Genomic DNA, 56,944 nt, shown 5'->3' on the forward strand with positions numbered 1-56,944 from the left:
GGCTAACCCGGCGTCCTGCCGGGTTGCCCACGGATTCAAGCCTGCGTTCGGCCAGCGTGGTTTAACGGGGCGCCTGAGATCAAAAGCAGATCAAACGCAAAAGCGCGGCGGCCTTCGAGCCGACCGGTATCTTGTGTCGATCCCACATTTGGACAGGGATCTGCATCCCGATGCAACGAATCGCTCCCGCCATCGCTCCTATGCTTACGAATCACCTTTAACGACCACAGGTATCAGGCTTATGACGGCGGCGGACAACGATCATGTGAATTGGCTGGTGCAACAGTCCATGCTGAACGCGGCGCGTCAGCGCGCCAAGCTCTATTCGGGGCAGGGACGGATGTGGCAGCAACCCTTCGCACACACCCGCCCGCGTGACGCTTCAGCTCTGTCGTCGGTATGGTTCACGGCGTATCCGGCGTCGATCGTGACCCGCGAAGACGGCACGGTGCTGGAGGCGCTGGGCGACGAAAGCCTATGGCATGCGTTGTCGAAAATCGGCATCCAGGGCATTCACAACGGGCCGCTGAAGAAGTCCGGCGGTTTGTCCGGCACCCGACACACCCCGACCATCGACGGCAATTTCGACCGCATCAGCTTCGACATCGACCCGCAACTGGGCACCGAGGCGCAGTTGCAGGCGCTGACACGCATGGCCGCCGCGCACAACGCGGTGATCATCGACGACGTGATTCCGTCCCACACCGGCAAGGGCGCGGATTTTCGCCTGGCGGAAATGGCCTATGAAGACTATCCGGGCCTGTATCACATGGTCGAAATCCGTGAAGAAGACTGGCCGCTGCTGCCGGACGTCGCCGAGGGCCGCGACGCGCAGAACCTCAGCCCGCCGCAGGTGGATGCACTGCGCGACAAGCACTACATCGTCGGCCAATTGCAACGGGTGATTTTCTTCGAGCCCGGCGTCAAGGAAACCGACTGGAGCGCCACGCCCGTGGTGATCGGGGTCGACGGCAAGCCGCGACGCTGGGTGTACCTGCATTACTTCAAGGAAGGGCAGCCGTCGCTGAACTGGCTCGATCCGTCATTCGCCGCCCAGCAGATGATCATCGGCGACGCACTGCACGCCATCGATGTCATGGGCGCCAAGATCCTGCGCCTGGACGCCAACGGCTTCCTCGGCGTGGAACGCAAGCTCGACGGCAGCGCCTGGTCGGAAAGCCATCCGCTGTCGATCACCGGCAACCAGTTGCTGGGCGGTGCTATTCGCAAGGCCGGTGGTTTCAGCTTCCAGGAACTCAACCTCACCGTCGACGATATCGCCTCCATGTCCCACGGCGGCGCCGACCTGTCCTATGACTTCATCACCCGGCCGGCCTACCAGCATGCGTTGCTGATGGGCGACGCCGAGTTCCTGCGCCTGATGCTGCGCCAGATGCACAGCCTCGGCATCGACCCTGGTTCGCTGATCCACGCGCTGCAAAACCACGACGAACTGACCCTGGAACTGGTGCACTTCTGGACCCTGCATGCCCATGACACCTTTCTGTTCCAGGGCCAGACCTTTCCCGGCAACATCCTGCGCGAGCATATCCGCGAGCAGATGTATGAACGCCTGACCGGCGAGCACGCGCCGTATAACCTCAAGTTCGTCACCAATGGCGTGTCCTGCACCACCGCCAGCATCATCACCGCAGCCCTCGGCATTCGCGACCTGGACGCGATCACCGCGGCCGACGTGCAGCAGATTCGCCAGATCCATTTGCTGCTGGTGATGTACAACGCCATGCAGCCTGGGGTGTTTGCGCTGTCCGGTTGGGACCTGGTGGGTGCGCTGCCATTGGCCGCCGAAGAGGTCGGGCATTTGATGGCCGATGGCGACACGCGCTGGATTCATCGCGGCGCCTACGATCTGGTTGACCTCAACCCCGACGCCGAGCTGTCGGCCGGGCAGATGCCGCGTTCCAGAAGCCTGTACGGCAGCTTGAACAGCCAGTTGCAGGACCCGGACTCTTTTGCCTCGCAGTTGCAGAAGATCCTCGGCGTGCGCCGCGCCTACGACATTGCCGCCAGTCGCCAGATCCTGATTCCGGATGTCGAGCACCCCGGCCTGCTGGTCATGGTGCATGAGTTGCCGGCAGGCAAGGGCACGCAGATCACTGCGCTGAACTTCGGCGCCACGCCGATCACCGAATCCCTGCACCTGCCCAACATTGCACCAGGGCCGGTGGTGGACATCATCAATGAGCGGGTGGAAGGGGATCTGACGGAGGAGGGCACGTTCACGATTACGCTGGATGCCTATGAAGGGCTGGCCTTGCGGGTGGTGAGCAGTACGCCGATGTAACGGGAGTGGGGGCAGCCTCTTACACGCCGGGTTGAACGCGTTTAACGTCGTTCAACCCGGGGAGTGTGCTGTCGGGACAGCGTCAGAGGATCAGCGGTGCCTGTTCTTGTGCTTATGCTTGTTGCCTTTGTGTTTCCCGCCGTCGCCGCCCAGGTTGTTGCCCACCGCGCCGCCGGCGGCGCCACCCAGGCCTGCGCCGATAGCCGAACCGGTGCTGCCGCCCAGGTGATTACCGATCACTGAACCACCCGCAGCGCCAACGCCGCCGCCCAGTGCCGCTTCCGCTCGATTGCCTTTGCGCGCGCCCACCGCGCCGCCGGTCGCACCCCCTACACCGGCGCCGATGGCCGCACCGGTGGAGCCACCGAGCTGCCCACCCACGACATTGCCCAGTACGCCGCCGACGCCGCCGCCCAGGGCGGCGGTGCCATCTCCGGCGGCCGAGGCGCCTTGGGAGATCAGGATGCCCAATGCCAGGGCTGGTAGAGTCATTTTCATTTTTCTTGTACCTCAAGGGCTGTCTCAGGCGCTCACGGGGTAAAGCACGCCTGTGTTGAGATTAGAGCACAAGCGCGAGCCCCGCCGTTCCTGCGAGAGCGATATCAGCCAAGAAAAATTTTTTTCCGCCCCCTTGAAATCCTTTTGCGCGTCCATAAATTTTTGATCACGCGATGCCGAATGCGGGTCGCGTCCTAAATCACTTGGAGAAACTCAGGAGATTTTAAAATGGCTACTACCCTTTCGTTGGCCCCACTGTTCCGTCAATCGGTGGGCTTTGATCGCTTCAATGACCTGTTCGAGTCGGCGCTGCGCAGCGAGGCTCCGAATTCCTATCCACCTCACAACGTGGAAAAGCACGGTGATGACGCCTACCGGATTGTCATCGCAGTGGCTGGCCTGACCGAGGAGGATCTGGATATCCAGGTCGAACGAGGTGTATTGACGGTTTCCGGCGGCAAACGCGAAACCGACGAGAAGGTCGCTTACCTGCACCAGGGCATCGCCCAGCGTGCTTTCCGGTTGTCGTTCCGCCTGGCGGACCACATCGAAGTGCGCGGCGCGGCCTTGAACAACGGGCTGCTGAGCATCGACCTGCTGCGCGAGGTGCCTGAAGAGGCCAAACCCAAGCGCATCATGATCGGTGGCGAGGCCAAGCCCGAGCTGCGTCAGGTCAGTTTGCAGTAAGGCAATCGGCGGTAAAAAGGCGCTCTTCGGAGCGCCTTTTTTTATGCCCGCAGAGTCGCAGCCACACGGTCGCGGCCTGCGCGACCATTCATTTTGAACTGCCCGCGCCGCAGAGTGCCGAAACTCTACAACCTGGAGGAATCAGCCATGACCGAAGAAAAGCCCAAGGAACCCGAAGAGCAAACACCGGCGCACTCCACCGAAGAGGAGCGTGAGCGACTGAAGGATTTCAACAAGGACGGTATCCCGCCGGGCGCGTGCTGAAGGGCACTCGCACGTTCTGTCTGAACAGCCCACTCAGCCCTGTGCGCACCGCGCGCTACTGCAATAGAGGTGATTTATGGTCGATGACAATAACGGTCCCGCAGCGCCCTATCCCGGACCGGAAAAGCAAGTGCCCGACCTGGGCGAAGGTCACGCGTCAGGCCTGGAGCAAGCTGAATCCGAGCCCAAGCAGGGCACAGGCGAGAAGCCGGAAGATTGGAACCCACCGCCGGGCAATCCCGGATCGGATCAGGACGCCCAGACCGACCGTGACAATGGCGGTGCGAAGTAGCTCGTCCCACAGCATGAACTGACAAAACCCGGCCAAGCGCCGGGTTTTTCTTTTGCAGGCAGGAAGGATGTCTGCTCCCTGCGTAGGAAATGGTGTTCATGAAGAATTATTTAGGTTGCGCCCGCAGGTGATTCCTACTTGATATTCCCCTCGGCTCAGCCGGTTTTCGTGACTGCAGATTAATGCCAAATAATCAGCACGTTAGAAAATATGCAGGCAGTCAACCGGACTTCAGTGCCGTTATTTTTATTAGCTTCCTATCTTTATTTTCAAGTTGGCTATTCCAAAAAGGTCTTTTGTGGAGAAATCCAAGCCATGGTTTATTGCGGGCGGATGTAACAATTTGTTTCAGTTTTCTGCCGTTTTTCGGTACCGGCTAGGGGGCTTTCTGTCGGCGAACAGGTAATTTCCGTTCGTTGCGACGCTGTGGGTTAAGCCTGGGACATTGATGATTTTGCGTGTGTCCGCCCGGCGCACTGCAAACAAGGGATTTGACAATTATCGAGGCTTGAACCCATGAATCATGTGATCAATTCCATACTGGAAAATGCATCAACTCGCCCCTCAATCGGCCATACCAACCCCGCGCTACTGCATGACGTTCTATGGCGAGCACTGGAACACGCACTCAAGGCCAACACGGATGATGCTTCCCAAGCCCCGCACACCCGCGCCTGCCTGAGAATCTATGCTGAAATCGATACGCTGTCGTATCTGGACAAGGGTGATTCGAAATTGGCCGCTGCCCTGGGCAAGGCGTTCTTTGAATCCCGTTCCAGCAAGGACGTCGAGGCGTTCTGGAAGTTGTTGCTGATCAAGCAATTGCTGTTCGAATTGTCGGTCAGGAGCGTGGCGACACAGATCGCGTCCCAGGCCAGCTTGCCTCGTCAGTTGCTCACGCTCGACCCGCAGTTGATTACAGCGCCGGCGGGAGTAAATGTCAGCCTGGGAGTGCTGTGCAAAGAGACCGACCAGCTCAAGCATTCCGTTGTGCTGGTCTTGCAGAAACTGGCCCAGCACGTCGAAGACCGTGGCCTCAAAAAGCCTCAAGTCACTGCGCAGCTCCTGCTGGAGTTGTACAACGCCGTGTGGTCGGGCAGTAATGGCACGGATATCGAATCACAGATTTTTTACGCCGACAGTGTGTATGACGCATTGCCCGACGTGCATCACGCCCTGGGCCTGGCGCCGCAGGAAAAATGGCTGACCTTGTTCACCTGGTTATACGGCGACAAGGATGGCCGCCCCTATGACACCAACCAGCACACCGAAACCCTGGTGCTGGCGCTGGAAACGGCGCTGCGCAATCGCTACATCGCCGATATCGACAGCCTGATCAAGGACGGCGGTGCACGGCATCGCCTTGAAGAGATTCGTGCCCGCGTGGGCCAGGATCATCCCGCGCATTTCGAGCGTCCCGCCGAACTGATCGATGCACTGAGCAGCATCCGTTTTACCCAGCCGGCCGCCATCGACCGTCTGCTGCTGCGGGTGCATGCGTTTGGCTTTCACTATCTGGATATCGAGTTTCGTGAAAACGCCGAGATGTTCATCAGCGTGGTCGATGAGATTCTGTCCAGCCAGTGGCTGGAAACCATCGGCCTGGGCCAGGGCCGGCACTACCACGAACTGGATGAGCGTGCGCGTCAGGCCGCACTTGAGGTCGCGCTGGAAGGCGGAGCGGCCCAGACGCCCGCTGGCCTGTGGCAGGAGTATCTGCAACGCACCACGCCGCTTTACACCCGCAAAGTCGAGCAATACGCCGGCCAGGATTACATTGCGCTGATGGAGCAGGACCCGAGCTATATTCGCATGCACGATGCGCGCAACGCGGTGGAGCGGTTTGAAATGATCGACCGTTATCGCGACCGCATGAAAATCCACGGGATCGCCGAGTACACCTCGGCCCTCAGCGCGCTTGAAGTGCTGTTCCTGATGAAAGCAGCCCAGGTGCGGGATGGGATCGACATCGCCCTGCAACCCGAAGACCTGGCAGGTGCCGAGCGCACGCTGGCCACGGTGCATGAGGTGTACGAAAACCCGGTGTACCGCCAGCACCTGGCAACGCGCGGCAACCGCCAATACATCACGTTTGGCCCCAGCGACACGGGCAAGCAGGGCGGCAAGGCCATGCACAAACTGAACATGGCGATTGCCAACCAGCACAAGCTGATCGCGGCCCGCTACGGCATCGAGGTGGTCGTCCACGTCATCATGGGCGGGGAACACGCACGGTGTAATGGGGTGATCGCCGAGACCTTGCAGGAGTTCGGCGCGCTGGAGGGCCCGGAAACCCGCTTCATGCTGGCCGGTTGCGCGGAGATGCGCGCTCATCTGCTGACGCGCAACCAGTCCGTCAACTTTCTCAGCCAGTTGTACCGTATGCACGCCGAGCCCCAGCCGCAGCTGTCCGAGGCGGTCATTGCCGGCAGGATTCAACGTTGGGGGGACGTGGTGCGCCGCTACCAGGCGACGTTCTTCGAGCATCCTGCGCTGCCTTCCCTGCTGCGCGACCTGGCGCGATTCGATGTGGTCAGGGCCACCGCCAAAGGCACCCGGCCGCCTTCTCGTATCTTCAACATCAAGGTGTTCGAGTCGCGCCCCGATGCCATTCGTGCGATTCCCTGGACCCGCGCCTTGCTGGCCGGTGGGTTGCACAGCGAACTGATCGGCGTCGGGCAGTTCGCGCAAGCCCCGGCAACGCAGCTGTCGAAGGCTTTTAACGAGGATGAGAGCTTTCATACCTACGTCAAAGGCATGGCCTACGCCATTGCGCGAACCGACCTCAAATGCGCCTGGCTGACCCTGACCGGCAGCATTCCGGAGAAGGCCCACATCCTGGCGCTGGCGCAGGCATTGAAGAGTGAAGCCGTCGGCACGGCCGAACAGTTGCTGGCCAGCCTGCACCTGGAAGTGATTGAAGGTAAGCGCTTCGTGTACAAGGCCACCACCGGCACCGAGCCGGCGGACCCATGGAAGATCAAGGAAAACAGCGTGCTCAACCTGTGGCCCAGTCTCAAGGCCGAGGTCTACCGCAAGGAAAAGAACCTGCGAATCTATCGGTTGTTCCTGATCTACGCCAAAAGCAATCCCGCGTTCATCCAGTCTTCATCGCTGAATGATTTCTACAGCGGGTTTCTCGCGGCCGTGAGTACCGACGCGGGCCTGATCGATCCTGCAAGTGCGCACCATTTCACCTGGTGATTAACCCGATGGTTAACCCCGATGCCTGGGGCAACCCGGGTATCGGCAGGCGCTACCCCCCAAGAGGATCAACGGTATGGCATTGACCACCCTGATACTGGATGCCCCCGGGCCGCCGTTACTGTTTGAGGAAGTCGATCGATTTCTTGAACGGGGCCTGGGCGTCACCCTCAACCTGCACTATTTCGCGGACAAAGAGCGCATTCGGCAGCACTACGGCACGCGTATTGACTATGCCGAGATCGACTGCCATGACGAGCCGGCCTTTATTGCCGCCGTAAGTCGGGCCGGCGGCTACAGCGTGTTCAAGACGCGCCTGAACATTCCCCTGGGCGCCGGCCTGATTCGCGCCGCCACCTCGACGGCGCTGGCCACGCCACTGCGCGCCATTGCCCAGGCTGGCACTGGGGTCAATCATATTGATCGGCTGGGGTGCGAGCAGTGCGGCGTGGTGATCCTTAATACGCCGGGCTCCAACGCGGCCGCTGTTGCCGAATACGTCCTGGCCCAGGCGCTGTTTCTGTCGCGCGACCTGGATGACTACAACGTCGAAACGCACAACGGCCATTGGGCAAAAGGCACCTTGGCACCTGCCTGCGAATACGCCGAACTGACGCTTGGGCTGGTGGGCACAGGCAGCATTGCCCGGCAGGTGGCGCGCAAGGCTGCGGCGCTGGGCATCAAGGTGATCGCCACCGGGTCCGAACGTTTTACCGAACCGGTAGCGCACAGCCTTGGACTTGAACGACGCGCAGGTCTTGAACAGTTACTGGCCGAGGCGGACATCGTCTCGATCCACGTACCGCTCACCCCCCAGACCCGAGGCATGTTCGGCACTGCCGAGTTCCGGCAGATGCGCCAGGGCTCAATCCTCATCAATACCGCGCGCGGCGGGATCGTCGACGAACACCAGTTGGCCGCCTTCATGCGCCAGTTTCCCAGGCATCTCAAAGCCGTCGCCATCGATACCTTTGCCCTGGAGAAAGACCGTTTCGCCTCGCCATTGACCGACATTCCCAATGCGCAATTGACGCCGCACATCGCCGGCAATACCAGCACGGCAATCCGGGCGGCGTCACGCCAGATCGTCGACAAGATCCACGTATTCAGTGCCGCCGCCACCGCGCGTTAACCCACAGGACACAAGGAAGGCCCCATCATGCAAACCTCTATTTTTACCCGTCTTGACGCCCTGAGCTGCACCGACCTCAGCGATGCGATGGACCGCCTCAACATCGTTTGCCAATGCACCGACATCATGCCCCTGGACCGCACGTTCAAGCTCACGGGCAAAGCCTGGACCCTGCGCTACGGCCCCATTGGCCTGGACGGTGGTTCGGTGGGTGATTACATCGATGACCTCGAAGCCGGCCAGGTGGTGGTGATCGACAATCAGGGGCGGCAGGACACCACCGTGTGGGGGGATTTGCTGACCTCGACCGCCTCGCGCCAACACTTGGCCGGCACGGTGATTGACGGCATCTGCCGCGACGTTGACCGTGCGCTGGAACTCGGCTATCCGATCTTTTCCCGAGGCAACTGGATGCGCACCGGCAAGGACCGCGTGCGTGTCGAAGCCATCCAGGCACCCGTGGCGCTGGGCGGCGTGCGGGTACAACCGGATGACTGGTTGCGCGGCGATGGTGATGGCCTGGTGGTGATTCCATCCGGTTCACTCAGCCAGGTGCTGGCGGTAGCCGAAGAAATCCACCAGGCCGAAGAGCATATTCGTGCGGCGATCGAGGCGGGCGTGCCGTTACGCCAGGCCCGCGCCGATTACGGCTACCACGCCTTGCAGACGCCGCGCCGCTGACAGCCCAACGACAGAAGCCGCAGTGGACGCGGCTTTCGTCTTGGTTACAACTGCCGGCCTCATCGCAGACGCGTGCCCGGGATGTATCCGCTCACAGCATGCGGCGCAGTACGTCGTTGCGAGGGTCGCGGTCGAACAAGCGGTGTTTGAGCGCGCCCGCGATATGCAGCACGATCAGGACCAGCAAGGTATAGGCCAGGACTTTGTGCAGCCATTGGAACACCACAAACCAATTGTCATTCTTCGGCAGCAGCTCCGGCAGGTTCACGCCGAAAAAGAACACGCCGTCGCTCATGGTGAAGGTGCTCGACATCGAGTACCCCATCAGCGGCACGGCCACGATCAGTACGTACATGGAGCGTTGTACGAAACGTGAGAGGAATCGCTCATGCGCCGCCAGTGTGAGCGGTGGCTGCGGAAGGGCGGGGGTGCGAACACGCAGGGCGATCTGTACCAGCACCAGCAGAAACGCCAGCACGCCGAACGATTTGTGCCACGGGTAGTAGAGCGTGAATTTACTCACGACTTCATCATCAAGCCCGGTCATGTGCCAGCCGGCCCAGAGCAGCCCGGCTATGACGACGGCACGCACCCAGTGCAGGATGCGCAGGGACACGGGATACCGATCGATTGCCGTTTGTGTTTGGTTGTTCATCGCAGTCTCTTTATTGATCATCAAGGCGTTGAAAACGCACGGCTGAATTCCACCCTCTGCGACCATGGCCGAGAGGGTGGCAGGTGCAGTGACTGTTCTAGGCAGGCAGCAGCACGGTGATCACTTTCTCCTCGGTGTAGGCCAGCGCGCCGCTGATCCCGCCTTCGCGGCCGATGCCGCTGGCCTTGACGCCGCCCCACGGCAGGTTGGCGTCCAGCGGGCTCCAGCAGTTGACGCCGATGGCGCCGGCCTTTACCGCTGCAGCCACGCGGTGCGCGCGCGCAAGGTCAGTGGTCCACACCGTGGCGGCCAGGCCGTAGGCCGAGTCGTTAGCCAGTGCCACGGCCTCTTCTTCGCTGTCGAAGGTGATCACCGTGCCGACAGGGCCGAAGATCTCGTCCTGGGCGATCGCCATGTCATTGCGGGCATTGGCGAAAATCGTCGGACGCACGAACCAGCCCTGGTCAGGGGTGGATACGCCGCCGGCCAGCAGCGAGGCGCCTTGGTCGATACCGAGCTGGATGTAACGGTTGACGCGATCAAACTGGGCTTTCTTGGCCACCGGCCCCATCTGGATGTCAGGCTGGCGAGGGTCGCCGACCTTGATCGAGCGAGCGGCCTCGGCCAGGGCGGCCGCGAAGCGTTCGGCGAGGCTGCGCTGGACCAGGATGCGCGAGCCGGCGGCACAGATCTGCCCCTGGTTGACGAACAAGCCCAGGGTGCAGCCGAACAATGCATCGTCGAAGGGCGCATCGTCGAACACAATCTGCGGGCTCTTGCCGCCCAGTTCCAGGGCCACGCGCTTGAACAGCACACCCGCGGTGCGCTGGATCTCACGCCCGGCCTCGGGGCTGCCGGTGAAACTGATCTTGGCCACATCCGGGTGTTCGCACAGGGCCCGACCGACCTGCGCACCGTAACCGGTCACCACGTTGATCACGCCGTCAGGAAATCCCGCTTCCTGCGCCAGCGCCGCCAGGTGCAGGGCCGATTGCGGGGTTTCTTCCGAGGGTTTGATCACCACAGTACAGCCTGCCGCCAGCAATGCGGCGAGCTTCCACACGGTGATCATCAGCGGTGAGTTCCACGGCACAATCGCGCCCACCACGCCCACGGGCTCGCGGACGGTGTACGAGAGGGTCTTGCGACCGAAGTAGCCGCCGGTGGGAATGGTGCGCCCTTCAAGCTGATTGGCCCAGCCGGCGGCGGCGCGCAAGTTGGCGATGGCGTTGGGCAGGTCCATCCGGCGCGGTTCGAGCGGTGAGCGGCCGATGGCGTCGGCGTCCATGTCGGCCAGTGATTCGCTGTCGCGCTCCACCAGGTCGGCGAGTTTGGATAACAGCCGACCGCGCTGGGCGCCGTCAAGCTGGCTCCAGGCGCCACCTTCCAGTTGGGCGCGCGCCGCTGCCACGGCACGGTCGACATCGTCGGCGGTGCCGCTTGCGCAACTGCCGTATACCTGTTCGGTCACGGGGTTGATGAGAGGGATGCGCGCTCCGTCGCTGGCGTCGCAGGGCGCGCCCTGGATAAAGTGTTTCAGGTGCTCGGTCATGTGGGTGTCCATGCGTGATGGGAGGGGTTGGAGATGACGCACTCAGGCCTTGAGGGAGGCCAGGGCATCGCCGAAAATGTCCAACGCCTTGAAGAACAGCTCGCGCGTGATCGTCAGCGAAGGCATCACACGCATCACGTTGCTGTAACGCCCGCAGGGAATCATCAGTACGCCGTGGTTCATCAGGTAGCCCATGAGTTGGCCGATCTTGGCGCCTTCGAGCGGCGTCTTGGTGGCGGCGTCTTCAACCAGCTCGATACCGATCATCAGGCCGCGACCGCGAACTTCGCCGACGAACGGGCTGTTGAACCCGCGGATACGTTCCTGCGCTTCCAGGCCCAGGGTGTGGGCGCGATCGAGCAGGCCGAGTTCCGGGTCCTGCATGATGCTGATATTGGTCAACGCCACGGCCGCAGACAGCGAGTTGGCGGCGAAGGTATTGGGCATCGAACCGTCGGGAATCTGCGCGGCGAGGTCCGAGCGCATGATCAGCCCGGCCATCGGCAGGTCGCTGCCAATGCCCTTGCCGAAGGTGAGCATGTCGGGTTTGACGCCGGAGTGTTCTACCGCCCACATCTTGCCGGTGCGGCCCGCACCGGACTGGACTTCGTCAACGATCAGCAACGCGCCGGCGCGGTCGCAGGCCTTGCGCAACAGTTGCAGGAATTCGGGGGAGGGCGGCACGTAGCCGCCTTCGCCCTGCACCGGCTCCACAATCACGGCGGCCACGTCATCGGCGGCGGTGTAAGGGCTGTTCAGCAGGTAATCCACGTAGTCGCCGGCAATCTGCTCGGCACTTTTTTGCGTGGTGTCGAAGGGAAAACGGTAGGCGTAGGGGTAGGGTGCGTGAATCACGCCGCCCATCATCGGCCCGTAGCCCTTGCGGTAGGCCGTGCCGGTGGTCAGCGCGCCGGAGGCGTTCCACACGCCGTGATAGCCGCCGTGGAAGGCGAGGATCTGGTGGCGCCCGGTGATGCGTTTGGCAAACTTGATGGCCGCTTCCAGCGCATCGCTGCCGCTTTGGGTGAAGAACGTGATGCAGTCACCGCGCAAGCCATCGGGCGCGATCTCGGACATCTTGGCGGCCAGTTCGGTGCGGCGGGTGCTGTTGATTTCCAGGGCATGCATCAGCACTTCGGACTGTTCGCGAATGGCTTTCACCACCAGCGGATGACAGCGGCCGACGCTGCTGACGCCCACGCCCGCGGAAAGGTCGATGTAGGTGTTGCCGTCGGGGTCCTTGAAGGTCGCGCCGAACGCGCGGTCCATGGCAATAGGCATGCGGCCGCCGCCGCGCGCCATCGATTCGGTGCTCGCCGACAACGCCAGCGCTTCGCGGGTCAGCGGGCCGGGCAGGGTGCTGGAAATAATGTGCGGGGCATCCGCGAAATGCAGGGATTCTAGTTTGGACTCAATCATGACGCACTCTCTGGAATGTCGGTTTCAGTATGTGGATCATTCTCATGGAGTGTGCCTGTCCGTTAGCCCGAATCGGCAAATGATGAATCGGTCCATCGGCAGGTCCCGCCCAAGGCCCTATTTGAGAAGAAATTTCGCGGTAATTGATCTATGTGCGAATATTGCAAGGTAGCTTGAGATAAAAACAAAAATTGGCAGAGGCTTTTCGCACATTATGAAAAATCATCATATAAGCCATTTTCGCGATATCCACGTCCATGCGGCCAATGTCCAGGAGTGGAGCCAGGATTACAGCCAGTTGACGGCCGGTCCGGCCGAGAGTTCGTTGATGCAGCTGACCACTGCGCGTTGCCACGTGTTTCGCGAGCAGATCAACCAGCGGGTGGTGCAGCGCGGTGTGGCACCGCGAGGCAAGATGTGCTTTGCCGTGCCGATCAGCGTGCCGGGTTCGACGCGCATGCAGGGTCGCGAAGTCGATGACAGCAGCCTGTTCTTTCTGCAGGGGGGCGAGGAGTTCATGTTCCATATGCCGATGGGCATGGAGCTGCTGTCCGTCACCTTCGAGCGCGAGTGGTTCGAGCAGGTACTGGAGCAAACGGCGTCGGCCACTGAGATCAGTCGGTTGCTGCGCCAACCCGTGATCCGGGTGTCTGCGCAACGCTTCGCCCAGGCTCGGCTTGGATTGCTCGCCGTGCTCTCTCTGGCGGAGGCCGGCGAGGAACTCGACAGCGCGGGCGAGCAGGGGCTGGAGCGGGCGTTGCTCGGTGAGTTGTTGCAATTGCTCACCGACCCGGCCTGCGACAAGCTCCAACGCAGCCCCAGTTCCACGCGCAGCTTCATTGTCGAGAAATGCCACCGACTGGCGACCGCCGAAAGAATCGACGTGCCCAGCGTCAACGAGTTGTGCCAACGCCTGCAGGTGAGTCGGCGCACCGTGCAGAACAGCTTCCGCTCGGTAGCCGAGACCACGCCGCTGAACTACTTGCGCTCTGTCCGGCTCAATGGCGTGCGTCGGACCCTGATGTGTACCCTCGCGTCCCGCCTCTCCATCGGTGACGCCGCCGCCCAGTGGGGCTTCTACCACCTCAGTCATTTTGCCGAGGAGTACCAGGCACTGTTCGCAGAGTTACCGTCCCATACCGTCCGCGCCGCCATCCCCGTCTGCGCGCGCGCGTGATGGCCTGCACGGCGGCGCAACGGCACGCCACGGGTTAAGCGCGGAACTGATCCATCAGCTTCATTTGCTGATTGGCCCGTTCGTTGAGCTGACTGCTGATCTGCGCCGACTCGCCCGCCTGTTCAGTCAATGTCTCGGTCACTCCGCGAATGGTCGAGACATTGCGATTAACCTCTTCGGCCACGGCGCTCTGCTCTTCTGCCGCACTCGCAATCTGCAGATTCATGTCATTGATCACCGTCACCGCATCGCTGATTTTACCGAGTGCCTCCACCGCCTGATGGATCTGGCTGGCGTTGCTCTGGGCCTGAGTCTGGCTTGAATGCATGGTTGCCACCACGCCACGTGTGCTGGTCTGGATGCGCTCGATCACCAGGCGAATTTCCTCTACCGAGTCCTGGGTACGCTTGGCGAGGTTGCGTACTTCGTCGGCAACCACTGCGAAACCTCGGCCGCTATCGCCGGCCCGTGCGGCCTCGATCGCGGCGTTGAGGGCGAGCAGGTTGGTCTGCTCGGCGATGCTGCGAATCACTTCCAGCACCGAGCCGATCTGTTCGCTGTTGACCGCCAGGGCTTCGACTTCGGTCACGGCCTTGCTGACTTCGCTGGCCAGCGCGTTGATGTCACGGGTGCTGCGCTCGATGATGGTGATGCCTTCCCTGGACGCCTGGTCTGCGCCCCGGGCCGCCATCGCTGCGCTTGACGCGCTGTTGGCGACTTCGTGGGCCGTGGCGCTCATTTCGTTGGACGCGGTTGCCAGTTGATCAATCTCGCGAAATTGCACCTGCATCCCTTCGCTGGTCTGGCGCGCGATGTGCGACGACTGGTCGGCGGTGCCGCGCGCAGCGATGATGCTCTGCTTGAGCTGCGCAATGGTGGGTTGCAGTTTGTCGAGAAACCGATTGAACCAGTTCACCAGTTCGCCCAGTTCATCTTTTTTGCGGTAATCCAGCCGCTGGGTCAGGTCGCCGTCGCCGCTGGCAATTGCCTTGAGCATCCGAGCGACGCTGTTGATCGGGCGTGTCACACCGGAGGCGGTGAACCAGATGAGCAGCAAGCCCAGCAGCCCCGCACCGACGGCGACCAACAACGACTCCAGGGTGTCCCGGGTTTGCGTCTGGTCAAGCAAGGTCTGCAGCTTCATCGAGTCCGCCAGCAAGACATCCTTGGGCAGGTCGATGGCCACTCCCCACGCCGGCGCTTCGGCGATGGGTGCAACGGGGTACACAGCACGAATCAGCGCATCACCGGCCAGCACCACCGGTTTTTGTTGCGTCAATGCCGCAAGCACCGCCTTGCCCTCATCCTTCAACGGAACGCCGATGTTTTTGCCGACCTGGCTCGCATCCGCGCTGTAGGCGGCAAGTACGCCACTGTCGGAAACGATCAGCATGCGCCCTGAACCGTTGAACAGGGTGCGCTGGGCATCGCTCGCGGCAGCTTGCAGGGCGCCGAGCGCGAGGTCGACCCCAAGGGTGCCGATCACCTTGCCATCGGCGATCAGGGGCATCGACAGCGTGGTCATCAGTTGAACCTGCCCGGCCTGGGTGTCGGCATAGGGGGCCATCAGGCATGTGCGTCGCGTGTCTCGCGGGCAGGTGTACCAACTGTTGTAGGGCGTGCCGCTGATGCTCAACTCGGTCTTCTGCAAATCGCTTTCGGGGATCAGAATATTCATCGCTTGACCCGCGCCGCGATTCCAGGCGCTGGCAAAACGTCCGTTCTCGTTGGCGGCGCGTGCGGCGTCGTTGACGAACTCACTGTCTTTGCCATCCAGCGCATCAGGTTCGTACACCAGCCAAAGCCCGAGAATCTCGGGATTGCGTTCGAACGTGGTCTTGAGCGCCAGGTTAAGTTCTTCACGCAATGTCGCAGCCGCCAACCCGCGCTGGGCGGCCATGGTGCGCAAGCCGGCCGCCTGGTCGGAAAAAGCGCTGATGATCTGCCGGCTGCGGGCGAATTCGCCCTGCAGGTTCTTCGCCTGTTCCGCCGCCCTGGCCAGCAGCAGGGTCTTGCCGCTTTCAGTCAGCATCGTACTGCTCGAGGTGCTGATCAACTGGTTGTTCTGGTTGCCCTGGTAGAGATTCATGCCGACGATCAGACCGATCACGCCAAGCAGGCACAAACCCGACAAGAGGACGAATTTCAAACGGATGGAAAGGGCGTCGAGCATTGGGCTATCTCACTGGTAAACCGCGTGTTGATCGATCATCGGTTGGTGTGGCACCACCGACTTTTTATTGGATGTGTCACTGCATCGGCTGATGTCACTGATTCATGACACCCGGTTGCGTGGCCTGACCAGCAGCGCTGCCATCAACAGCAATGCCGCACAGGTGGCCAGTACGGCGACGAAACCCGCGTCGAACGCCGAACGGGCCGACCCGATCAGCATCGCCGCGTCCTCCGGCGCCAGCGTCGCGGCGACCACCAGCGCATCGTCGAGGCTCTCGAAGATCAAGGGGTTCAGGGCCAGCCATGGCGCAATCGTCTGGCTCGCCGAGTAGGCGTAGATGGCCGATAACAGGCTGCCCGCCAACGTCACGCCTGCGGCGCCGCCCAGTTCAAAGGAGACTTCCTCAAGGGAGGCGGCCATGCCGGCTTTGTCGGCGGGCACGCTGAGCATGATCGTGCTGGACGCTGCGGTCAGTGCGGCGCCCATCGTAAGGCCCAGCAGCGCGAGGCTGACGATCTGCACTGGCACTGCGGCGTTGTGCGCCAGCAAGTAGGTGAGCATCGCGGCAGCCGAGAGCAGCAGCGTCCAGAACAGCATGCGCTGCTCTCCCAGGCGCGGCAGGTAATGCCCGGCAAGCGGTCCGGCGACGAACGAACCCAGCGGCAGCGGCAGGATGAACAGCGCCGCCTCCAGCGGCGACAGGCCCAGCACCAGTTGCAGGCGTTGGCTGAAGACCAGTTCCATGCCGATCAAGGCGGCGGCTGATACCACCGCTGAAATCACCGCATTTCTGAAGCCAGACGTGGAGAACAGCGACAGATCCAGCATCGGCTGATCGGCACGCCGTTGACGTCGAATGAAAAGCGCCAGAAATAGCGTGCCCAGGACCAGTGCTATCAGCATGGCCTCGAAGGAGGGTTGCCGTTTACCCAGCTCCTTGACCGCATAAGCTATGCTGATCAAACCGATCATGACCTGCAGCGAACCCAGCCAGTCCCAGCGTGTCTGGCTATTTCCGGGATGATCGGGAATGGCTATCGCCCCCAGCAGCAAGGCCAACAGTACAATTGGCACGTTGATGAGGAATACCGAACCCCACCAGAAATGCTCCAGCAGCAATCCACCTACCACCGGTCCGAATGCGGCGCCCCCTGAGGCCACTGATGCCCATAGGCCGAACGCCATCGCCTGTTCGCGTCGGTCGGTAAACGTCAACCTTACCAGGGCCAATGTGGCGGGCATCATCATCGCCGCGCCCACCGCCAGGAACCCACGGGCGACGATCAAGACGCTGGCCGATGGCGAGAACGCTGCGATCAGCGAGAACAGGCCGAAAACGCTCAGGCCGCCGATAAACAACCGTTTGTGCCCGAGACGGTCGCCGAGGGTGCCCATGCCCAACAGCAGGCCGGCGGCGATCAGCGCGTAGATATTGATGATCCAGAGCTTTTGCGACGCCGTGGCGCTGAGCTCCCGCGTGAGGGTGGGCAGCGCGGTGTACAGCACCGTCATATCAATGACGATAAGCAGCAGCGCGCTGGAAATGATGGCAAGTATCAGCCAGCGACGTTTGGAGTCGGTAAAGGGCATGGCTGGCGTCCGTAAAAGAGGGCTGGACCTAGCATGCCTGAATGCAGAAGGGCACCGTTATCCCAAATCGGCCGTGACGGTCGGGGCATTGCCGATCGGGTGTGACGCCGGCGATGTTACCGATTTGGGATAGCGGGGTGTTCGTGGGCGGGCATAGGATCGAATACAGCGTGCAATCCCAAAAACAAAAGCGCTATCTGGTACCGATGGCGCCTTGATCGGTCCTATACCACAGCGACTGCCTCATACAATAAGGTTAATAAGATGAGTGTATCTATCCCGGTCAACAGCTCCACGGAGCTCAAGCGTGGCGCCTTGGGTGTCGGCTTTATCATCTTCTTCGTGATTTCGGCGGCGAGCCCGCTCAGCGTCATCGCCGGAGGTTTCCCGATTGGCATCATGCTGGGCAACGGTGCCGGCACCCCGGCGTTGTTATTGCTGGCCCTGGCGGTGTTGCTGGCGTTTTCGGTCGGTTACACCACCATGGCCAAGCATGTCACCAACGCAGGTGGTTTTTACGCCTTTACCTCGCGCGGCCTGGGTGGCCTGGCCGGAGGGGCGGCAGGCGTGCTGGCGATGTTTGCCTACAACATCCTGCAGGTCGGCCTCTATGGCATGTTCGGCGGCGTGGTCAGCGGCACCATGGAAAGCGTATACGGCTTGGTATTGCCCTGGTGGTCCTACTCGCTGATGGCGATGGTCAGCATTGCGATCCTGGGCTATCGCAAGATCGATCTGTCCGCCCGCGTCTTGTCGGTGGTCGTGATTGCCGAATACCTGGCGATCCTGACCCTGGATATTGCGATTCTCAAGACGGGCGGCGACAGCGGTGTCAATCTCGACTCGTTCACCAGCCAGCATATGTTCAGCGGCACCCCGTCGATCGGCCTGCTGTTCTGCTTCGCGGCGTTTATCGGCTTCGAGGCCACGACGATTTACGGCGAAGAAGCGAAAAATCCGCACCGCACCATTCCGATTGCCACCTACAGCTCGGTGCTGCTGATCGGCGGCTTCTACGCGCTGTCGGTCTGGTCGATGGTGGTGGGCGTAGGTACGGATAAAATCGTGCCGATGCTGCAAGCCCTGCAGGACCCAACCACCTTTATCTACGGCATGTCGGACCACTTTGTCGGCCCGTATCTGACGCAGATTATCCGGGTGCTGTTCATGGTCAGCATTTACGCCGGGATGCTGGCATTCCATAACGCCGCGGCGCGCTATTTCTACGCTATCGGGCGCGACGGTCTGCTGCACAGTCTGTTGGGCACCACCCACCGTGTGCACCAGAGCCCGCATATGGGCTCGGCGTTGCAAAGCCTGATCGCCGCCGTGGTGGTGCTGATCTTCGCCGCGATGGATGCCGATCCGATCCTGCAACTGTTCGCCTGGTTCTCCAACCTCGCCACCTTGTGCGTGATTTTGCTCATGGCGATGACTTCGATCTCGGTGTGTGTGTATTTCCACCGGCACCCGGAACTCAATGTCGGCCTCTGGCGCGGGCGTATCCTGCCGATTTTCTCCAGCCTGGCCTTGCTGATGGTGCTGATACTGGCGGTGGTGCATTTCGATGTGCTCACCGGCGCCAGCCAGCTCTTGTCCTACGCACTGTGCGCGGTCATTCCAGCGGCGCTGCTGGGCGGCGTTTTTCTCGCCGTGCGACTGCGCAAGGTCTCGCCGCAGCGCTTCCTGGCGCTGGGCAGCCACAAACTCTAAGGCATCGAGCGTACCGCCCCACTGCACACTGTTCGCTTGCCGTTGTCCGGCAAGGCTCGCCAGCGTTAAAGGAAGATGACACATGCACCACTACAAGATGCTTATCAATGGGATTCAGGTTGCCGGTGAAAACGGGCAGTTTGATGTGATCAATCCGGCTACCGGCGCCGCATTCGCCCAATGCCCGGCCGGCTCGCTGGCTCAATTGGACGACGCGGTGGCCGCCGCTCAAGTGGCCTTCAAGGCGTGGCGTCACGTTTCCCATGCTCAACGCTGCGAGCGACTGTTGGCGATTGCCGAGAATATCGAGCAGGGCGCCGATGAGTTGGCCCGGTTGATCGTGCAGGAACAAGGCAAACCGTTGGAACTGGCGTTTTCCGAAGTCATGGGCGCCGCCGCGTGGACCCGCTATGCGGCCGGACAGCAGATTGAAGTGGAGCTGGTGGAAGAAACCCCGACCCAGCGCATTGAGCTGCACCGCAAACCCCTGGGTGTGGTGGCGTCCATCACGCCATGGAACTGGCCGTTCATGATTGCCGTGTGGCACATCATGCCGGCACTGCGGGCCGGCAACTGCGTGGTCAGCAAGCCGTCGAGCCTGACGCCGCTGAGTACCTTGCGACTGGCGGAAATCATTGCCCGGCATGTGCCCAACGGTGTGATCAACTGCGTGACCGGCGAGCAGGGTTTCGGCAGTGCGATCACTTCGCACCCCGGCATTCAGAAGATTGTCTTCACCGGTTCCACCGCCACCGGCCAGAGCGTGATGCGCGGCGCTGCCACCAATCTCAAGCGCCTGACCCTTGAACTGGGCGGCAACGACGCTGCGATTGTATTGCCCGGCACATCGGTGGAAGAGGTCGCCGAGGAAATTTTCCAGGCAGCCTTCCTCAACATGGGCCAGACGTGCGCAGCCCTCAAGCGTTTGTACATTCACGAATCCCAATACGAGGCCTTCGCCGACGCGCTGACGCTGATTGCCCAGCGCCAGGTGGTGGGTGATGGCCTGGAGCCCGGCGTCAACTTCGGGCCGGTGCAGAACCTTGAGCAATTGCAGTTGGTTGAAGCCCTGGTCGCCGATGCACGGGATCAGGGGGCGCGGGTCCTGTGTGGCGGCGCCCGTCTGGACCGTCCGGGGTTCTTCTATCCACCGACATTGGTCGCGGATGTGACCGATGGTCAGCGCCTGGTGGACGAGGAGCAATTCGGCCCGGTGTTGCCGCTGATCGCTTACAGCGACGTCGAGGACGTGCTGCGCCGCGCCAACGGCGGTGACATGGGCCTGGGCGGCTCGGTATGGGGCCCGGATGTCGAACAGGCGCAGGCGTTGGCCAGCCGCCTGGAAAGTGGCGTGGCCTGGGTCAACTGTCACGCCCGGATCCAACCGAATACGCCATTCGGCGGCAGCAAAATGTCTGGCTTCGGTGTCGAGTTCGGCCTCGAAGGGCTGTTGGAGTTCACCGGCCAGCAATTGCTGTTCGTCAATAAGCGCGCGGGCGAGTAATGCTCGGCCAACAGGGGCGCAGCGTCGCTGCGCCCCTGTTGCCACTATCTGTCTTTAAAGACGCGCTTCAAGGAGCTTCGATCATGCGCTACCCATCCACTTTATTCTTCGGCGGTACGCTGGCATGCAGCTTGACGCTCTGCGCCATCAGCCAGGCCCAGGCCTATGAGCTGTACAGCGATGACAGCCGCCATCTCAACGCAGACATGACTGCCGTATTCGGTATGTTCAACAGTCGCAAGAACTACAACGGCACGTCGGGCGGCTCGACCTGGCGTGAAGGCTTTATCAAATACGGCCTGAGCGGCGACCAGTCCCTGGCGGGCAACGGCACCGCCTACGGTGCGTTCGCCCTGCTCAGCTCCGCCACCTGGGGCGACGGCGACGCGGCCGGCAATACCCTGGGCACCGAACGCACCACCAAAATCGAAGACGCTTACCTCGGGTGGCGCTCCGGCGACCTGTCCCCGGCACTGGGCCAGGACGGCGTGGATATCTCCGGCGGGCGCCAGGTGGTCAAGCTCGGCAGGGGCTTCCTGGTCAACGATGACGGGCCGAACCTGGGCAAGGGCCCGGCCGATGGCGCGCTGAACCGGGGCGGTGCCTACTATCTGGCGGCGCGGCATGCGTTCGATCAGACCGCGTTCCTGCGCCTGGGTGGCAAGGACGGCCTGCATGGCAGCCTGCTGTGGCTCAAGTCCGACAACCGCGCCCAGGCTGAAACCGAAGTGGCCGCCGGTACCCTCGATTACACCACCAAGCCCGGCACCCTGGGGTTGACCTGGGTGCATGGCATCGATGTGAACGATCGCTGGGCCAGTGATTTTCAGCGCCAGCGCAAGGGCATGAATATCTACAGCGTGCGTGGCGAAGGCGACGCGGGCCTGCCCAATGTCAGCCTGGCCTTCGAATACGCCTGGCAGGACAAGGACAGCGGGCCGGAAAAAGCCTGGTACGGCGAAGCCGGTTACACCTTTGCCGATGTCGCCTGGGCACCCAAGGTCACCTACCGTTACGCCCGCTACTCACAAAAATGGGATTCGCTGTTCACCGGCCAAAGCACGGGCTACGGCACCTGGCTGCAAGGCGAAGTCGGCGGCAACTATTCCGGGCCGTTCAACAGCAACACCCGCATCCATCATGTGGGCCTCAAGGCCACGCCGCTGGAAAACCTGACCCTGGGCGCGTTGTACTTCGACTTCGAGACCGTGCGCAAAAGCAATGCACTGAACCTCGATGCGCGGGAGCTGGACGTGTACGCCGAGTGGGCGGTCAACCCGCACCTGATCATCACGCCGCTGATTGGTCTCTACAAACCGAAACAGGATTCCACCACGGGCGGCAACCAGGCGGTCGGCAACGGCACCAATGTGTACAGCCAAGTGACCGTCGCCGTACCGTTCTGATCCACCCTGGCCTTCGCGTCTTGACCTCAGGACGCGGCGGCGCCCGGTTGATTGCGCATGTTCTCGGCAATCCGCCGCGTGGTGTCCATCACCATCTCGATCACGGTTTCCTGGCGCAGCAGCTTGAAGCTCTGGGTGCTGCCGACAGCGGACAGGCTGCCCACCACCTCGTCGATATCCGGCTGGATGATCGGCGCCGCGATGCCGGTCAGGCCCAGGTTCAGTTCATCGTGGGTCATGCAATAGCCGTCCTTGCGAATCTTCTTTGTGGCCTTGGAAAAGCTTGCCCAGTCGTAGGCACTGTCCGCATCGCCGGCCATGTGTTCTTCGAACAGGCGTTGCAGGCGACGGCCTTTCTGAAAGGCGATCAATACCTTCGATTGCGCGCCACGAAAAAACGGCAGCGGGTGCCCGCGCCCGAAGGAGAAGTGGTAGGTGTCGGTGGGTTCGGCGATGTAGGTGTTGATGATGCGTCCGTCATAGAAAACGCTGGCGAACACCGCAAGGCCGGTCTGCGCCGACAACTCATGCATCAGTTCGCGCCCGGCGAGGAGGATGGGGTCGTACTGGCGCATCATCCAGTCCAGCTCGATCACGCGCGGCCCCAGGCCATAGTTGCCGGCGTCCACGCGCGTCAGCAGCCCGGCGTCGCATAACTCCTTGACGTAGCGGTACGCGGTGGCACGCGACAGGCCCATGCGCTCGGCGATGGTGTCCGGGTCGATCTTCAGCGTGGCTGGACCGAACAGGTCCAGGACATTCAGCAATTTACTCAGGCTGCTCATTTCGTTCCTAGAGAAGGGATGGCACGCGGGTAAGCACTATAGGCGAAAACGCCCCGGATCCATTGTAGGAGCGAGCTTGCTCGCGAAAAACGTCAACGATAACGCATGCCTCCTGAAGGAACGCGGTGCCTGTGAGTTTTTCGCGAGCAAGCTCGTTCCTACAGGTCATCACACTAACGTATCTCGGCTACAATATCGCATAAATCTCAAAATAAGAGATTTATCGTAATAAAAACTTGTATGGTTGGTTTTTATATGTGATAAATCTCACCAAAGAAAACGCTCAAGTGAGAGGGCTGACAATGAATGGTGCGCAACTGATAGTGAATGCGGCAGCGGCAAGCGGTATCGAGTACTGCTTCGCCAACCCGGGAACCACCGAGATTCCACTGGTGGCCGCGATGGCCAGTGCACCCGCCCTCAAGCCGGTGTTGTCGTTGTTCGAAGGGGTGTGTACCGGTGCTGCGGACGGTTACGGCCGTATCGCCGGCAAACCGGCAATGACCCTGACGCACCTGGGCCCTGGCTTTGCCAACGGCATCGCCAACCTGCACAACGCACGGCGCGCCAACACGCCCATCGTCAATGTGATTGGCGACCACGCGTCCTGGCACGTCAATTACGATCCGCCTTTGGCCAGCGACATCCAGGCCCTCGCCGGTACTGTGTCCAGTTGGGTACGCACCTCGCGCACCGCGTCGGGTGTGGGCGAGGACTTGCAGGAAGCCATGCGCGCCGCCTGGCAAGCCAAGGGCCAGATCGCCAGCTTGATCCTGCCCATGGACCTGCAATCCAATACCGTGACCCACAACGGCCAGTTCAGCCCGCTGCGTGCGCCGGTGCGGCGCTTTGCCGGCGACCGCATCGAAGCCGTGGCCCAGGCCCTGCGCGACGGCCAGCGCCTGGTGTTCATCGTCGGTGACCAGGGCTTGTCGGTGGCAGGCCTGGAAGCGGCGGGGCGCCTGGCGCAACTGCCCGGCGTGCGTATGTTTGCCGAAACCTTCCCGCGCCTGAGCTACCGGGGGGGTGGCTTGCCCGACCTGGATCGCCTGCCGTACTTCCCGGAAGTGGCCATCGAGATCCTCGAGCAGTACGACAAGGTCGTGTGCGCCGGTGTCGTGGAGCCCATCAGTTATTTCGGCTATGAAGGTATCCCGTCGCGACTGGCTGAGCGTGAGCGTCTGCTGTCGCTGGCCGAAGTGGGCGACGATGTGGCCGGGGCGCTGACCGCGCTGGCCGATGCGCTGGACGCGCCTGCCTACATACCGACGCCGCAGGACATCCAGCTGCCGCCGGGCGAGGCCGCGTTGAGCCCGCAGTCGGTGGGGCAAGTGTTGGCCGCCGCGCTGCCGGACGACTGCATTGTCTCGGTCGAGGGCGGCACCTGCGGCTATCCATTTTTCACCGCCTCTGCCCGTGCCGCGCGGCACCGTGTATTGACCAATACCGGTGGCGCGATCGGCCAGGGCATTCCGGTGGGGTTTGGCGCGGCCCTGGCTGAGCGTGGCAACCGGGTGTTCTGCCTGCAATCGGACGGCAGCGCCCAGTACACCATCCAGACCCTGTGGAGCATTGCCCGCGAGCAGTTGCCGGTGGTGATCCTGATTGCCGCCAACCACCGCTACGCAATCTTGCAGAACGAACTGCGCCGTTTCGGCATGACCGAGCTCGACCCGCAGTCGCTCAAGCTGACCGTGCTCGACACTCCGCGCATCGACTGGAAGGCCCTGGCCAAAGGCTATGGCGTGCCGTCCTGCACCGTACACACCAATGCCGAACTGCAACGGGCGCTGGCCAATGCCGCCGCCGATGCCGGGCCTTGCCTGATCGAAATGGCGCTTTGAAGGAGTCGACCATGAACCAGCTCCCATTATTACCTGCCGTCCAGGCGTTCCTGGACCAGCCCGGTCGCCTGTTCATCGGCGGTACCTGGCAGGACGCCGCCAGCGGTCGCCGCTTTGCCGTGGAAAACCCGGCCACTGAACAGACCCTGACCGAAGTCGCCCAGGGCGATGAGCGCGATGTGAATGCGGCCGTTGCGGCCGCCCGCGCAGCGTTTACCGGCGCCTGGGCCTTCCAGTCGCCGGCGCAGCGCGGCCTGTTGCTGTTTCGCCTCGCCGATCTGTTGGACCAGCACCGCGAGGAGCTGGCGCAACTGATCACCCTGGAGAACGGCAAGCCGATCGCCAACGCACGGGGTGAAGCGGCCAGCGCGGCCAACATCATTCGCTACTTCGCCGGCTGGCCCAGCAAGATCGAAGGCAGCACGCTGCCCGTCTCGCCGGCCAGCGGCGCGCCGATGCTCAACTACACGTTGCGTGAACCGGTCGGTGTCTGCGCGCTGATCGTGCCGTGGAACTTCCCGTTGACCATGTGCGTGTGGAAGCTAGGCCCGGCGCTGGCCACCGGTTGCGTGGCGGTGCTCAAGCCCGCCGAGCAGACGCCGTTGGTGGCGATTCGCCTGGTGCAACTGATCGAGGCCGCCGGTTTCCCCGCCGGCGTGGTCAACCTGATCACCGGCCTGGGCGCGGACACCGGCGCACCGCTGGCACAGCACCCGGACGTGGACAAGATCGCCTTTACCGGCTCGACCCAGGTCGGTCGGCTGATCGCCCAGGCGGCCACCGGCAACATGAAAAAGGTCTCGCTGGAACTGGGCGGCAAGTCACCCAACATCATCCTGCCCGACGCCGACATCGTACGCGCCGCCAAGGGTGCGGCCGACGGGATTTTCTACAACCAGGGCCAGGTGTGTACGGCCGGCTCGCGCCTGTATGTGCACGACAGCGTGCTCGACCAGGTGCTTGAAGAACTGCAGCGCCATGCCGCCGCCTATGTGCTCGGCAATGGCCTGGACCCGGCCAACAGCATGGGCCCGCTGGTATCCGGCCGGCAGTTGAACACGGTCAAGGGCTACCTGCAGCGGGGCCAGGAAGAGGGCGCCGAACTGATCTGCGGCGGTGGCCGTCCTGAGCACCTGGAGCGCGGTCACTTCATTGAACCCAGCGTGTTCCTGGACCGTGCCGAGCGGGCCTGCGTGGCCCGCGAAGAAATCTTCGGCCCGGTGCTGACCGTGATGAGCTGGAGCGAGATCGACGACCTGGTGCTGCGCGCCAACGACTCGCCCTATGGCCTCGCCGCCGGCCTGTGGACCCGCGACCTGCGTTCGGCGCACCGCGTGGCCGCGCAGCTCAAGGCCGGCTCGGTGTGGATCAACTGTTGGAACGTGGTCGATCCGGCGTCGCCGTTCGGCGGTTACAAGCAGTCCGGCTGGGGCCGGGAAATGGGCAAGAACGTGATTGACGCCTACACCGAAACCAAAAGCGTCTTCGTCGATCTGGCCTGAATCGAATAATCACAAGAGGAAATGGCAATGGATCTGGAATTGAAAGGCCGCGTGGCAATCGTCACCGGTGGTGGCATGGGTATCGGCAAGGAAGTCGCACGCTTTCTCTCCGAGGAAGGCTGCAAGGTGGTGATCTGCGCGCGACGCATGGCGTTCCTGCAACTGGCCGCCGAAGAGATCACGGCACAGACCGGCAATGAAGTGCTGCCGCTGTTCTGTGACACCAATGACATGAAGGCCGTGTCCGAGATGGTCGATGCGGCGTACAAGCATTTCGGCCGCATCGACATCCTGGTCAACGGTGCTGCCGCGCCATCGGGCGTGGTGCGCAATGACATCGAACACGCTGGCGACGATGAGTTGCTGTCGGACCTCAACACCAAGGTGATCGGCTACTTCCGCTGCGCCAAGGCCGTGACCCCGCACATGAAGGCGGCCGGCTTCGGTCGCATCATCAACATCGGCGGGCTCACCGGGCGCAGCAGCAAAGTGCTGTCGGGCATGCGCAACCTGGCGATTGCCCACATGACCAAAACCCTGTCCGACCAGCTCGGCCCGTCGGGCATCACGGTCAACCTGATTCACCCAGGCGTGGTGGATACCCCGCATATCCAGGAGCTGTACGACCGCGAAGCGGTCAAGCAGGGCAAGACCGCGGAACAGGTCGAGCAGGCCTACATCGACGCAACGCCGATTCGCCGCACCCTGGCGCCGATTGAAATGGGCTGGTTGATCGGCTTCCTGGCGTCACCGAAGGCCGGCGCAGTAACCGGTGAGTCCATCGGCATCGACGGTGGTTTGACGCGTGGCATCTATATCTGAGGAGTATCAGAGATGAGTAACGGAACCCTTTTGGTCGCGACCGTCGGGCAAGCGGTGATTCGCAGCGCCGACGATGGCAAGACCTGGCACCGCCTGGGCCTGGGGCAGGACCTTGAGTTCGATGCAATCACCCGGTCCCTGAGTGTGCATCCCGACACGCCGGAGCGGATCTACGCCGGTACCGACGTGGGCTTGTGTGTCAGCCAGGACACCGGCGGGCATTGGCAGCGCATCGATTCGCCGTTCAACGGGCAGACCGTGTGGAAGGTGGCGGTCGACCCACAGGACGCCCAACGGATTTTCGTCGGCACCGGCGCGCCGTCGCGTGCCGTGTTGTGGCGCACCCTGGACGGTGGCCTGAGCTGGGATCGCGCCCCGGTGGAGATCCCGGAGTTCTGCGACGGCGTCAGCCGTCCCCGCTTGCTGGCCTTCGCCTATGACCCCACCGACCGCGACCAACTGTGGTTCGGCCTGGAAGAGGGTGGGCTGTTTCACTCCCGTGACGGCGGTGACAGCTGGACCCGCGTCGACGACCGGCTGCTGTGGGACTACAACTCGGACATCCACAACATTGTGGTACTGCCCAATCACGGTGAAAAAGTCATCGTGGTGGTTTGCGTCAATGCGGTCTACCGCAGCCTGGACGAGGGGCTGACCTGGACCGGCATTGTCGGTCGCGAAGCCTTCGGCCTGTATTACCTGCGCGCCATGAACGCGCCGCTGGGCACGGAAAACGAGCTGTACCTGAGTATTTCCGATGGTACGCCGGGCACCACCAGCAAGATCCTGATATCCCGTGACGCTGCACTCACGTGGACCGTGCTGCCCCTGCCGCAACAACCCAACTCCTGCGTTTGGGCGATTGCCTTCAACCCGGCCAACCCGCGCCAGATCGTGGCGGGCACCAAGTATGGGCACTTGTTCACCTCCGACAATGGCGGGGATAGCTGGCAGAAGCACTGGCGCGAATTCAGCGAGATCGCAGATGTGCTCTGGACGCCTGCCGTGGCGCAGATCAAGGCCGGGCATCAATCCATCGTCAAGAAGAACTGAGGTAATCAGTGATGAAAGTCAAAATCCTTCGGACTCACTTATCGCTATTTGTGAGTGATCCTGATGTGTCGGCACTGTGGTACGCCGACATCCTGGGCATGCACGAAAGTGCCCGGGGCGAAAGTTGGGTCATGATGGCATTTGGCACCAAGCATCACGACATCGCCTTGATTCGTGCAGAACCGGGCGCCCACCAGGGCGGCCTGGGCCTGCAGCACTACGGATTGGAAATCGAAGGTGACATGACCACCTTGCGCCAGCTCTACGGCATGTTGCTGAAGAAGGGGGTGGAGGTGGTGAAAATTACCGATCATGAAATCGGCAACGGCCTGTATTTCAACGACCCCGATTGCAATCGCATGGAATTCTTTCTCGAGACCGAGCATGACGATGCGTGCGGCAAGGCCCGCTTCAAGGCTGCCCGTGCGCCGAGTCGCAACATCACGCTTGATCCCCTTGACCCGATTTGAACCGAGGTTCACCTGATGAAAACCGCGAATTTCGCCAGCTATCACATCCGCAAATGGTACAGCTTCGTCGAAGAAACCCTGGCTAACGAAAGTGGCCAGTTGGCCGATGGCGAACCGGTGTTCAAATACGCCGTGGCCGCCGTGATCGCCAACCCGTACGCCGGTCGTTACAGTGAAGACCTTGCGCAATTGATCGAGCCGTCGCCGCTGCTGGGCGAAGAGTTTGGCCGGCGCATTCAGGCCCTGGCCGGTGCCCGCAAGATCGAAAGCTACGGCAAGGCTATCCTGGTAGGCAGCGCGGGTGAGTACGAGCACGGCAACGCATTCCTCACCAACCCGGCCGCCGACCCGATCCGCGTTGCCCTGGGCGGTGGCAAGTCGTGGGTGCCGTCCACCGGCAAGCGTGGCGGTCCGGGTTCGACCATCGACGTGCCGCTGGCGCACAAGGATGCACTTTACGTGCGTTCGCACTACGACACGTTCTCGGTGACATTCGGCGACGGTCCTTCGCCGGATGAGCTCGTCGTGATCTGGGCTTTCGCCACGCGTGGACGTCTGCATGCACGCTTGGGCGGGCTGAAAGTAGAAGATGTAAAGGGCCTTGACGGCCTGCACTGATAAAAGCACAGCAATTGTAGGAGCGAGCTTGCTCGCGAAGAACCCACAGGCGCCGCGTTCGCTCAGCAAGAACGCGTTATCGTTGAAGTTCTTCGCGAGCAAGCTCGCTCCTACGCGGTGCCGGACCCAAACCACAACAAGAAAGCGGTGAATAGCGATGAAGCAGGAGAAAACCCAGGTTGTCATCGTGGGCGGTGGCCCCAACGGCATTACGGCCGCGCACTACATGGGAATGTACGGTATCGACTGCGTCGTCCTTGAACTGGCCGATGGCATACTGCCTTATCCGCGTGCCGTGGGCATGGACGATGAGGCGTTGCGTGTGTTGCAGGGCATCGGTATCGCCGAACTGGCGGTACGCGACATGATTTGCGATGTGCCGCTGCGCTACTACAACGCGCGCGGCGTGTGTTTTGCCGAAGTCAAGCCAAGTGCTGCGCAATACGGCTGGCCGATGCGCAATATTTTCATGCAGCAACTGCTCGAAGGCACCTTGCGCGAGCATCTCGGGCAGCACGCCAGCGTCGAGTTGCGCCAGGGGCATGAACTGCTTGAACTTGAGCAGGACGGGCAGGGCGTGACGCTGCAGGTGCGCGGCGCCGACGGCGAGATCTACCAGCTCCAGGCCGACTATGCGATCGGCGCCGACGGCGGCCGCTCCACGGTGCGTAAAAAACTCGGCATTGAACTGCTGGGGTTGACCCATCCACGCAAATGGGTAGTGGTCGATACCGCCAACGACACGCTGGACGCACCTTATACAGCCCTGCATGCCGACCCGCAGCGGCCCTTCGTGTGCATCTACTTGCCTTACCAGCAGCGGCGCTGGGAGTTCATGCTGATGGAAGGCGAGGACGAAGCGAAAATGTGCGAAGAGGCGACGATTCGCAAGCTGATCCACGGGCATATCGGCGACGCCGTCGACCAGCTCAACGTCATTCGTATTCGTGCCTACACGCACCACTCGCGCGTCGCGGCGCGCTTTGTCGAAGGGCGTGTGGCACTGGTGGGTGATGCGGCGCATATTTCCCCGCCCTGGGCCGGGCAAGGCCTCAATTCCGGCCTGCGCGACGTGGCCAACGTGGCCTGGAAGCTCGCGGCGATCATCCAGGGCCGGGCGGCGCCATCGATCCTGGCCAGTTACGACCAGGAGCGACGTGGCCACGCCACCGAACTGGTCGCCCTGGCCGACAATATGGGCGCTGTCCTTGGCTTGACCAACCCGCTGATGGCCGGCGTGCGCGACTGGCTGTTCCAGGCCGTCAACAGCGTCGACAATCTGCGCTCGCACTTGCTGGAGTTCAAATTCAAACCCAAAGCGACCATCACCAAGGGGCTGGTCCATCACGAGCGGGCCGAATTGCGTGAGGATGATCTGGTCGGGCAACTGTTCATCCAGCCCAATATCGAAGACGCCCAGGGCCAGCGCCGGCGCCTGGACGAAGTCCTCGGCAACGGCTATGCCGTGCTGGGTTATCGAGTGAACCCGCGCGAACACCTCAGCGAACCGATGGCCGAGTATTGGGCTCGTTGGGGCACGCGTTTCATCCAGGTCAATCGGTCGCGCAGCGGCGTGGGCCGTAACCAGCCGCTGACGGCCAACGACGCCGTGAGTGTGGAAGACGTGGATAACCGCTTGGGCGAATGGTTCTCCAAGGTGCGTGACTGCATCGTGGTGGTGCGTCCGGACCGTTTTGTCGCGGCGATTACCACCCCGGAGCGGCTTGATGGGGTACTGCGCAAGTTGGCGGAGCAATTGTCATGAGCGGCGCCAACGCGTTGCTCGTCCAACTGGACGAGGCCTTGCGCAGCGTCCAGCCCATTGAACCCTTGGCGCCCGAAGCGCTGGACCGGCTGGAAGGCTACGGTCTGCAGCGCCAGGGGCTCGTGCGGCGCCAGGCCGGCGGCGAGCGGTTGAGCGGCTGGAAGGTCGCCTTTGCCGGCCGCGCGGCGCAAGCACGCTTCGGCCTCGACGAACCGGTGTACGGCGGCCTCACCACGGTCATGCAGGTCGAGCCGGGCAGTGCGGTGTCACTTGGGCGGTTGATCCAGCCCAAGCTTGAGATCGAACTGGCGTTCGTCTTCGGGCGCGCGCTGGAACCGGGCGACTACGCGGATGAGGAGATTCTGGCGGCCATTGCCCAGGTGGCGCCGGCGTTCGAAATCGCCGACTGCCGCTGGCAAGGCTGGCGTTTCGGGCTTGGCGCGTTCCTGGCCGATAACGCCGCCGCCGCACTTTACTGTGTAGGGCCGCATGTGCCGTTCGACCCTGTCCGGCATGCCTGCGTGGCATATCACCTGGAACATGAGGGTGTGTATCTGGGGAGCGGCGATACCCTGGACCGAGAAGACACGCCGCTGTTCAACCTGTGCTGGCTGGTGCGACGCCTGCTGGCCGATGGTCATCGCGTGGAGGCCGGGCAGGTGGTGCTCTCCGGTGCGCTACTGGCGCCGATGGATATTCAACCGGGCACTTATCATCTGCACATGCTTGGCACGGAACTGGCTTTGGTTTTCCAGGCGGGCGTTGTGCCTGTCTAACGCCAACCAATGTCACGGACGACTGAGCCCCTTCGGGCCAATAGCAATAACCCGGCGGCCGAGGAGTGACGAATATGCTCGCTGAAGTCCGAACCTTCAATGACTCCCAACAGCACGCCGGCTCGATCCATGGCTGGCAGCAGGTGTATGACCAGCTCGGTCGTGGCTGCCTGACCAGTGAGCTGCGGCAGCTGTCCGGCGATCGCTTCCAGATCTTCCAGGAGGTGCTGGACAAGCGCGTGGTGCAGCATGGCCGCTCGCCCCAGGGCCGCTTGTGCGCAGCCATGTCACTGGGCAACCCTCCGGTGGTCCAGGGGCAGCGGGTAAGTGCGCAGAGCGTGGTGCTGCTGCGTGATGCCGAAGAGTTCGTATTGCATGCGCCGGAAGGCACGCATTTTTTCGCGTTCAACGTCGATGCCGTGCGTTTCGCCAAGCTGGCGGCTTTCGAGTTATCCAATGAGCAACTCAAGCGTTTGACCAGCGTGCCCGCGCTTAACGTGGATGAAACGTTACTGCTGCGCATTCGTCAGCGCATTCACCCCTTGTTTCGTCACTTTCTGCAACACGCGGACGCCATCAGCCCGGCGTCGGAAAAAATCCTCGAAGACGAGCTGCTCGGTGCGTTCCTCGACCTGTTCAGTCACGCCAGCGATGAAGTCCGTTGCCGGCGTGGCAATTTTGCCGTCAGCGCCTATCTGGTCAGGCGCAGCCAGGAATTGATCATCGCCAGTGGCGATACCCCGTTGAGCATCCTGGACCTGTGCGAGCAGTTGCGTGTCAGTCGCAGGACGCTGCAGAACAGTTTTCAGGCGGTAACCGGCATGCGGCCGGTTGAATACTTGCGCAATTTGCGCCTCAACGCGGTCAGGCGACGCCTGATCGAAACCTGCCCGAGCCAGAAAAACGTCGGAGATATCGCCGTGGCCATGGGCTTTTTTCACCTGAGCCATTTCGCCACGCATTACCGCGAGCTGTTCGGTGAATCGCCCTCCGAAACGCGCAGGTCACCGCGCTGAATCACGCCAGGCCTGGGTCCACGCGCTTGCCGATATCCTTGAGCCGCGCCAGTTGGTCGATCATCGAGGGGGCTTCATCCAGGCAACTGACGAAGGTCCACAGGTAGGTCATCACCGCATAGATATGCCCGGCTTTCACCGCCGGCGCCAAGGCCAGTTGAGTGATCGCGACCACGAACAGCAGCGCCGCCAGAATGCCGATGGACAGGAAAGCCACGGCTTCACGATCCGACAGCCAGATGCGCAGCCGCGACAGCACCTGATAGTGGCGGTGCAAGGTGTGCGCACCGACCGTTTCCACCAGGCCGATTTCCTTCTCCAGTCGATTGTTCAGGCGTTCGTGCAAGCGTTGGTTGCGTCGCGCAAAACCCGGCATGAGCGTGACGCACAGCAGCAGCGCCAGCAGACAGGCCAGGCCGACCCAGGGCTCGATCACCAGCAGCATGCCCGCCGCCCCGACGATTGACACCAGCGCGGTGGCGATTGTCGGCACGTGCTTTTCAAAAAAGTCGACGAAGTCCCGTGCCAGCACGACCCGCGCCGCCGCTTTGGAGGTGCTGTGGCGTTGCAGGCGCTGGTTGAGAATCACCGGCACCGCAAGGTCGGCGTAGATGCGCGTAAAGGTCCGCGTGTCCAGCGCCCGCCGGGCCGCGCCGACTACCCAGAAGCCGAGGACCACGGCGGCATACCACAATGCACTGGCGGCATCGCCGCGAATGATCGAGTCCACGGCAAACCCGGCGAACAGCGGGTAAGCCAGCAACAGCGCATTTTCCAGTGCGACAAGCGACAAGGTGCCGAACAATTTACCGGGGTAGGCCCGGGCGATGGCCTTGAGCGTCTGGCTGGCGGATTGCTGCCCCAGCTTTTTACTTTCTTCGAGCAGAATCGGCGGTGTTACGGATGCCATGGTGCACCTGTGGCGCGCGTTGCGCGTTGATGATCGTCGCGGGAGATGCCCAGGCGATAACGCGCTTCATCGGTCATCAACAACAGATCGGTCTGGACTTCTTCGATAATGATTTCCAGGGTGATCAGGATGCAAATGGCCGGCGCCATCAACAGCCAGTGATAATAGGACTGAGTGAGCAACGACGCACAGACGCCCACCAGCCACAGGGCCAGGACACACGACGGCGCATGCCGCTGCAGTGGAATCCAGAAACGCTGCAACTTTCTGAGTTTGAACGTATAGAGCATCAATGATGCTTCCAGTTGTTTAAGGGTAATAGTGTTGCGAGCTGAATGCATTGTAGGCATAACAGTTATCCACGCTAGAGCGTTAAACAAGGGAGCCAGGCGTTACACAGTGCGGTTATTCGCTGCCTGGCGTTCCAGTTCAGGCAGCGGTTTATTGAGCCAGGCGAGATTGACTGCTTCGACTTCCACCCAGTCACCCGGGCTTGGTACTCCTTCGCAACTCATGAAAGCGATACAACGTCCGTGTATGTCCAGTAAGGCAAAGTGGCGATATTTAGTTGCTCTTTTAAATAGGGAAATACACAGGCGCATGCCATCACCTTGGTGAGTGCTGATAAAGCAAACCTCGCTCTACGGTTGTCAGGATTGGATAGTCAAATGGGTGCCGTTGGCCAACTGAGTTCAAATAACGTGCCGCCATTTACAAGTGTTCGACAGGCCACGGCGCCGCCATGGGCCAGTGCAATCGAACGCACCACGGCGAGGCCAAGGCCGCTGCCGCCCTGGGCACGGGAACGCGAACTGTCGCCGCGTTGAAATGCATCGAAAATAAGCTCGGCGAACGGTTCGGCGACCCCCGGCCCCTCATCCGCAACCCTGAGGAAATGACCGCGTTCGTCATTGCCGAGCTGAACGCTGACCTTGCCCGGCGTGGCATGCCGGCGCACGTTGTCCAGCAGCGCCAGCAATGCCTGACGGATGCGGGCAGGGTCGCAGTTCACGGGGCCTTTGCGCAGGTCCAGCAGCAGCACGAACCCGGCAGCGTTCAGGCTGGGTTCGAACAACCGCGCTTCGGCCTCCAGCGCGTCGGACAACTCGACCTGCCGGATTTCAAGTTTCAGGTAGCCGTTATCCCCCATGCCCACGACGCGCAAGTCTTCGACCATGCGGGTCAAGCCTTCGACCTGGCTCAGCAGGCTGTAGAACTGCGCGGTGTCCGGCTCGAATACGCCCTCGGCCAACCCCTGCAAACGGCCACGCAGGATGGTCAGCGGGGTGCGCAGTTCATGGGCAATCGCGGCGTTCCAGAAGGCTTGTTCTTCGGCCATGCGTTTCAATCGGTTCGCCATGCTATTGAAGTCATTCACCAGCCGGGCGGCTTCGCCCGGAGAAACGTCGGGCGCCACTGCCCGTGCATCCAGGTCGCCGTCAGCCAGGCTGCGCAGACTGGCCGCCACCGAGTTCAACGGCATGAGAATGCGTCGGGCCAATTTGACGGCCACCGCCACGCCGACGCCCAGGCTGATGCAGGTGATCAAGCCCATCCAGGCCCATTCCACGCCGCTGGGCAGCCATTCATCCGCCTCCAGCTCCAACTGCGTCGGCGGCGACAGCGCCCACAGCAACGAATAGAACACGTAGGTGCCGACGACCGCGAGTGCGATGACGCAGAGCACCACGGCGGTCATCGACAAGATAATCTGGCGGCTCATGCCGCTGCCGACGTTCATGCCTGGCTCCCGAAGCGGTAGCCGACGCCACGGATACTGGTCGGCACGCCGCGCAGGCCGAGGTCTTCGATCTTGCGGCGCAGCTTGCTGATATGGCTGTCGACCGTACGCTCCAGGCTGTCGCTCTCGGGGGAGCAGAGCACCAGCAGTTCGGCTCGGCTGAACACGCGACGCGGCGACTTTGCCAACTGCGCGAGCAACCTGAATTCGGTCACCGTCAGCTGCAACGGCTGCTTTCGCGTGCCGATGCGCACGCTCACCTCATGGTTGTCGATGTCGATCTCGAAGGGGTCGACGCGCAGCACACTGTGGCCACCGCCATGCCCCTGGTCGGCGCATCGGCGCAGCACGGCCTGGACCCTGGCGATGACTTCCGCCGGGTTGAAGGGTTTGACGATGTAGTCATCGGCGCCTATGCGCAGCCCCATGAGCTTGTCCATGTCCTGATCCTGGGCCGTCAGCATGATCACGGGCGTGTTACCGCGATGACGGACTTCGGCCAGCACCATCCAGCCGTCCAGCTTCGGCATCAGCACATCGAGCAGCAACAGATCGGGCTTGAGCGTCTGATGCAGCTCCAGCGCGCGCCGCCCGTCCTGAGCATGCGCGGTTTTAAAACCGGCGCGCTTGAGGTAGGCCGAGAGGATGTCGGCAATTTCCGGCTCGTCTTCGGCGATCAGGACCAGTGCCTGGTTGGAGCTCGATGCAAGGAGTGATTCAGTCATGGTGTGCTCGGTCGATGTGCTGGGCGGTGTCTCAATGCTGCAACGGCGCGCAGGCGTTCAGCAACGGATAGGATGATGCCTCGTCAGCATGCACGTTCAGCGTAGGATTTATGGAGAAATGATGGAGGCGCTGAATATTTTTTTCGGCGAGGGCAGGGGACAGGGATTCAGGCGAAGCAGATGCGGTCGTTATAGGCGTTTCGCAGCATTTTGCGTTGGTATTCGCAGGGCGTGGTACTGACCAGTTTCTTGAAGTCGCGCAGGAAGTGCGACTGATCGGAAAAGCCCAGGTCCAGGGCCAGTTCCGAGAACGACACATCGTGTTGGGTATTGAGGGTTTCCAGCGCCGCCTGGCAGCGGATGATCCGGCAGAAGGTCTTGGGCGACAGGCCCGTGTCCTGGCTGAACTGACGATGAATGGTGCGGCTGGTGTAGCCACTGAGGTGTTCCAGCTGTTGGATGCGCAGGTCGCCGCGATGGGCGAGCGCCTGTTGAATGACCATGGCCGTCAACTTCGAGGTCCTGCCCATCAGGCGCGGGATCAGATAGTCGTTGAACAGCTTCATTTGCTCCTGCAACTGCGGGGCCTGGACGATGCTCTCGAAAATGCGCTGAGCAAACGCAGACACCTCCAGCAAGTCCCATTCCTGTTCGGTCAGGTCCTCGGCCAATACGGTGATAAAGCCGGGAATCACCCCCGGCGAAAAGCGCACGCCAAAATAATGATGACCCTGCAGCAACTCCACGCGCTGCGCCACCAACGGCGTGCCGCAAATCCTCACGCTGGGGCGCGTGGGGTCACAGTCGAACACGATGTCCACACAGCCGTCCGGGACCGCCAGCAGGTCGGCCGAGTGGGCAACGTCGAAGGCGTAAAAATGCGAGATCGCCGGGTGATCCGAAGGCACTACCGAATAGCGCGATGAATTGAGTACGAACCAGGGTTGTTCGTATGCAGTGTGGTGCTTCAGCGGCGGCGCACACAGGTTGACCATGACCGGACCTTTAAATGGCGTTATGCGCGAATATTCACGCATTTATCGCGCCAATTCCTGTGCGCGGAATAGATGTCGATGTCCGAAATTTACAATACCGCCCAGGTTCGCCCGCTGATACTCAAGGTCGATAGCGTGGAGCCGCGCCTACCGCGGTGATATCACCTTCAGTCCGAGAATAATTATGTCCATTACTACAAAAATAGACTTCATCTACTTGTCCGAGCAGGACATGATCCGCGCCGGCGTGACCGACATGCTCGCCTGTGTGAACACCATGGAAGAGATGTTCGCGCTGCTGTATAGCGGCGACTATCGCATGGCTGGCCCGAACAACGATTCCCACGGCGCAATGTTGATATTCCCGAAGGAATCGCCGTTCCCGAACATGCCCAAGCCCACCGCTGACCGGCGCATGATGGCGATGCCGGCCTACCTGGGCGGCAGTTTCTGCACCGCAGGCGTCAAATGGTACGGCTCCAATATTGCCAACCGCGACAAGGGCCTGCCCCGCTCGATCCTGATGTTCACCCTCAACGACCCCGACACCGGAGCACCGTTGGCGCATATGTCCGCCAACCTGCTGTCGGCCTATCGCACCGGTGCGATCCCCGGTGTGGGTGCGCGCCACCTGGCGCGCAAGGACTCGAAAGTGGTCGGCCTGCTCGGTCCGGGCGTAATGGGCAAGACCACGCTCGCCGCATTCATCGCCGTTTGCCCGTTAATCGATACCTTGAAGATCAAGGGCCGTGGCGAGAAGAGCCTGAATGATTTTCTTGCCTGGGTGAAGGACACCTACCCGCAGATCACCACGATTAAAGTGGTCGACAGCCTCGAAGACGTGGTCCGTGATTCCGACCTTGTTACTTATTGTAGCTCCGGTGAAACGGGCGACCCCTCAAAGTACCCAATTGTGAAGCGCGAGTGGGTCAAGCCGGGTTGCTTCATGGCGATGCCGGCGGCCTGCTCGCTGGACGAAGGCATGGAGCGCGCCGACGTGCGCAAGGTGCTGGACAACACCGGCCTTTACGAAGCCTGGTTCGAAGAACTGCCCAAGCCTGCGCACCACAACGTGCCGGTGATTGGCGTGCGGTTCATGGACATGATCGCCGAAGGCAAGATGCAGCTCCAGGAGCTTGAAGACATCGGCAAGATCATCGCCGGCGATGCCCAGGGCCGCCGCAACGATGAAGAAATCATCATCATGTCGGTCGGCGGCATGCCGGTCGAAGACGTGGCCTGGGGCACGGTGGTGTACCGCAATGCGATCGAAAGAGGCATCGGCGTGAAGTTGAATCTGTGGGAAACCCCGGAGCTGCGCTGAGCCATTCCCTTTACAACTGACGAGACCTTCGACATGACAAAAATCATCAAGCTCAAGACCGGTTCCCCGTTTGAAGACCAGGCCAGCTATTCGCGCCTGGTGGTGGTGGACAACTGGATCTATGTGTCCAACACCGCCGGCCGCAACCCGCAAACCAAGCTGATCCCCGAAGATATCCTCGAGCAGACGCACCAGGTGTTCGCCAACATCGAGTCGGCCTTGAAGGCAGTCGATGCGAGCCTGGCCGATGTGGTGTGCTCGCGGGTGTTCATCCAGGACCCCAAGGACGTGCCGGCGGTAATGGCGTTGATCGGCGAGAAGTTTCGCGGCGTCGACCCGGCCAGCACCGTCACGTGCCCGCCGCTGGGCTCGACGGTCTACAAGGTGGAACTGGAAGTGACGGCTTATCGCAACGCTTCCAAGGCGCAAGTCGACGTCATTCGCCTGTCGCAGTAACCCGTTATGCGGCCGTGCGTGTGCGCGGCCGACCTCTATTGCTTATCGAGTCTTGATCATGGCCCCGACGATTGCGCCCGTGAATACGTCCACCGAGTTTCCCACTGCGACCAGCGTCGTCATTATCGGCGGCGGCATCATTGGCCTGACGGCTGCGCTGACGCTGGCCGAACGCAATATTGCGGTAGTGGTGCTGGAAAAAGGCCGTATCGCCGGCGAGCAGTCCTCACGCAACCTGGGCTGGGTGCGCAAGACCAGCCGCCACGCGCACGATATCCCGCTGGCCCTGGCCGCAGACCGCTTGTGGGCACAAATGCCTGAGCGAGTGGGCGCGGATGTGGGCTACCGGCAAGAGGGCATCATGTTCGTCGCCCGCAACGACACGCAGCTGGCCATGCATGAAGGCTGGCTCAAGTCGGTCGACCACCTGTCCCTTGATTCTCGGATGCTGAGCAAACGCGAGATCGAACAGTTGGTGCCGGGCGGCGCGGGCAATTGGTCCGGCGGCATCTACACGCCGTCCGACGCGCGTGCGGAACCGACGCTGGCCAGCAGTGCGATTGCCAAGGCCGCCATGGCCCTGGGCGTGGTCATCATCGAGCAGTGTGCGGTGCGTACGCTGCAGATGTCCGCCGGCAAAGTCAGTGGCGTGGTCACGGAAAAAGGCGAGATCCGCTGCGACCAGGTATTGCTCGCGGGCGGTATGTGGTCGCGGCGCTTCTTGGGTAACCTCGGGGTGTCATTGCCGACCCTGGCCTTGACCTGCTCGGTGTTGCGTACCCACCCGATGGAGGGCCCGACGGAAATTGCCGTGGGCGCACCGGACTTTTCGTTTCGCAAACACAAGGATGGCGGTTTCATCGTTACTCAGCGAGGCAAGCTGGACGCTTTTCTGACCCTCGATCACCTGTTGCTTGCCAAGCAATACATGCCGCAATTTCGTGCGCAGCGCAGCGTGTTGAACGTGTCGCTGGGCAAGTATTTTTTCAACGACCTGGCGCTGCCCAGGCGTTGGTCGGCCGACAGTGTCAGCCCGTTCGAACGTGTACGCATGCAAGACCCCGCCGCCAACCCGCGGCTCAACAATGATGCGATGAATAACCTCAAGGCGGCCTGGCCGGTATTCGAGCAAGCCCGGATCGCCCAGACCTGGGCAGGCACTATCGACGTGACCCCCGATTCCAACCCGGTAATAGGCCCGGTCGCACAGATTCCCGGGCTGACCGTGGCGACCGGTTTTTCCGGGCACGGCTTTGGTACTTCACCGGCGGCGGGTCACCTGGCGGCGGATATCGTCAGCGGGCACACGCCCATCATCGATCCAAGCCCTTATCGTTTCGACCGTTTCTAAGTCGACCCAGGCCTCTGATGCCACTGTAGGAGCGAGCTTGCTCGCGAAAAACGTCAACGATAACGCGTGCTTCCTGGATGCATGCGTCGCCTGTGCGTTTTTCGCGAGCAAGCTCGCTCCTACAGGAAAATCTTAACTGTACTTACGGAGCAAACCCATGTCCCCAGACAGCCGCTTTTTCATCAATCGCACCGGCTTGCGTTTGCATTTTCTACGTTGGGGCGACCCGAGCGGCGTGCCGCTGGTGTTGTTGCATGGCTTGCGCGCCTATGCACAGACCTGGGAGTCGCTGGTCGAGGCCCTGGGTGCCGGTTATTGTGTCTACGCGCTCGACCAGCGCGGCCGCGGCCTGAGTGACTGGGGCCCGGCCGCGAGCTATCACACGCAATCCTATGTCGAGGACCTGCAGGACTTCGTCGCCCATGTCGGCTTGCAGCGCTTTGTGTTGCTGGGGCATTCGCTGGGCGGCGCCAATGCCCTTGAATACGCACGGCAGGCACCGGGACGCTTGATGGGGCTGATCATCGAAGACATCGGCCCCGGGTCGTCGAGCCAGGGCGACGGTGCGGCGCGCATCCGCCGCGAGATGAACCAGACCCCCCTGCGGTTCGACGACTGGCAAGCCGCCCGCGCTTTCTGGCAGGCGTCCCGCCCGGGCTTGTCGGAGCAAGGCCTGGCGTCACGCCTGGCGCATTCGATGAAGGAGAGCGAGGGCGCGATCATTTGGCGCCACGATCAGCAAGGCATCGCCGAAGCACGCCTGAGCATCGAGCCGACGGACTTGTGGCCGGCGGTGCGCGCCCTGGATTGCCCGACCCTGTTTATCCGCGGCGCGCGCTCGGACTTTTTGCCGGCGGCGACGCTGCAGGCGATGCGCGACTGCAATGCGCAGGTGCGCACCGCCGAAGTCGCGGACGCGAGCCATTATGTGCATGACGATCAAGGCGAGGTGTTCAACGGGCTGGTCATTGAGTTTCTTGAGAGCCTGGCGACGTCGGCCCCGTCAGCATAGGTATCTATTTACAGCGTTCCTGGCCCAAAATGTGGGAGGGGGCTTGCCCCCAATGGCGGCCTCAGAGCCGACCAGGATTTTGTGTCGATCCAGGCTCAAATGTGGGAGGGGGCTTGCCCCCGATGGGGGCCTCAGGGCCAGCCAGTATCTTGGATCAGACTGAGTACATATCCATTATTTAGGTAACGGCTGCTTATGGTTCCGCTTTTACAGCGGCTCACTTTTGAAAAGCGCAAAAGTAAGCAAAACGCTCTTGCCCCACCACTCGGCACCTCGCTTAGGCTCGGTGTGCCCGAACGCAGGCTTGAATCCGTGGGCCGCCGCCACGCGCCATCCATGGCGCGGGGCGGCTAACCCGGCGTCCTGCCGGGTTACCCACGGATTCAAGCCTGCGTTCGGCCAGCGTGGTTTAACGGGGCGCCTTAGATCAAGATCAAAAGCCAGATCAAGAGCGACTCGCTTCGCATCGTGGTTACGGTTGAGCGCTACAGAATTGTGTAGATACCTATGCCCCGATGGCGGCCTCAGGGCCGACCAGGATTTTGCGTCGATCCTGGCCCAAATGTGGGAGGGGGCTTGCCCCCGATGACGGCCTCAGAGCCGACCAGGATGTTGTGTCGATCCTGGCCCAGTGCGGCTAACCCGGCGTCCTGCCGGGTTGCCCACGGATTCAAGCCTGCGTTCGGCCAGCGTGGTTTAACGGGGCGCCTGAGATCAAAAGCAGATCAAGAGCGACTCGCTTCGCATCGTGGTTACAGTGGGCGCTACATCGACACAATATCCTGGTCGGCTCTGAGGCCGTCATCGGGGGCAAGCCCCCTCCCACTGGCTGTGTCAGCGGCAACTGAAGCAGGTTATTTCATGTCCTTGACCTGCACCCACAACACCGCATCCTGAGACAACGGTTTGCCCTTATAGGTTTTGGTCGAACCGACGTTAAGCGCTGCAATCCCCCACCAGCCGGCCCGTGGCAGGCCGATCGTCACGACACCCTGGGCGTCCGAATAGGTACTCAAGGATTTGAATGAAGCCTGGGGCGCCTTGACATAGTCCTGCTGGCCAAAGGCGTTGTTCTTGATGTCGACAGAATGGTTGACGTATTCGATCTCTATTTCGGCGAACGGCACGGGTTTGCCGTCCGCCAGCACCACGCCTCGGAACACACCGCCCGTCCAGTTTGCATACGGTTTGTTGAGGGGTTGAATCTCGACCGCCAGCCCCTGGGGCTCTGACCAGTCGCCGGGGACGCCGCCCACGTTCACGATGAGTTTGGTGAACTGCTGGATGTAGACGCCTTCCTCGTTTTCCAGATACGGCTCAGGTTCGAGTACGAAAATATGGTCGCCCAATGAGCGCACCAGCTCCCGTGGAATCGACGCGCGGTAGGAGGCCGCTGGTTTATCGCGACTCTGCCATTGCACAGGGTGCAGGTATTGGCGCAGGTCGGTTTTTTCTCCGCCGTGGGCGCCGACAAGGTTGAACGCGCGGGGCTCGCCCATGTTCATCGTCGGCCCGCCGGAGAACGGGTGCGTGAACACGATCGCGAACTCCAGGTCGGCCGCACGTTGCAGCGCCGTTTCGTCAAGGTAGAGCATCTGGAAGTGGGCTTGCGCGGCGCAGGTCACGCCACCGAAGGTCGCGGCGGCAAGGGCTTGAAGCAATCGTCGTTTGATCAGCATGGTCGATTTCACTGTGTAATGTCGGAAGACTGGATCGTGGCGCCGTGGTTTTCGCCGCCTATGAACTCAACGGAGTACGCGCCGGTGGGGGCCTTGAAGGTGTAGGTGTTGTCTTTGTCGACCGTGCCTTCGAGCAGCAGCTTGTTGCTGGTGTCCTGGACATGGATTTTCTTGCCCACGGCGGAACTGCCGTCGGTAAAGCCCGCTTCACACTTCACGGTGTCATCGTGTTCGATATAGCAGTCAAACACGGGGCCATGGGCCAGGGCGGCCTGGCAGAACAGCAGTGCACTTGCCAGCAGGATCGGGTGGGTCAGATTTCGCGGTTTCATAGGGTTTGGGTCTCCATGGTCAAAGTGATCACTGGGGCGTGGCTGCTGGAACGCCGGCGAAGGCCGCGAGCAAGGCGTCCAGATTCGAACTCATCAGCGCCTCGTAGCTGCTGGCGGTGTTGGCGAGCAGGCCGGGGTTGCCGATATCCAGGATCAGCAGGCGTGCGCCGCCGTCCTCGATGGCCTTTACAATCCCGGCGTCAGGCGCCCACTTGTGGACCACCACGCGGATATCACGCTCGCGCAGGTAGCCGCTCAGGGCGCTGCGGTCAGCGTCCGTCCAGTCGATGTCCTGGCGCACGAACCAACCGTCCACATACACGCCGAACTCGCCGAGCAGATACACCGGCTCGCTGCTCAGCGACAGCACGCGCAGGTCCGGCACTTTCAGCAGCCGGTCGCCGTAGTCAGCCTTGAGTTGGCGTATGCGGCCGTCGAGCGCGGCGAGGTTGCGCGTGATACGGGATGCGTCGCTCGGCGAGAGGCGTGCCAGGTCGGCGGCAATCAGCGCGGACATGCGCATGGCATTGATGGGGCTCAACCAGGCGTAAGGCGAGGGGCCCGCTTCGGTGTTACGGGCGCCGGCCCAGGGCACATCGTTCGCGGGCACGCGTGTGACGGCCACGCCGGGCTTGAGGCCGTCCCATGAATGCGATGCATCGATTTCGACGATCCGCAGGTTGTGCCGACGGGCCGTCGCGTACAGCGGGTCGGCGCGCCACAGGCTGCTCAGGGTGACCACGGCGACGGCATTCTGGAACACGGTTGGGTCCAGGCGTGACAGCGCGTTGGCCTGGCTTTCCATGGGCGTGGCGGCGTCCATCGGTACACGTACGACCTCGATGTGCGTACCTTCGCCGAGGGCCGAGGTGAGCGCATACACCGCCGGCAGGGCGACCAGCACTCGTTGCTGGTCGACCTGCGCAAAAGCCGACGGCGCGACGCCCACCAGCAATGCCAGCAGCACCAGGCAAGGGCGAACAAATGAGTTGAACCGTGTCATACGCTGGCCCCTCTGAACTGCGGCGCGGTGCCGCGAATGATGGTGGTAAACACGAACACCAGGGCCGCGACGATCACGATGGCGCCGCCCGTGGGGACGGGAATATGGAACTGCATCGGTGCCAGGATTCCGACCACGCAGGAAAAGGTCGCAATCACCACGGCCCACGTGACCAGGCCCGGCAGAGAGCGGCTGATGTTGCGGGCGGCCGCTGCCGGTATCAGCAGCAGGGCCTCGACCAGTACGGCGCCGATGATCTTCAGGCAGGCGACCGTGACCAGGGTGACCAGCACCACGAACAGGTACTCGACGCTGCGCACCTTCACGCCGCGCGCATGGGCCAGGCTTGGATTGAGGCTGGAGAGCAGCATGCCGTTGTACAGCGGCAGCCCGATCAGGGTGCAAATCACTGTCACGCCCAGCAGGACGTTCATGTCGGTGTGGTCAACGGCCAGGATCGAGCCGAACAGCACACCCTCCATCACATGGGTGTTGATTTTCGCTGACACGAACAGCAGCAACGAAGCACCGACCGCCAGGGAGATGGAGAGGAACACGCCGATCAACGTGTCATTGGCCAGGGTGGTGCGGTGCTGCGTGTACTTGAGGGTCAGGGCAAAAAGCAGGCAGAAGCCGAACATCGAGAAGTACGGCGAGGTGTAGGATTCGCCGATCAGCACGCCGATGGCCACGCCGGTCATCGCCGCATTGCCCACGGACTGGCTGAAGAACGCCATCCGCTTGATCATCACCATCGAACCCAGCACACCCAGCAACGGCCCGATCAGCACCGAGCACATCAACGCATTGATCACGAACTCGTATTCGAACGGTTGCGGCAACAGGTGGCTCGCGGCAAGCGCCTGGAGGTGGTCTCGGATAAAGTCGTAAAAGGTATTCATCGAATGACCTCCAGTCGGCTGTCGATCTGGTCGGCGGGGCCGTGATACAGCACCCGCTGGTTGATAACGGTCACCGATTGTGCGATGCGCTTGACCTGTTCGAGGTCGTGGTTGATCCACAGGATGGTCACCCCACGGCCGTTCAGTTCGGCTACCAGCGCCTCTACCAGGCGCACACCGGCCTCGTCGATCCCGGCGGTCGGCTCATCGAGGATCAACAGCCACGGCGCCGGGCTGATCGCCTGGGCCAGCAGCACGCGCTGACGCTGGCCGCCGGACAGGCTGCCAAACGGCTTTTTACCCATCCCCGCCATGCCGGTACGCTCCAAGGCCTGGGCATTGGCGGCCTTGGCCGCGCGGCTCGCGCCCAGGAAGGCGGGGCGGCGTTGGCCCAGCAGGGCCATGAGATCGTTGACCGTCATCGGCACGTTGCGGTCGAAGTCCGGCAATTGCGGGACATACCCCAGGGGCGTGGTGAATGGGCCCTCGAGCCGGATCGCGCCCGAGTGCGGCATCTGGCCCAGCAGCGCACGCACCAGTGAGGTCTTGCCGCCGCCGTTGGGGCCCACCAGGCAATGCAACGCGCCGGCTTCGATGCGTATGTTCACCTGATCGAGTACCTGCGTGCCGCCCAGGCGCAGGGAGACGTTGTCGAACACAATGGCGGGGCCGCGCATCGCGTGTTCCTCTCTCAGCGCGTTCATTGCTGGGTGTACTCAACGGCTTGCGCCAGGGTCTCGAGGTTTTCGCGCATCGCCACCTCGAACTCGTCCGCGCTGTAGGTATCGCCGGTGATATGGGACAGGGCGAACACCTTCACGCCGGTGGCCGCTTCGATGGGTTTGGCCAGGTCCAGGGAGAAGTTCTTCTCGGCGAACAGCACTTTGACGTTGGCCTTCTTGATCGCCTCAATGGTGTTGGCCAGTTGGCGTGCCGTTGGCGCGACGCCGTGGCGCGGCTCGATCACGGCGCTAACGAACAGGCCGAACTCCTGCATCATGTAGTCGTAGCCGGCATGGGTCGTCGCGCAGCGGAACGAAGACAGGTCCAGTGCGGCGAAGCGTGTCATGAAGCCTGCACGCAGCGCGCGGATACGGCCGGCATAGGCCAGGGCGTTTTTTCGATACGTGGTAGCGTTGTCCGGGTCCAGTTCACCGAGCCGGCGCGCGATCTCGAACACCTGTTGTATCGCCGCCGTGGTGGAGACGAACGTGTGCGGATTGACCACCTTCACGCCTTCCTGGTCGCCACCGATGGGAATCAGCGCCACCGTGGCATTGGCCTGGATAATCGGCAGGTTTTCCGTACGGCCGGCGGCCTTGATGATCTGCGAGGCCCACTCATCGTGGCCGATGCCGTTGACCACCAGCACATCGATATTCATTGCGCGGGTGATGTCATCGGGCTGCGGCTGGTAATTGTGCGGGTTGGCCTCTGCCGGGATCAGGGCAATGACCTCTGCCCGATCGCCGACGATATTGGCCACAAAGCTGTAGTAGGGATGCAGCGTGATGCCGACCCTGAGCTTCTTCGCCGACGCAAAAGCCGGGGCGGCGAGCGCGATGGCGGGTATCAATACCAACAGCGCGATGCAACGGCGCCACAAGGCGCGGTGTTTCGTGGCAACAGTCATGGCTGGGTTCCTTTTACGCGTTCGATTTCGCTGGCGCCGTCGTACGGGATGACTTGCCGCCACCCCTCGCCGACCAGGGATTCAGGCTTGACGATGGCGGGGTAGGGCGCGTTCGGGTCACGGTGGACCCAGATCGTCGCCTGGTTGGCCCACATCACACCGGCATGGGCATGCCCGATGATCAGCAGGTAGGCGCTCTGGCCCGGCGCGTGGCCGGCTGAGCCGTAATAGACCGTCGCTCCCTGGCCCAGGGTGGCCTTGGACACGTCGCTGACGGTTGGGTCCGCCACCGTGGCATCGTCATCAGCGCCCTTGTGAACCAGGTGGGTGCCGGGCAGAACCAACTGCCAGTGCACCTCGCCATTGGCCTTCCAGAAAGCATCCTGGTAGAAGGGCGGCAGTAACAATTCCTGGGCACGCTCCAGGCTGACCCAGCCGCCGGTGTCGTTGTTGTCCCAGATGATTTCTTCACCGGCCGGCAGCAATGCGCTGTGAATGGCCTGATCGACCGCACCCAGGCCATCGAAGGAGCGCACCTGCCAGCTCAACGGGGTGGGCGGGCCGACACGTTCGGGGCGCAGCAGCACATAGCCTGCCACGCTGGTGATGACGGCCAGAGTCGCCAGCACCAGGGCCAGCGACTCCCACCCGCCGGAGCGTGGGCGCACCTGTGTGATTGCAGCGCTCGGGCGCGCCATCAGAGAAATGCAATCCAGCGGCCGAGGAAGACCACGCCGGCCCACAGCAACAACGAGCTGAAGCCGGCGACACGCGCCTGACGGGGCGGCGGCAGCGTGGTGTCCCATTCGGCAATGCGGCGAAAGGCGCCCAGATGGAAAACCGCCATGTTGATACCTGCCAGCATCAACAGGCCCATTTTGAAAAGGAACGCGGTGTTCTGCACATACGTCGTGCCATTGGCGCAGAACATCAGCAGGCCGGTGATCACGCAGGTCACGAACGCCACCCAGGTGTAGGGCAGCAAATCCTGAATCAACTTCAGCGCGCCGCGCCGGTGGGCGGTCACGCCAAGCAGGCGCAAGTCCACCACGGCGATGGTGCCGTAGACGATGGCAATGCCGATAACGTGCACCGATTCAAGCATCGGAAAAGCCGAGCCTGATTCGCGGATGAACGTCGCGATCGAGGTGTCCTGGACAGCTTGCAGCAGGGGTTGGATATCCATGGCGAGTACCTGAGAACTTGGTTGAAAACGCTTAGATCGTGTAGGCGATCCAGCGACCGCAGATGATCACGACGCACCACAGACCGATCGACAGCCACGCAAATGCCTTGACCGGACGTGACGCGTCGTCCTGGTCTGCAGGGCCTGCCGGGCGCAGCAGCGGACGCCGAAGCAGCCAGGTCAGGCCGAACGCTGTCACCACCAGGACCATCTTCAGCCAGAACGTGGAGTTGACGAGCACCCGGTCGGGCTCGGCGATGATCATCACCAGCCCGGTACACAGCAGGACGATCAGCGCATTGCGCATCCACGGGTAGTAACGCCGTACGATGCCGCGCAAGGGCTCATCGCCGGCGAACACGCCCGCCAGGCGTAGATCGGAAATCAGCGCCGAGCCGAAGAGCACGGTGATGGCGATGATATGAATGCTCTGCACGGTGGGGATCACCCACAGGATGTCGCGGATCGCAGTGCTCAACGGTGACGCGTAGATCCAGGCAATGATGAGTGAAGATGACATCGGCTTTTCTTCCGCAGTGGGTTAGAAATCTTGAGGGGTTGCGATCGGATGCAGGCCCGCCGCATCCTCCGGCAGCAAGTACCCTTCCTTGATCGAAACGGCTTTGGCGTCTTCGAATTTCTGTGCGTAGCGGCTGAAGTTTCCATAACGCTTGCCCAGCACTTCTTTGGAATACGGCACCTTGGTGTCGTAGATCAGCCCGCAGCCGGTCTCTTGATCGGTAAGGTAGCTGGCGCTGGGCACCTGGACCCACGGCGGGCGCACCCCGCCTTGCAGGTTGCCGGTAGCGGGCGCACGGGCGACCGCCTTGCCGTCACGTATCACCCGAGGCGCTTTGGGCATCGGTTTACCGTCGCGCACCCATTGGTCCATGCCATCGAGCAGTGCCGAGACCACCAATTCAACCGGTTCGTCATACAGCGTCCGGCAGCGCGGGTCGCCGCCCTTGCCGACGTCGGCAGCGAGCTGTTCGGTGTGCTCGGTGCCAAGGTCGGCCAGGCGCAGATGGGGCATGCCGGTGACTTCGTAGTAGCGCAATTGCGGAGAGTCGGTGTCCGGCGGCGTGGGGATGCCTTCGATCACGTCGTGCAGCAGTTCGGACTGGCTGAAGACCGTCACGAACGGCACGCCCTCGGGCATCTGGCGGGGCACCCGGATCACGTCGCCGCCCACTTCTCCGTAGGCCATGCGGCCGGTCATGTAGGCGTCGATCAGCGGTGTGTCGTCGGGCATGCGCCATTGCTGGTGACGGCCCTGGTCGAGATAGTCCATCCAGACTTGCGCGGTGACGGCCCAGCTATTCACATAGACGCGCTGCACGTCGAGGCCTTCCAGCGGGCTCTGTGCACCGTTGGTTTTGAGCAGCAACGCCAGTTGCGCGCCGATGCCCTGGGACTGCGGCACAAACGGATCGGGCGCGGCGCCACGCGTGAAGTGTGCCGGGTCGTAGTAGGTGCCCAGCGGCGCGTAGCGGGCATAGTCGAAGCGGCGCATGAACTCGAAGTTCACGATCCGCCCGTACTGGGCGATCTGCTCGGCTTCGGCCGCCGGGGTGTCGGAGATGAACTTGGGGTCCACCGGCGGCTTGTTCACATTCAGCGTGTACCCGACATAGGCGTAGCCGCGCCGCAGCAGGTAGTCGCGGGTCAGGATCCAGCCCGCGGCACGTTCGCCGAACCAACTGAACGGCTCGATCACCACCGTGCCATTGAAGCGCGCCGGGTCCGCTGGTTTGCGCACCAGAATGCGCGTGGTGTAAGGCGCTTCCAGCACCGTTTTGCCGGCGGCGGTGATGGCCGGGGCAACGCCTTGAAGGTAGAACTCTTGCTCGATGTAGCCGTAGTGATCGAGGTCACTGTATTCGGTGCCCGGGCGTGTCGCCGACGACAGCGGCGCCTTGTCGGACGGCGGTACCGCGATCGCCGTGGGCATGCGCGGGACCTCGGCGAAGGCGTTCGCTGCGATGAACAGCGACAGCACCACGCAGAGGCTCAGGGGTGTCAGGCGTTCCATTCGTAAAGCTCCAGCAGGAGAGGGTGGGGTGGTTTCACTCAAGGCTCAGGGATGCCTTGCCCTCGCTGTCGATCACGATCTGGTTGTTCTCGCACACGTACTCCTGGATGGCGTAGTTGGAGCGCTTGTACTCAAACGTGAAGCGGTACGGGGTATTGAGTACCTGCGGGTCTTCGATCAGGACCTGGTTTTCCAGGTGATCGGGGCCGCGCAGCCGGATGCGTTCAGTGATCTTCATCGCCGGCCCGTGGGGCACGTCGTAGAAAAGTACATCGGTGCGCACGCGCTGGGTCTCGACCACCAGCGTGTCGCCTTCCCAGTGGCCACGTGAATGACCTTGATACAGCGGGTCGAGCTTTTCTATTGGCGGCATGGCCTGGTTCAACAGAATCCGCCGCACTTGCTGCAGGTACTCGCCGAGGACGATCACTTGCTTGTCGTCGTGAACGATCTGGATCGGGAAGAGGGCTGCCATCATGGTCGGCATGCCTTCAGGCAGACACTTGGAACTGGTGGTGGCAATCGGCGTCCCGGCTTCGTTGGCCACCGCCTGTTTTTTCTTGAGCTCAACGTACTCGGCGGCGTAGGGCGCCTTGAGGTCCATTGGGCCACCGGGATGCACGGGGTCGTCCGGGTTCTCGCCGAACCAGTCATCCGGGGTTCTTTCCCAGGTACCGCTGATGTCTGGCCGCGTGGCCACGCTGTGCTTGTCGGTTTGGGGTTTCGACGCTGTCGCGGCGCTGCTCATCCCGGTGAAGGTGACGAGCACCACCCCGAGGAAAATCATCGCTGTGCGGGAAGTGAGTGCTGATTTCATTGAAATGTCTCCACGTTGCTGGTTTGCCCAGTTCTGTTATTGCTGCATTCGGGAGAGGTCGCGTTCAGCCGCCACCCGAGAGCACCACGTCACCGATCTTGATCTCCACCAGCAGCCCGCCGGGTTCACCGTTCTTCAACGGTTTGAAGGAGACTTCGGCGTTATCGCCAGCCTTGATCGAGTCGGCTGTCCAGCCCGTGCGCTTGAGCGCGTTGACACTGCCCGTCTCGATCTTGAAGCGCTGGGCCGGCGGGCCGGGAGCATCGACGTAGATCGTGATGTGCGGGTTGGTCCAGGCGAAGCGCTCGACCACGCCCTTGATCGTGAGCGTCTGGGTCTGGTCGAACAGCGCGAAAGAGTGGTGAGCACTGGCAGCAGGCGGTAAGGCACTGCAGGCGATGAGGGTCAGAAGACAGAGCCCCTGACGGAAAAACGGGAAGCGTGACGAAGGGGTCATGACGGGTGCCTCGATTTTTTATGGTTCTTATGGGCCCAGCATAGGGCGCTCGCCTCCACAGGACATAGCCCAAAACGGCAACGATTGAGGGCTTTGAGGGCGTGCCTGCACCGTTCCAGACCTCGCACGACGAGGGGAGGACGACTAATCCCTCGCAGGGTGCTGATTTGGGTTACCGCGTGCCTGCGCCAAGCCGTAACACTCCTACCTCGCCTCACAACAATAAAAACAGGAGAGACGTCATGCGCATGCGCCCTTACGCGCCAATGCTGTCGCTGGTTGCACTCTGTGCAGTCGGCTGGCAGGCACAGGCCTACACGCTTTACAACGAAGAGGGCGGTGGAACCGTCTTGAATGCCGACCTGGGTGCTGCATTTGGCTGGTTCGGCGGCACCCATAACTACCTGGGCGATCCAGACAAACAACCCGGCGGCATGCACTGGCAAGAGGGCTACGTCAAATACGGACTCAATGGTTCCACGGACAAGCTCTTCGCCGGCTCGGTCTATGGTGGCTTCAGCCTGCTGAGCAGTGGGTCATGGGGTGACGGAGACATGGGGGCGACCACGGCGGGCGACGAGCGACGCACCGCTGTGGAAGACGCGTTCCTGGGCTGGCGATCGGGCGACCTGCTACCCGCCCTCGGCAAGGATGGCGTGGATTTCTCTTTCGGACGCCAGATTGTCACGGTGGACGGCTTTCTGATCACCGACGATGGATTCGACGCAGGTAACGCGTTCAGCCCCATCGAGGGCGTGCGTGATGGCCGGTTCGATCGGGGTGGCGCCTTTTACCTGGGCCAACGCCTGGCGTTCGGCAACACAGCGGTACTCAAGCTGGGCGGCAAGGAAGGGTTGCACGGCAGCGTGATCTGGTTGAAGTCCGATAACCCCGGGCAGTCCAAGACCGAACTGGCAGTGGGGACCATCGATTACACCACACCCATTGGTTCTATCGGTTCGACCTACGTGCACGGCCTGGATGTGGAAGAGAAATACGCCTTCGCAGATCGGGCTGAGCGCAAGGGCATGAACGTCTACAGCATTCGTGGGCAGGGCAATGCCGGGATCGAGAACGCCGATTTTGCGTTCGAAGTCGCCCGTCAGGAAAAGCGTTCGGGCTCGCAGCGGGCGATGTTCTTCGACGCGGGTTACACCTTCGTCGACAAGCCCTGGCAACCGACCGTCAGCTATCGTTATTCGCGCTATTCCGAAGGCTGGGACTTCCTGTTCCAGGGCGGTTATCGCAAGCGCCTGCAGGGAGAAATCGGGCTTAATTATGCGGGCTCCGTGACCTCGAATATGGAGATCCACGACGTGCTCCTCTCGGTCAAGCCGACCGAGAAGTTGACCCTTAATGCGATGGCGTTCAACTATCACCAGCTGTCCCGTCGCCATGAGTTGGACTTCGCTGCGCAGGAGGTCGATTTTTTTGTCGATTGGGCGGTCACGGAGAACATCACGCTGTCGCCGCTGATTGGCTTCTACAAACCGGAGAAGTGGCTGGGCAACGGTGGCCGGCAGAGCGGCGACGCCTCAACCAACACCTACATGCAGTTCATTGTGTGGGCGACGTTCTGAGTCGTCATTGAGGGCTGGTGCAGTCCGGGCAGGCGTTGACGTTTAGCGTCAACGCCTCCTTGCGTTCCTGCAAACCACCTCCCAGAGACTTGTACAGCGCGACCGTGTTGACGATATCGTCACGTCGCAACTCCAACAACGCCTGGCGTGCGGCGTAGAGCAGACGCTGTGCGTCCAGCAGCTCCAGCCTGCCATCCAGCCCCGCCTGATAGCGCAGGTTTGACAGCCCAAGGCGGCGTTCCGCGGTCTTTACGGCACGTAGTTGCGCTTCGATTTGTCTATCGAATGTCTCCGTACCGGCCAAGGCGTCCGCGACCTCCCGAAAAGCCGTCTGGAGGGTGCGCTCATAGAGGGCAATGGCTTCGGATTTACGGACCTTGGCCAGGTCCAGTTCGGCGCGTAGCTGCCCGGCCTGGAACAGCGGTTGGGTCACTTGAGGCACGAATCTCCAGACCTGCCGCGAGGGGTCGAACAAGTCCCCGATTGATGAGCTGGCATAACCAAAAGAGGCGGTCAGTGAAATTCGCGGAAAGAACGCCGCACGCGCGGCGCCGATGTTGGCGTTGCTGGCGATAAGGTGTTGTTCGGCCTGGCGCACATCGGGACGCGTCAAGAGCACGTCAGCCCGCAGTTCGGCGGGCAGTCGTGCGATGACGGGTTGCCGTTCCAGCGGCAGTGCCGAAGGCAGATCGTTGGGCAGCTCGCTGCCGACAATCAATTGCAGGGCGTTGCCGGCCTTGGCAAGCGTACGCTGACGTGCCTGCAGGTCGGCTTCGGCCAGTGCTACCTGGTTTTCGGCCTGGGCGACGTCCAACTCACTGCTCTGCATCGACGTCTTCATCAGGCGAGCCAGTTCCAGGGACACTCGCCAATCCGCGAGTGTGCGCTCGGCCAATTGGCACTGCTCACGGGCCAGTTGCTGCGCGAAATACGTCTCGGCAACGGCACTCACCAGGATGATCCGAGCGGCTTCACGGCCATTTTCACTGGCGAAGTAGCGTGCCAGCGCGGCATCGGAAAGTGCCCGTACACGTCCGAACAGATCCAGCTCGAACGCATTGATGCCCACGTTCACACCCACCTGCTGAGTGACTTGGCGATTTTCGCTGCCCTGGCCGCTCACGCCTGCGGCCCGCTCGCGCGTGGCGCTTGCATCGGCGGACACGGAAGGAAAACGTCCGGCGATTTGAATCTGTGACATTGCTCGGGCGGCTTCGACATTCAGCGTAGCCAGACGCAGATCACGGTTGTTCTGCAGCGCCAGGTCAATCAACCGCTGCAAACGCAGATCGCCGAACATTGTTCGCCAGCCCAGGGCTGCAGCCGCCAACGAAGCGCCTGAGTTCATCGCGGCCCCTTCCTGCAGTGGAAAGTGCGAAGGAACGGGCAGCGCCGGACTATCCAGCTTGGGCGTCAGCACACAGGCGGACAGGCAGCCGGCCAGGGACAAGCAAACCAACAGGCGCATGTTTAATTTTCCGGGGTCATGGTTGAGGTGCTCTTGGAGCGGCGTGCACGCCATGCCTGCAAGCGTTCCTGGCTGCCGATTACGAAGACGAAGAACGCGGGCACAAAGAACACCGCCAGCAAGGTGCCACTGAGCATCCCGCCGAATACGCCAGTGCCGATCGCATGCTGGGTTTCCGCGCTGGCGCCCGAGGCGAGCATCAGGGGGACAACGCCGAGAGTGAAGGCCATGGACGTCATCAGAATCGGGCGCAGGCGTAGCCGAGAGGCGGTGACTGCCGCGTCGATCAACGTTCGGCCTTCAGCATGCAACTGGCGCGCGAACTCTACGATCAAGATGGCATTTTTCGCCGACAAACCGATGATGGTGATCATCCCGACCTTGAAAAATACATCGTTGGGCAAGCCTCGCAGCATCACTGCGGCGACTGCCCCGAGCAGGCCCAATGGCACCACCAGCACCACTGAAAGAGGAATCGACCAGCTTTCGTACAATGCCGCGAGCACCAGGAAAACCACCAGCGCTGACAACAACATCAACAAGGGCGCCTGCGCTGCCGACTGTTTTTCCTGTAGCGATTGGCCTGTCCACGCCACAGCGAAGCCCTGGGGCAACTGCGCGACCAGGCGCTCCATTTGCGCCATTGCCGCTCCGCTTGAGACACCTTCGGCAGCGCCACCGGTAATGCGCACCGCCGGGAAACCCTGGAAGCGCATCATTTGCTGGGGCGACTCGGTCCACACCGGCGTCACCACTTCGCGCAACGGCACCATGCCATTTGTCGAGTTGCGTACACGCAGGCTCAGTACGTCTTCCAATTGCATACGCGCAGCGGCATCGGCTTGCAAAATGACGGATTGCAGGCGTCCTGCGTTGGGAAAGTCGTTGACGTAGAGTGAGCCCATGGCCGAAGACAACGTGCTGTTCACGGCGGCGAACGACAGGCCCATTGATTCGGCCTTCTGCCGATCGATCTCCAGCCGGACGCTCTCGCCAGGTGGCAGGCCATCGGCGTAAACGCCGCTGACGAGCTTGTCCTGCGCGGCCAGTTTCAGCAGTTGCGCCTGGGCCTCCAGGAGCGCGTGCTCTCCACGATTTGCCCGGTCCTGTAGAAAAAAGGTGTAGCCGGACGACGTCCCCAGGTCATCTATCGGAGGCGGCATCAGGCTCATCGTGGTGCCTTCGACACTGTCGGTCATCGCGCTCTGGGCCAGCGCGGCCTCATTGCTGGCTGTCGCACCATTGCGTTGATTCCAGTCCTTGAGCATGGTGAACGCCATGGCCGTGTTGGGGCCGGAACCTGCGAAGCTGAAGCCCTGTACCACCAGGTTGGCGGCAAGCGCCGGACGTGACGCCACATGGGCTTCGAACGCCTTGACCACATCCAATGTGCGCTCGCTGGTTGCGCCGGTTGGCAACTGGATCGATGTCATGAAATAACCCTGATCTTCCTCAGGCAGAAACGAGGAGGGCAACTGCGCCATGGCAACGGTCAACACGGCGCATATCGCCGCAAAAATCAGCATCATCCTGCCGCTGCGCCCGACCATTTGGCCAACGCGCTCGCTGTAGCGGCCAGTGAGTCGCTCGAAGGCTCGGTTGAACGCACCGAAAAAGCCGCGCTTGTCGTAATGACCAGGCGTGACCGGGCGCAGCAGCGTTGCGCAAAGCGCGGGCGTCAGGGTCAACGCCAGCAGCGCCGAGAACAGGATCGATACCACCATGGACAGGGTGAATTGCTGGTAGATGACGCCGACGGACCCGGTGCCGAATGCCATGGGTATGAACACGGCCGTGAGCACCAGGGTGATCCCGATCACCGCACCGCTGATTTCCTTCATGGCCTGGGACGTCGCCGCTCTTGGCGATAACCCCTGGGTAGCCATCAGGCGCTCCACGTTTTCCACCACGACGATGGCATCATCGACAATGATGCCAATGGCCAGCACCATGCCAAACATCGTCAATGCGTTGATCGAGAACCCCGCCAGCAACATCACGGCGAAGGTGCCGAGCAGGGCGATGGGTGCAACGATGGCGGGGATCAACGTGTAACGTACTTTTTGCAGGAACAGGTACATCACCAGAAACACCAGGACCATGGCTTCGAGCAAGGTATACACGACCTTCTCGATAGAGACCTTGACGAAGGGTGCTGTGTCGAAGGGGATGGAGTACGACATGCCTGTCGGCATGCTGGGTGCCAGCTCGGCCAATCTGTCGCGCACCGCCTGGGCGGTGCGCACGGCGTTTGCGCCTGGCGCGAGCTGAATGGCGGCGCTGGTCGCGACCTTGCCGTTTTCTCGATTGGAGAATGCGTAGGATTGCGCACCGAGCTCGACACGCGCTACGTCGCCAATCAGCACTTTTGAACCGTCCACATTGGCGCGCAGTACGATAGCCGCAAACTGCTCGGGGGTTGATAGCTGCCCTTG

At 61.9% G+C, this 56,944-nt stretch carries 51 protein-coding genes and 1 pseudogene (1 of these 52 only partly in view); 24 read left to right on the top strand and 28 right to left on the bottom strand.

Annotated features, from left to right (window positions below; translation table 11 throughout):
* Positions 1-241 precede the first annotated feature (241 nt).
* Complete coding sequence (gene treS / locus BFP89_RS11375; protein WP_065885592.1) at positions 242-2,305, top strand: maltose alpha-D-glucosyltransferase; 2,064 nt, start codon at positions 242-244, stop codon at positions 2,303-2,305.
* 90 nt (positions 2,306-2,395) lie between these two features.
* Here treS and BFP89_RS11380 read toward each other — a convergent pair whose 3' ends face one another.
* Positions 2,396-2,803 (bottom strand): hypothetical protein, encoded by a 408-nt coding sequence (locus tag BFP89_RS11380; RefSeq protein ID WP_065885594.1) that lies wholly within the window; start codon positions 2,801-2,803, stop codon positions 2,396-2,398.
* Positions 2,804-3,031: 228 nt separating this feature from the next.
* On the opposite strand from BFP89_RS11380, the gene BFP89_RS11385 reads away from it, so the two are divergent.
* From BFP89_RS11385 to BFP89_RS11405, 5 genes are all read left to right on the top strand, one after another.
* Entirely contained in the window at positions 3,032-3,490 is a 459-nt protein-coding gene (locus tag BFP89_RS11385) for an Hsp20 family protein (protein WP_057722310.1), read from the top strand.
* Positions 3,491-3,830: 340 nt separating this feature from the next.
* Positions 3,831-4,046, top strand: a complete 216-nt coding sequence (locus BFP89_RS11390) for a hypothetical protein (protein ID WP_065885597.1) — start codon at positions 3,831-3,833, stop codon at positions 4,044-4,046.
* A 516-nt stretch (positions 4,047-4,562) separates the two neighbouring features.
* Positions 4,563-7,250, top strand: a complete 2,688-nt coding sequence (locus tag BFP89_RS11395; RefSeq protein ID WP_065885599.1) for a phosphoenolpyruvate carboxylase — start codon at positions 4,563-4,565, stop codon at positions 7,248-7,250.
* Positions 7,251-7,326: 76 nt separating this feature from the next.
* Complete coding sequence (locus BFP89_RS11400) at positions 7,327-8,382, top strand: NAD(P)-dependent oxidoreductase (RefSeq protein WP_065885601.1); 1,056 nt, start codon at positions 7,327-7,329, stop codon at positions 8,380-8,382.
* Positions 8,383-8,409: 27 nt separating this feature from the next.
* A complete protein-coding gene (locus BFP89_RS11405; RefSeq protein WP_065885603.1) occupies positions 8,410-9,063 on the top strand; it encodes an RraA family protein in 654 nt (217 codons plus the stop codon).
* Between the two features lie 91 nt (positions 9,064-9,154).
* Here BFP89_RS11405 and BFP89_RS11410 read toward each other — a convergent pair whose 3' ends face one another.
* From BFP89_RS11410 to BFP89_RS11420, 3 genes are all read right to left on the bottom strand, one after another.
* A complete protein-coding gene (locus BFP89_RS11410) occupies positions 9,155-9,718 on the bottom strand; it encodes a cytochrome b (RefSeq protein ID WP_065885604.1) in 564 nt (187 codons plus the stop codon).
* A 97-nt stretch (positions 9,719-9,815) separates the two neighbouring features.
* Positions 9,816-11,270 (bottom strand): aldehyde dehydrogenase family protein, encoded by a 1,455-nt coding sequence (locus BFP89_RS11415; RefSeq protein WP_065885606.1) that lies wholly within the window; start codon positions 11,268-11,270, stop codon positions 9,816-9,818.
* 42 nt (positions 11,271-11,312) lie between these two features.
* On the bottom strand, positions 11,313-12,689 hold the full coding sequence (locus BFP89_RS11420; protein ID WP_065885607.1) for an aspartate aminotransferase family protein: 1,377 nt from the start codon (positions 12,687-12,689) through the stop codon (positions 11,313-11,315).
* A 214-nt stretch (positions 12,690-12,903) separates the two neighbouring features.
* Here BFP89_RS11420 and BFP89_RS11425 point away from each other — a divergent pair, with 214 nt between their 5' ends.
* Positions 12,904-13,866 carry a helix-turn-helix domain-containing protein gene (locus BFP89_RS11425; protein WP_065885608.1) on the top strand — a complete coding sequence of 321 codons (963 nt, stop codon included), beginning with the start codon at positions 12,904-12,906 and terminating at the stop codon, positions 13,864-13,866.
* A gap of 34 nt (positions 13,867-13,900) precedes the next feature.
* Here BFP89_RS11425 and BFP89_RS29695 read toward each other — a convergent pair whose 3' ends face one another.
* From BFP89_RS29695 to BFP89_RS11435, 3 genes and pseudogenes are all read right to left on the bottom strand, one after another.
* On the bottom strand, positions 13,901-14,656 hold the full coding sequence (locus BFP89_RS29695) for a methyl-accepting chemotaxis protein (protein WP_370671214.1): 756 nt from the start codon (positions 14,654-14,656) through the stop codon (positions 13,901-13,903).
* A 102-nt stretch (positions 14,657-14,758) separates the two neighbouring features.
* Positions 14,759-16,039, bottom strand: a pseudogene (locus BFP89_RS29700) (HAMP domain-containing protein); the annotation flags it as partial.
* Positions 16,040-16,141: 102 nt separating this feature from the next.
* Positions 16,142-17,632: an MFS transporter gene (locus tag BFP89_RS11435; protein WP_065885611.1), complete on the bottom strand. Its 1,491-nt coding sequence runs from the start codon at positions 17,630-17,632 to the stop codon at positions 16,142-16,144.
* Positions 17,633-17,896: 264 nt separating this feature from the next.
* Here BFP89_RS11435 and BFP89_RS11440 point away from each other — a divergent pair, with 264 nt between their 5' ends.
* From BFP89_RS11440 to BFP89_RS11450, 3 genes are all read left to right on the top strand, one after another.
* Entirely contained in the window at positions 17,897-19,345 is a 1,449-nt protein-coding gene (locus tag BFP89_RS11440) for an APC family permease (RefSeq protein WP_065885612.1), read from the top strand.
* A gap of 82 nt (positions 19,346-19,427) precedes the next feature.
* The gene (locus tag BFP89_RS11445; protein ID WP_065885613.1) at positions 19,428-20,849 is read left to right on the top strand and encodes an aldehyde dehydrogenase family protein; all 1,422 of its coding nucleotides are present in this window, start codon (positions 19,428-19,430) and stop codon (positions 20,847-20,849) included.
* Positions 20,850-20,932: 83 nt separating this feature from the next.
* Complete coding sequence (locus tag BFP89_RS11450; protein ID WP_065885614.1) at positions 20,933-22,255, top strand: hypothetical protein; 1,323 nt, start codon at positions 20,933-20,935, stop codon at positions 22,253-22,255.
* A gap of 26 nt (positions 22,256-22,281) precedes the next feature.
* Here BFP89_RS11450 and BFP89_RS11455 read toward each other — a convergent pair whose 3' ends face one another.
* Positions 22,282-23,040, bottom strand: a complete 759-nt coding sequence (locus BFP89_RS11455; RefSeq protein WP_065885616.1) for an IclR family transcriptional regulator — start codon at positions 23,038-23,040, stop codon at positions 22,282-22,284.
* A gap of 302 nt (positions 23,041-23,342) precedes the next feature.
* Between BFP89_RS11455 and BFP89_RS11460 the strand changes: the two genes are divergently transcribed.
* The 9 genes from BFP89_RS11460 (at position 23,343) to BFP89_RS11500 (ending at position 32,906) form a co-directional block, all read left to right on the top strand.
* Positions 23,343-24,884: an acetolactate synthase large subunit gene (locus BFP89_RS11460; RefSeq protein WP_065885618.1), complete on the top strand. Its 1,542-nt coding sequence runs from the start codon at positions 23,343-23,345 to the stop codon at positions 24,882-24,884.
* An 11-nt stretch (positions 24,885-24,895) separates the two neighbouring features.
* A complete protein-coding gene (locus BFP89_RS11465) occupies positions 24,896-26,386 on the top strand; it encodes an aldehyde dehydrogenase family protein (RefSeq protein WP_065885619.1) in 1,491 nt (496 codons plus the stop codon).
* A gap of 27 nt (positions 26,387-26,413) precedes the next feature.
* A complete protein-coding gene (locus tag BFP89_RS11470) occupies positions 26,414-27,208 on the top strand; it encodes an SDR family NAD(P)-dependent oxidoreductase (RefSeq protein WP_065885621.1) in 795 nt (264 codons plus the stop codon).
* 12 nt (positions 27,209-27,220) lie between these two features.
* The gene (locus BFP89_RS11475) at positions 27,221-28,261 is read left to right on the top strand and encodes a WD40/YVTN/BNR-like repeat-containing protein (protein ID WP_065885622.1); all 1,041 of its coding nucleotides are present in this window, start codon (positions 27,221-27,223) and stop codon (positions 28,259-28,261) included.
* 11 nt (positions 28,262-28,272) lie between these two features.
* Entirely contained in the window at positions 28,273-28,731 is a 459-nt protein-coding gene (locus BFP89_RS11480) for a VOC family protein (protein WP_065885625.1), read from the top strand.
* Positions 28,732-28,746: 15 nt separating this feature from the next.
* Positions 28,747-29,349 carry an amino acid synthesis family protein gene (locus BFP89_RS11485; RefSeq protein ID WP_065885626.1) on the top strand — a complete coding sequence of 201 codons (603 nt, stop codon included), beginning with the start codon at positions 28,747-28,749 and terminating at the stop codon, positions 29,347-29,349.
* 157 nt (positions 29,350-29,506) lie between these two features.
* Complete coding sequence (locus tag BFP89_RS11490; RefSeq protein WP_065885627.1) at positions 29,507-31,114, top strand: bifunctional 3-(3-hydroxy-phenyl)propionate/3-hydroxycinnamic acid hydroxylase; 1,608 nt, start codon at positions 29,507-29,509, stop codon at positions 31,112-31,114.
* Entirely contained in the window at positions 31,111-31,890 is a 780-nt protein-coding gene (locus BFP89_RS11495) for a 2-keto-4-pentenoate hydratase (RefSeq protein ID WP_065885628.1), read from the top strand. Before BFP89_RS11490 ends, BFP89_RS11495 begins: the two co-directional genes overlap by 4 nt.
* Before the next feature lie 74 nt (positions 31,891-31,964).
* Positions 31,965-32,906 carry a helix-turn-helix domain-containing protein gene (locus BFP89_RS11500; RefSeq protein ID WP_065885629.1) on the top strand — a complete coding sequence of 314 codons (942 nt, stop codon included), beginning with the start codon at positions 31,965-31,967 and terminating at the stop codon, positions 32,904-32,906.
* A gap of 1 nt (position 32,907) precedes the next feature.
* On the opposite strand, the gene BFP89_RS11505 is transcribed toward BFP89_RS11500, so the two are convergent.
* The 6 genes from BFP89_RS11505 to BFP89_RS11525 form a co-directional block, all read right to left on the bottom strand.
* Positions 32,908-33,816 (bottom strand): ABC transporter six-transmembrane domain-containing protein, encoded by a 909-nt coding sequence (locus BFP89_RS11505; RefSeq protein ID WP_065885630.1) that lies wholly within the window; start codon positions 33,814-33,816, stop codon positions 32,908-32,910.
* Complete coding sequence (locus tag BFP89_RS11510; RefSeq protein ID WP_256097344.1) at positions 33,804-34,106, bottom strand: hypothetical protein; 303 nt, start codon at positions 34,104-34,106, stop codon at positions 33,804-33,806. The genes BFP89_RS11505 and BFP89_RS11510 overlap by 13 nt, the downstream gene beginning before the upstream one ends.
* A 102-nt stretch (positions 34,107-34,208) precedes the next feature.
* A complete protein-coding gene (locus tag BFP89_RS27395; RefSeq protein ID WP_083208045.1) occupies positions 34,209-34,418 on the bottom strand; it encodes a hypothetical protein in 210 nt (69 codons plus the stop codon).
* Positions 34,419-34,480: 62 nt separating this feature from the next.
* A complete protein-coding gene (locus tag BFP89_RS11515; RefSeq protein ID WP_065885632.1) occupies positions 34,481-35,557 on the bottom strand; it encodes an ATP-binding protein in 1,077 nt (358 codons plus the stop codon).
* Positions 35,554-36,282, bottom strand: coding sequence for a response regulator (locus BFP89_RS11520; RefSeq protein WP_065885633.1), 729 nt, complete (start codon positions 36,280-36,282; stop codon positions 35,554-35,556). Before BFP89_RS11520 ends, BFP89_RS11515 begins: the two co-directional genes overlap by 4 nt.
* Positions 36,283-36,449: 167 nt before the next feature.
* The gene (locus BFP89_RS11525; RefSeq protein ID WP_065885689.1) at positions 36,450-37,277 is read right to left on the bottom strand and encodes an AraC family transcriptional regulator; all 828 of its coding nucleotides are present in this window, start codon (positions 37,275-37,277) and stop codon (positions 36,450-36,452) included.
* Positions 37,278-37,461: 184 nt separating this feature from the next.
* Here BFP89_RS11525 and BFP89_RS11530 point away from each other — a divergent pair, with 184 nt between their 5' ends.
* The 4 genes from BFP89_RS11530 to BFP89_RS11545 all read left to right on the top strand — a co-directional run bounded on the left by BFP89_RS11530 (position 37,462) and on the right by BFP89_RS11545 (position 41,420).
* A complete protein-coding gene (locus BFP89_RS11530) occupies positions 37,462-38,601 on the top strand; it encodes a tyramine oxidase subunit B (protein WP_065885634.1) in 1,140 nt (379 codons plus the stop codon).
* Positions 38,602-38,634: 33 nt separating this feature from the next.
* Positions 38,635-39,057 (top strand): RidA family protein, encoded by a 423-nt coding sequence (locus BFP89_RS11535; RefSeq protein WP_065885635.1) that lies wholly within the window; start codon positions 38,635-38,637, stop codon positions 39,055-39,057.
* Positions 39,058-39,115: 58 nt separating this feature from the next.
* Positions 39,116-40,408 carry an NAD(P)/FAD-dependent oxidoreductase gene (locus BFP89_RS11540; RefSeq protein WP_065885636.1) on the top strand — a complete coding sequence of 431 codons (1,293 nt, stop codon included), beginning with the start codon at positions 39,116-39,118 and terminating at the stop codon, positions 40,406-40,408.
* 157 nt (positions 40,409-40,565) lie between these two features.
* Positions 40,566-41,420, top strand: a complete 855-nt coding sequence (locus tag BFP89_RS11545; protein ID WP_065885637.1) for an alpha/beta fold hydrolase — start codon at positions 40,566-40,568, stop codon at positions 41,418-41,420.
* An 854-nt stretch (positions 41,421-42,274) separates the two neighbouring features.
* Here BFP89_RS11545 and BFP89_RS11550 read toward each other — a convergent pair.
* The 12 genes from BFP89_RS11550 to BFP89_RS11605 form a co-directional block, all read right to left on the bottom strand.
* On the bottom strand, positions 42,275-43,099 hold the full coding sequence (locus BFP89_RS11550; RefSeq protein ID WP_065885638.1) for a DUF4198 domain-containing protein: 825 nt from the start codon (positions 43,097-43,099) through the stop codon (positions 42,275-42,277).
* 8 nt (positions 43,100-43,107) lie between these two features.
* Positions 43,108-43,431 (bottom strand): hypothetical protein, encoded by a 324-nt coding sequence (locus tag BFP89_RS11555; protein WP_065885639.1) that lies wholly within the window; start codon positions 43,429-43,431, stop codon positions 43,108-43,110.
* 28 nt (positions 43,432-43,459) lie between these two features.
* Positions 43,460-44,434 carry a metal ABC transporter solute-binding protein, Zn/Mn family gene (locus tag BFP89_RS11560; RefSeq protein ID WP_256097345.1) on the bottom strand — a complete coding sequence of 325 codons (975 nt, stop codon included), beginning with the start codon at positions 44,432-44,434 and terminating at the stop codon, positions 43,460-43,462.
* Positions 44,431-45,336 (bottom strand): metal ABC transporter permease, encoded by a 906-nt coding sequence (locus tag BFP89_RS11565; protein WP_065885640.1) that lies wholly within the window; start codon positions 45,334-45,336, stop codon positions 44,431-44,433. Before BFP89_RS11565 ends, BFP89_RS11560 begins: the two co-directional genes overlap by 4 nt.
* Positions 45,333-46,013, bottom strand: a complete 681-nt coding sequence (locus BFP89_RS11570) for a metal ABC transporter ATP-binding protein (RefSeq protein ID WP_237140353.1) — start codon at positions 46,011-46,013, stop codon at positions 45,333-45,335. The genes BFP89_RS11565 and BFP89_RS11570 overlap by 4 nt, the downstream gene beginning before the upstream one ends.
* A gap of 23 nt (positions 46,014-46,036) precedes the next feature.
* Positions 46,037-46,969, bottom strand: a complete 933-nt coding sequence (locus BFP89_RS11575; RefSeq protein ID WP_065885642.1) for a metal ABC transporter solute-binding protein, Zn/Mn family — start codon at positions 46,967-46,969, stop codon at positions 46,037-46,039.
* A complete protein-coding gene (locus tag BFP89_RS11580; protein WP_065885643.1) occupies positions 46,966-47,667 on the bottom strand; it encodes a DUF6162 family protein in 702 nt (233 codons plus the stop codon). The genes BFP89_RS11575 and BFP89_RS11580 overlap by 4 nt, the downstream gene beginning before the upstream one ends.
* Positions 47,667-48,155: a DUF6644 family protein gene (locus BFP89_RS11585; protein ID WP_065885644.1), complete on the bottom strand. Its 489-nt coding sequence runs from the start codon at positions 48,153-48,155 to the stop codon at positions 47,667-47,669. Before BFP89_RS11585 ends, BFP89_RS11580 begins: the two co-directional genes overlap by 1 nt.
* A gap of 31 nt (positions 48,156-48,186) precedes the next feature.
* Positions 48,187-48,675, bottom strand: a complete 489-nt coding sequence (locus tag BFP89_RS11590) for a DUF6644 family protein (protein WP_065885645.1) — start codon at positions 48,673-48,675, stop codon at positions 48,187-48,189.
* Between the two features lie 21 nt (positions 48,676-48,696).
* A complete protein-coding gene (locus BFP89_RS11595; RefSeq protein ID WP_083208047.1) occupies positions 48,697-50,187 on the bottom strand; it encodes an alpha/beta hydrolase domain-containing protein in 1,491 nt (496 codons plus the stop codon).
* A gap of 34 nt (positions 50,188-50,221) precedes the next feature.
* Entirely contained in the window at positions 50,222-51,004 is a 783-nt protein-coding gene (locus BFP89_RS11600; protein ID WP_065885646.1) for a hypothetical protein, read from the bottom strand.
* 64 nt (positions 51,005-51,068) lie between these two features.
* The gene (locus tag BFP89_RS11605) at positions 51,069-51,461 is read right to left on the bottom strand and encodes a DUF6152 family protein (RefSeq protein WP_065885647.1); all 393 of its coding nucleotides are present in this window, start codon (positions 51,459-51,461) and stop codon (positions 51,069-51,071) included.
* A gap of 242 nt (positions 51,462-51,703) precedes the next feature.
* Between BFP89_RS11605 and BFP89_RS11610 the strand changes: the two genes are divergently transcribed.
* Entirely contained in the window at positions 51,704-53,041 is a 1,338-nt protein-coding gene (locus BFP89_RS11610) for a hypothetical protein (RefSeq protein WP_065885648.1), read from the top strand.
* Positions 53,042-53,045: 4 nt separating this feature from the next.
* On the opposite strand, the gene BFP89_RS11615 is transcribed toward BFP89_RS11610, so the two are convergent.
* Both BFP89_RS11615 and BFP89_RS11620 read right to left on the bottom strand, forming a co-directional pair.
* Complete coding sequence (locus BFP89_RS11615; protein WP_065885649.1) at positions 53,046-54,509, bottom strand: efflux transporter outer membrane subunit; 1,464 nt, start codon at positions 54,507-54,509, stop codon at positions 53,046-53,048.
* 2 nt (positions 54,510-54,511) lie between these two features.
* Positions 54,512-56,944: the 3' portion of a multidrug efflux RND transporter permease subunit gene (locus tag BFP89_RS11620; protein WP_065885650.1), read on the bottom strand. Its footprint extends 708 nt past the window's final position; 2,433 of the gene's 3,141 nt are visible here — the last part of the coding sequence; the start codon falls outside the window, past its right edge; the stop codon is at positions 54,512-54,514.

This window comes from Pseudomonas sp. 31 R 17, from assembly GCF_900004915.1.
GTDB lineage: Bacteria > Pseudomonadota > Gammaproteobacteria > Pseudomonadales > Pseudomonadaceae > Aquipseudomonas > Aquipseudomonas orientalis_A.

Excerpts from the sequence above, each read along its gene's own strand:
- treS (WP_065885592.1), top strand. The coding sequence starts at position 242 with ATGACGGCGGCGGACAACGATCATGTGAATTGGCTGGTGCAACAGTCC.
- BFP89_RS11380 (WP_065885594.1), bottom strand. The coding sequence starts at position 2,803 with ATGAAAATGACTCTACCAGCCCTGGCATTGGGCATCCTGATCTCCCAA.
- BFP89_RS11385 (WP_057722310.1), top strand. The coding sequence starts at position 3,032 with ATGGCTACTACCCTTTCGTTGGCCCCACTGTTCCGTCAATCGGTGGGC.
- BFP89_RS11390 (WP_065885597.1), top strand. The coding sequence starts at position 3,831 with ATGGTCGATGACAATAACGGTCCCGCAGCGCCCTATCCCGGACCGGAA.
- BFP89_RS11395 (WP_065885599.1), top strand. The coding sequence starts at position 4,563 with ATGAATCATGTGATCAATTCCATACTGGAAAATGCATCAACTCGCCCC.
- BFP89_RS11400 (WP_065885601.1), top strand. The coding sequence starts at position 7,327 with ATGGCATTGACCACCCTGATACTGGATGCCCCCGGGCCGCCGTTACTG.
- BFP89_RS11405 (WP_065885603.1), top strand. The coding sequence starts at position 8,410 with ATGCAAACCTCTATTTTTACCCGTCTTGACGCCCTGAGCTGCACCGAC.
- BFP89_RS11410 (WP_065885604.1), bottom strand. The coding sequence starts at position 9,718 with ATGAACAACCAAACACAAACGGCAATCGATCGGTATCCCGTGTCCCTG.
- BFP89_RS11415 (WP_065885606.1), bottom strand. The coding sequence starts at position 11,270 with ATGACCGAGCACCTGAAACACTTTATCCAGGGCGCGCCCTGCGACGCC.
- BFP89_RS11420 (WP_065885607.1), bottom strand. The coding sequence starts at position 12,689 with ATGATTGAGTCCAAACTAGAATCCCTGCATTTCGCGGATGCCCCGCAC.
- BFP89_RS11425 (WP_065885608.1), top strand. The coding sequence starts at position 12,904 with ATGAAAAATCATCATATAAGCCATTTTCGCGATATCCACGTCCATGCG.
- BFP89_RS29695 (WP_370671214.1), bottom strand. The coding sequence starts at position 14,656 with ATGCAGGTGCAATTTCGCGAGATTGATCAACTGGCAACCGCGTCCAAC.
- BFP89_RS11435 (WP_065885611.1), bottom strand. The coding sequence starts at position 17,632 with ATGCCCTTTACCGACTCCAAACGTCGCTGGCTGATACTTGCCATCATT.
- BFP89_RS11440 (WP_065885612.1), top strand. The coding sequence starts at position 17,897 with ATGAGTGTATCTATCCCGGTCAACAGCTCCACGGAGCTCAAGCGTGGC.
- BFP89_RS11445 (WP_065885613.1), top strand. The coding sequence starts at position 19,428 with ATGCACCACTACAAGATGCTTATCAATGGGATTCAGGTTGCCGGTGAA.
- BFP89_RS11450 (WP_065885614.1), top strand. The coding sequence starts at position 20,933 with ATGCGCTACCCATCCACTTTATTCTTCGGCGGTACGCTGGCATGCAGC.
- BFP89_RS11455 (WP_065885616.1), bottom strand. The coding sequence starts at position 23,040 with ATGAGCAGCCTGAGTAAATTGCTGAATGTCCTGGACCTGTTCGGTCCA.
- BFP89_RS11460 (WP_065885618.1), top strand. The coding sequence starts at position 23,343 with ATGAATGGTGCGCAACTGATAGTGAATGCGGCAGCGGCAAGCGGTATC.
- BFP89_RS11465 (WP_065885619.1), top strand. The coding sequence starts at position 24,896 with ATGAACCAGCTCCCATTATTACCTGCCGTCCAGGCGTTCCTGGACCAG.
- BFP89_RS11470 (WP_065885621.1), top strand. The coding sequence starts at position 26,414 with ATGGATCTGGAATTGAAAGGCCGCGTGGCAATCGTCACCGGTGGTGGC.
- BFP89_RS11475 (WP_065885622.1), top strand. The coding sequence starts at position 27,221 with ATGAGTAACGGAACCCTTTTGGTCGCGACCGTCGGGCAAGCGGTGATT.
- BFP89_RS11480 (WP_065885625.1), top strand. The coding sequence starts at position 28,273 with ATGAAAGTCAAAATCCTTCGGACTCACTTATCGCTATTTGTGAGTGAT.
- BFP89_RS11485 (WP_065885626.1), top strand. The coding sequence starts at position 28,747 with ATGAAAACCGCGAATTTCGCCAGCTATCACATCCGCAAATGGTACAGC.
- BFP89_RS11490 (WP_065885627.1), top strand. The coding sequence starts at position 29,507 with ATGAAGCAGGAGAAAACCCAGGTTGTCATCGTGGGCGGTGGCCCCAAC.
- BFP89_RS11495 (WP_065885628.1), top strand. The coding sequence starts at position 31,111 with ATGAGCGGCGCCAACGCGTTGCTCGTCCAACTGGACGAGGCCTTGCGC.
- BFP89_RS11500 (WP_065885629.1), top strand. The coding sequence starts at position 31,965 with ATGCTCGCTGAAGTCCGAACCTTCAATGACTCCCAACAGCACGCCGGC.
- BFP89_RS11505 (WP_065885630.1), bottom strand. The coding sequence starts at position 33,816 with ATGGCATCCGTAACACCGCCGATTCTGCTCGAAGAAAGTAAAAAGCTG.
- BFP89_RS11510 (WP_256097344.1), bottom strand. The coding sequence starts at position 34,106 with ATGCTCTATACGTTCAAACTCAGAAAGTTGCAGCGTTTCTGGATTCCA.
- BFP89_RS27395 (WP_083208045.1), bottom strand. The coding sequence starts at position 34,418 with ATGCGCCTGTGTATTTCCCTATTTAAAAGAGCAACTAAATATCGCCAC.
- BFP89_RS11515 (WP_065885632.1), bottom strand. The coding sequence starts at position 35,557 with ATGAACGTCGGCAGCGGCATGAGCCGCCAGATTATCTTGTCGATGACC.
- BFP89_RS11520 (WP_065885633.1), bottom strand. The coding sequence starts at position 36,282 with ATGACTGAATCACTCCTTGCATCGAGCTCCAACCAGGCACTGGTCCTG.
- BFP89_RS11525 (WP_065885689.1), bottom strand. The coding sequence starts at position 37,277 with ATGGTCAACCTGTGTGCGCCGCCGCTGAAGCACCACACTGCATACGAA.
- BFP89_RS11530 (WP_065885634.1), top strand. The coding sequence starts at position 37,462 with ATGTCCATTACTACAAAAATAGACTTCATCTACTTGTCCGAGCAGGAC.
- BFP89_RS11535 (WP_065885635.1), top strand. The coding sequence starts at position 38,635 with ATGACAAAAATCATCAAGCTCAAGACCGGTTCCCCGTTTGAAGACCAG.
- BFP89_RS11540 (WP_065885636.1), top strand. The coding sequence starts at position 39,116 with ATGGCCCCGACGATTGCGCCCGTGAATACGTCCACCGAGTTTCCCACT.
- BFP89_RS11545 (WP_065885637.1), top strand. The coding sequence starts at position 40,566 with ATGTCCCCAGACAGCCGCTTTTTCATCAATCGCACCGGCTTGCGTTTG.
- BFP89_RS11550 (WP_065885638.1), bottom strand. The coding sequence starts at position 43,099 with ATGCTGATCAAACGACGATTGCTTCAAGCCCTTGCCGCCGCGACCTTC.
- BFP89_RS11555 (WP_065885639.1), bottom strand. The coding sequence starts at position 43,431 with ATGAAACCGCGAAATCTGACCCACCCGATCCTGCTGGCAAGTGCACTG.
- BFP89_RS11560 (WP_256097345.1), bottom strand. The coding sequence starts at position 44,434 with ATGACACGGTTCAACTCATTTGTTCGCCCTTGCCTGGTGCTGCTGGCA.
- BFP89_RS11565 (WP_065885640.1), bottom strand. The coding sequence starts at position 45,336 with ATGAATACCTTTTACGACTTTATCCGAGACCACCTCCAGGCGCTTGCC.
- BFP89_RS11570 (WP_237140353.1), bottom strand. The coding sequence starts at position 46,013 with ATGCGCGGCCCCGCCATTGTGTTCGACAACGTCTCCCTGCGCCTGGGC.
- BFP89_RS11575 (WP_065885642.1), bottom strand. The coding sequence starts at position 46,969 with ATGACTGTTGCCACGAAACACCGCGCCTTGTGGCGCCGTTGCATCGCG.
- BFP89_RS11580 (WP_065885643.1), bottom strand. The coding sequence starts at position 47,667 with ATGGCGCGCCCGAGCGCTGCAATCACACAGGTGCGCCCACGCTCCGGC.
- BFP89_RS11585 (WP_065885644.1), bottom strand. The coding sequence starts at position 48,155 with ATGGATATCCAACCCCTGCTGCAAGCTGTCCAGGACACCTCGATCGCG.
- BFP89_RS11590 (WP_065885645.1), bottom strand. The coding sequence starts at position 48,675 with ATGTCATCTTCACTCATCATTGCCTGGATCTACGCGTCACCGTTGAGC.
- BFP89_RS11595 (WP_083208047.1), bottom strand. The coding sequence starts at position 50,187 with ATGGAACGCCTGACACCCCTGAGCCTCTGCGTGGTGCTGTCGCTGTTC.
- BFP89_RS11600 (WP_065885646.1), bottom strand. The coding sequence starts at position 51,004 with ATGAAATCAGCACTCACTTCCCGCACAGCGATGATTTTCCTCGGGGTG.
- BFP89_RS11605 (WP_065885647.1), bottom strand. The coding sequence starts at position 51,461 with ATGACCCCTTCGTCACGCTTCCCGTTTTTCCGTCAGGGGCTCTGTCTT.
- BFP89_RS11610 (WP_065885648.1), top strand. The coding sequence starts at position 51,704 with ATGCGCATGCGCCCTTACGCGCCAATGCTGTCGCTGGTTGCACTCTGT.
- BFP89_RS11615 (WP_065885649.1), bottom strand. The coding sequence starts at position 54,509 with ATGCGCCTGTTGGTTTGCTTGTCCCTGGCCGGCTGCCTGTCCGCCTGT.